Origin of the sequence: Mycobacterium rhizamassiliense (assembly GCF_900157375.1) — a bacterium.
Taxonomy (GTDB): Bacteria; Actinomycetota; Actinomycetes; order Mycobacteriales; family Mycobacteriaceae; genus Mycobacterium; species Mycobacterium rhizamassiliense.
In genome coordinates this window covers 1,669,278-1,725,652 of record NZ_LT721901.1, presented here as the reverse complement: position 1 = coordinate 1,725,652, position 56,375 = coordinate 1,669,278, and the positions used below count along the sequence as shown (strand labels likewise).

General features: G+C 67.5%; 53 protein-coding genes and 3 tRNA genes (1 of these 56 only partly in view). 30 read left to right on the top strand and 26 right to left on the bottom strand.

Going from position 1 to position 56,375, the window contains the following annotated elements:
* The 4 genes in view from yidC to rpmH are tightly spaced (at most 43 nt apart) and all read right to left on the bottom strand, a layout consistent with a single transcriptional unit that may run on beyond the window.
* A protein-coding gene (gene yidC, locus MRAB57_RS08360) for a membrane protein insertase YidC (protein WP_245836078.1) crosses the window boundary here: on the bottom strand, positions 1 to 906 show its 5' portion. The gene continues 135 nt to the left of window position 1, outside the view; the window shows 906 of its 1,041 coding nt (coding positions 1-906); its start codon is at positions 904 to 906; the stop codon falls past the left edge of the window.
* Between the two features lie 43 nt (positions 907 to 949).
* Entirely contained in the window at positions 950 to 1,285 is a 336-nt protein-coding gene (yidD, locus tag MRAB57_RS08355; RefSeq protein WP_077090474.1) for a membrane protein insertion efficiency factor YidD, read from the bottom strand.
* Between the two features lie 2 nt (positions 1,286 to 1,287).
* Positions 1,288 to 1,650 carry a ribonuclease P protein component gene (gene rnpA / locus MRAB57_RS08350; protein WP_077087147.1) on the bottom strand — a complete coding sequence of 121 codons (363 nt, stop codon included), beginning with the start codon at positions 1,648 to 1,650 and terminating at the stop codon, positions 1,288 to 1,290.
* 24 nt (positions 1,651 to 1,674) lie between these two features.
* Entirely contained in the window at positions 1,675 to 1,818 is a 144-nt protein-coding gene (rpmH, locus tag MRAB57_RS08345; protein ID WP_003874369.1) for a 50S ribosomal protein L34, read from the bottom strand.
* Positions 1,819 to 2,422: 604 nt separating this feature from the next.
* On the opposite strand from rpmH, the gene dnaA reads away from it, so the two are divergent.
* From dnaA to MRAB57_RS08295, 10 genes are all read left to right on the top strand, one after another.
* Positions 2,423 to 3,940, top strand: a complete 1,518-nt coding sequence (dnaA, locus tag MRAB57_RS08340) for a chromosomal replication initiator protein DnaA (RefSeq protein WP_077087146.1) — start codon at positions 2,423 to 2,425, stop codon at positions 3,938 to 3,940.
* Between the two features lie 488 nt (positions 3,941 to 4,428).
* Positions 4,429 to 5,628, top strand: a complete 1,200-nt coding sequence (gene dnaN / locus MRAB57_RS08335) for a DNA polymerase III subunit beta (RefSeq protein WP_077087145.1) — start codon at positions 4,429 to 4,431, stop codon at positions 5,626 to 5,628.
* Positions 5,629 to 6,783, top strand: a complete 1,155-nt coding sequence (recF, locus tag MRAB57_RS08330; RefSeq protein WP_077087144.1) for a DNA replication/repair protein RecF — start codon at positions 5,629 to 5,631, stop codon at positions 6,781 to 6,783.
* Entirely contained in the window at positions 6,780 to 7,343 is a 564-nt protein-coding gene (locus MRAB57_RS08325) for a DUF721 family protein (protein WP_077087143.1), read from the top strand. The genes recF and MRAB57_RS08325 overlap by 4 nt, the downstream gene beginning before the upstream one ends.
* Positions 7,344 to 7,609: 266 nt before the next feature.
* Positions 7,610 to 9,643, top strand: coding sequence for a DNA topoisomerase (ATP-hydrolyzing) subunit B (gene gyrB, locus MRAB57_RS08320; RefSeq protein WP_077087142.1), 2,034 nt, complete (start codon positions 7,610 to 7,612; stop codon positions 9,641 to 9,643).
* Positions 9,644 to 9,684: 41 nt separating this feature from the next.
* Positions 9,685 to 12,198 carry a DNA gyrase subunit A gene (gyrA, locus tag MRAB57_RS08315; protein ID WP_077087141.1) on the top strand — a complete coding sequence of 838 codons (2,514 nt, stop codon included), beginning with the start codon at positions 9,685 to 9,687 and terminating at the stop codon, positions 12,196 to 12,198.
* 124 nt (positions 12,199 to 12,322) lie between these two features.
* Positions 12,323 to 13,180: a DUF3566 domain-containing protein gene (locus MRAB57_RS08310; RefSeq protein ID WP_077087140.1), complete on the top strand. Its 858-nt coding sequence runs from the start codon at positions 12,323 to 12,325 to the stop codon at positions 13,178 to 13,180.
* Positions 13,181 to 13,243: 63 nt separating this feature from the next.
* Positions 13,244 to 13,317 (top strand) — tRNA-Ile (locus MRAB57_RS08305).
* A gap of 137 nt (positions 13,318 to 13,454) precedes the next feature.
* A tRNA-Ala gene (locus MRAB57_RS08300) sits at positions 13,455 to 13,527 on the top strand.
* Positions 13,528 to 13,584: 57 nt separating this feature from the next.
* The gene (locus MRAB57_RS08295) at positions 13,585 to 14,334 is read left to right on the top strand and encodes a thioesterase II family protein (protein ID WP_077087139.1); all 750 of its coding nucleotides are present in this window, start codon (positions 13,585 to 13,587) and stop codon (positions 14,332 to 14,334) included.
* Positions 14,335 to 14,352: 18 nt separating this feature from the next.
* Here MRAB57_RS08295 and MRAB57_RS08290 read toward each other — a convergent pair whose 3' ends face one another.
* Positions 14,353 to 14,898 (bottom strand): TetR/AcrR family transcriptional regulator, encoded by a 546-nt coding sequence (locus MRAB57_RS08290; protein WP_077087138.1) that lies wholly within the window; start codon positions 14,896 to 14,898, stop codon positions 14,353 to 14,355.
* A gap of 193 nt (positions 14,899 to 15,091) precedes the next feature.
* On the opposite strand from MRAB57_RS08290, the gene MRAB57_RS08285 reads away from it, so the two are divergent.
* A complete protein-coding gene (locus tag MRAB57_RS08285) occupies positions 15,092 to 16,306 on the top strand; it encodes a cytochrome P450 (RefSeq protein ID WP_077087137.1) in 1,215 nt (404 codons plus the stop codon).
* A gap of 19 nt (positions 16,307 to 16,325) precedes the next feature.
* On the opposite strand, the gene cwsA is transcribed toward MRAB57_RS08285, so the two are convergent.
* Complete coding sequence (gene cwsA, locus MRAB57_RS08280) at positions 16,326 to 16,751, bottom strand: cell wall synthesis protein CwsA (RefSeq protein ID WP_077087136.1); 426 nt, start codon at positions 16,749 to 16,751, stop codon at positions 16,326 to 16,328.
* 107 nt (positions 16,752 to 16,858) lie between these two features.
* Between cwsA and MRAB57_RS08275 the strand changes: the two genes are divergently transcribed.
* Entirely contained in the window at positions 16,859 to 17,407 is a 549-nt protein-coding gene (locus MRAB57_RS08275) for a peptidylprolyl isomerase (RefSeq protein ID WP_077087135.1), read from the top strand.
* A gap of 14 nt (positions 17,408 to 17,421) precedes the next feature.
* On the opposite strand, the gene MRAB57_RS08270 is transcribed toward MRAB57_RS08275, so the two are convergent.
* On the bottom strand, positions 17,422 to 17,865 hold the full coding sequence (locus MRAB57_RS08270) for a PH domain-containing protein (protein ID WP_077087134.1): 444 nt from the start codon (positions 17,863 to 17,865) through the stop codon (positions 17,422 to 17,424).
* A gap of 155 nt (positions 17,866 to 18,020) precedes the next feature.
* Positions 18,021 to 18,302, bottom strand: coding sequence for a cell division protein CrgA (gene crgA / locus MRAB57_RS08265; protein WP_077087133.1), 282 nt, complete (start codon positions 18,300 to 18,302; stop codon positions 18,021 to 18,023).
* Between the two features lie 128 nt (positions 18,303 to 18,430).
* Here crgA and MRAB57_RS08260 point away from each other — a divergent pair, with 128 nt between their 5' ends.
* Both MRAB57_RS08260 and MRAB57_RS08255 read left to right on the top strand, forming a co-directional pair.
* Entirely contained in the window at positions 18,431 to 19,174 is a 744-nt protein-coding gene (locus MRAB57_RS08260) for a DUF881 domain-containing protein (RefSeq protein WP_077087132.1), read from the top strand.
* Between the two features lie 38 nt (positions 19,175 to 19,212).
* Complete coding sequence (locus MRAB57_RS08255) at positions 19,213 to 19,911, top strand: aminodeoxychorismate/anthranilate synthase component II (RefSeq protein WP_077090472.1); 699 nt, start codon at positions 19,213 to 19,215, stop codon at positions 19,909 to 19,911.
* Here the strand turns inward: MRAB57_RS08255 and pknB are convergent.
* The 7 genes from pknB to MRAB57_RS08220 form a co-directional block, all read right to left on the bottom strand.
* Positions 19,889 to 21,769, bottom strand: coding sequence for a Stk1 family PASTA domain-containing Ser/Thr kinase (pknB, locus tag MRAB57_RS08250; RefSeq protein ID WP_077090473.1), 1,881 nt, complete (start codon positions 21,767 to 21,769; stop codon positions 19,889 to 19,891). The two genes, MRAB57_RS08255 and pknB, sit on opposite strands and share 23 nt — an antisense overlap.
* Positions 21,766 to 23,055 (bottom strand): serine/threonine-protein kinase, encoded by a 1,290-nt coding sequence (locus MRAB57_RS08245; RefSeq protein ID WP_108637903.1) that lies wholly within the window; start codon positions 23,053 to 23,055, stop codon positions 21,766 to 21,768. Before MRAB57_RS08245 ends, pknB begins: the two co-directional genes overlap by 4 nt.
* On the bottom strand, positions 23,052 to 24,530 hold the full coding sequence (gene pbpA, locus MRAB57_RS08240) for a D,D-transpeptidase PbpA (RefSeq protein ID WP_077087131.1): 1,479 nt from the start codon (positions 24,528 to 24,530) through the stop codon (positions 23,052 to 23,054). Before pbpA ends, MRAB57_RS08245 begins: the two co-directional genes overlap by 4 nt.
* On the bottom strand, positions 24,527 to 25,936 hold the full coding sequence (locus tag MRAB57_RS08235; protein ID WP_077087130.1) for an FtsW/RodA/SpoVE family cell cycle protein: 1,410 nt from the start codon (positions 25,934 to 25,936) through the stop codon (positions 24,527 to 24,529). The genes pbpA and MRAB57_RS08235 overlap by 4 nt, the downstream gene beginning before the upstream one ends.
* On the bottom strand, positions 25,933 to 27,447 hold the full coding sequence (locus tag MRAB57_RS08230) for a PP2C family protein-serine/threonine phosphatase (protein ID WP_077087129.1): 1,515 nt from the start codon (positions 27,445 to 27,447) through the stop codon (positions 25,933 to 25,935). Before MRAB57_RS08230 ends, MRAB57_RS08235 begins: the two co-directional genes overlap by 4 nt.
* Positions 27,444 to 27,911 carry an FHA domain-containing protein FhaB/FipA gene (locus MRAB57_RS08225; RefSeq protein ID WP_077087128.1) on the bottom strand — a complete coding sequence of 156 codons (468 nt, stop codon included), beginning with the start codon at positions 27,909 to 27,911 and terminating at the stop codon, positions 27,444 to 27,446. Before MRAB57_RS08225 ends, MRAB57_RS08230 begins: the two co-directional genes overlap by 4 nt.
* Positions 27,912 to 28,036: 125 nt before the next feature.
* On the bottom strand, positions 28,037 to 29,812 hold the full coding sequence (locus MRAB57_RS08220; protein ID WP_077087127.1) for an FHA domain-containing protein: 1,776 nt from the start codon (positions 29,810 to 29,812) through the stop codon (positions 28,037 to 28,039).
* Positions 29,813 to 30,066: 254 nt separating this feature from the next.
* On the opposite strand from MRAB57_RS08220, the gene MRAB57_RS08215 reads away from it, so the two are divergent.
* Positions 30,067 to 30,152: transfer RNA gene (locus MRAB57_RS08215), tRNA-Leu, on the top strand.
* A gap of 295 nt (positions 30,153 to 30,447) precedes the next feature.
* Here MRAB57_RS08215 and MRAB57_RS08210 read toward each other — a convergent pair.
* Positions 30,448 to 30,918, bottom strand: coding sequence for a DIP1984 family protein (locus MRAB57_RS08210; RefSeq protein ID WP_077087126.1), 471 nt, complete (start codon positions 30,916 to 30,918; stop codon positions 30,448 to 30,450).
* A 141-nt stretch (positions 30,919 to 31,059) separates the two neighbouring features.
* On the opposite strand from MRAB57_RS08210, the gene MRAB57_RS08205 reads away from it, so the two are divergent.
* Both MRAB57_RS08205 and MRAB57_RS08200 read left to right on the top strand, forming a co-directional pair.
* The gene (locus tag MRAB57_RS08205) at positions 31,060 to 32,127 is read left to right on the top strand and encodes a hypothetical protein (protein ID WP_077087125.1); all 1,068 of its coding nucleotides are present in this window, start codon (positions 31,060 to 31,062) and stop codon (positions 32,125 to 32,127) included.
* Positions 32,128 to 32,161: 34 nt separating this feature from the next.
* The gene (locus MRAB57_RS08200) at positions 32,162 to 33,049 is read left to right on the top strand and encodes an SCO6745 family protein (RefSeq protein ID WP_077087124.1); all 888 of its coding nucleotides are present in this window, start codon (positions 32,162 to 32,164) and stop codon (positions 33,047 to 33,049) included.
* A gap of 4 nt (positions 33,050 to 33,053) precedes the next feature.
* Here MRAB57_RS08200 and MRAB57_RS08195 read toward each other — a convergent pair whose 3' ends face one another.
* From MRAB57_RS08195 to MRAB57_RS08180, 4 genes are all read right to left on the bottom strand, one after another.
* Positions 33,054 to 34,352, bottom strand: a complete 1,299-nt coding sequence (locus MRAB57_RS08195; protein ID WP_077087123.1) for a PPE family protein, SVP subgroup — start codon at positions 34,350 to 34,352, stop codon at positions 33,054 to 33,056.
* A 375-nt stretch (positions 34,353 to 34,727) separates the two neighbouring features.
* Entirely contained in the window at positions 34,728 to 35,060 is a 333-nt protein-coding gene (locus MRAB57_RS08190; protein WP_077087122.1) for a GNAT family N-acetyltransferase, read from the bottom strand.
* 60 nt (positions 35,061 to 35,120) lie between these two features.
* Complete coding sequence (locus MRAB57_RS08185; RefSeq protein ID WP_077087121.1) at positions 35,121 to 36,503, bottom strand: acyl-CoA dehydrogenase family protein; 1,383 nt, start codon at positions 36,501 to 36,503, stop codon at positions 35,121 to 35,123.
* Positions 36,504 to 36,594: 91 nt separating this feature from the next.
* Positions 36,595 to 37,011, bottom strand: a complete 417-nt coding sequence (locus MRAB57_RS08180; RefSeq protein WP_077087120.1) for a WhiB family transcriptional regulator — start codon at positions 37,009 to 37,011, stop codon at positions 36,595 to 36,597.
* Positions 37,012 to 37,154: 143 nt separating this feature from the next.
* On the opposite strand from MRAB57_RS08180, the gene MRAB57_RS08175 reads away from it, so the two are divergent.
* The 6 genes from MRAB57_RS08175 to MRAB57_RS08150 all read left to right on the top strand — a co-directional run bounded on the left by MRAB57_RS08175 (position 37,155) and on the right by MRAB57_RS08150 (position 41,373).
* A complete protein-coding gene (locus MRAB57_RS08175) occupies positions 37,155 to 37,943 on the top strand; it encodes a helix-turn-helix domain-containing protein (RefSeq protein WP_077087119.1) in 789 nt (262 codons plus the stop codon).
* Positions 37,940 to 38,761 carry a C40 family peptidase gene (locus tag MRAB57_RS08170; RefSeq protein ID WP_077087118.1) on the top strand — a complete coding sequence of 274 codons (822 nt, stop codon included), beginning with the start codon at positions 37,940 to 37,942 and terminating at the stop codon, positions 38,759 to 38,761. Before MRAB57_RS08175 ends, MRAB57_RS08170 begins: the two co-directional genes overlap by 4 nt.
* Positions 38,762 to 38,809: 48 nt before the next feature.
* Positions 38,810 to 39,172, top strand: coding sequence for a DUF4226 domain-containing protein (locus MRAB57_RS08165; protein ID WP_077087117.1), 363 nt, complete (start codon positions 38,810 to 38,812; stop codon positions 39,170 to 39,172).
* 135 nt (positions 39,173 to 39,307) lie between these two features.
* Positions 39,308 to 40,711, top strand: a complete 1,404-nt coding sequence (locus MRAB57_RS08160; RefSeq protein ID WP_077087116.1) for a DUF4226 domain-containing protein — start codon at positions 39,308 to 39,310, stop codon at positions 40,709 to 40,711.
* A gap of 45 nt (positions 40,712 to 40,756) precedes the next feature.
* Positions 40,757 to 41,074 (top strand): ESX-1 secretion-associated protein, encoded by a 318-nt coding sequence (locus tag MRAB57_RS08155; RefSeq protein ID WP_077087115.1) that lies wholly within the window; start codon positions 40,757 to 40,759, stop codon positions 41,072 to 41,074.
* Entirely contained in the window at positions 41,071 to 41,373 is a 303-nt protein-coding gene (locus MRAB57_RS08150) for a DUF2694 family protein (RefSeq protein WP_077087114.1), read from the top strand. Before MRAB57_RS08155 ends, MRAB57_RS08150 begins: the two co-directional genes overlap by 4 nt.
* A gap of 10 nt (positions 41,374 to 41,383) precedes the next feature.
* Here MRAB57_RS08150 and MRAB57_RS28765 read toward each other — a convergent pair whose 3' ends face one another.
* The gene (locus tag MRAB57_RS28765; protein WP_173813919.1) at positions 41,384 to 41,527 is read right to left on the bottom strand and encodes a hypothetical protein; all 144 of its coding nucleotides are present in this window, start codon (positions 41,525 to 41,527) and stop codon (positions 41,384 to 41,386) included.
* A 187-nt stretch (positions 41,528 to 41,714) separates the two neighbouring features.
* On the opposite strand from MRAB57_RS28765, the gene MRAB57_RS08145 reads away from it, so the two are divergent.
* The 6 genes from MRAB57_RS08145 to MRAB57_RS08120 all read left to right on the top strand — a co-directional run bounded on the left by MRAB57_RS08145 (position 41,715) and on the right by MRAB57_RS08120 (position 51,298).
* On the top strand, positions 41,715 to 43,523 hold the full coding sequence (locus MRAB57_RS08145; protein WP_245835875.1) for a DUF5631 domain-containing protein: 1,809 nt from the start codon (positions 41,715 to 41,717) through the stop codon (positions 43,521 to 43,523).
* 65 nt (positions 43,524 to 43,588) lie between these two features.
* Positions 43,589 to 43,909 (top strand): DUF2710 family protein, encoded by a 321-nt coding sequence (locus MRAB57_RS08140; protein WP_108638067.1) that lies wholly within the window; start codon positions 43,589 to 43,591, stop codon positions 43,907 to 43,909.
* 51 nt (positions 43,910 to 43,960) lie between these two features.
* The gene (gene eccB / locus MRAB57_RS08135; RefSeq protein WP_077090471.1) at positions 43,961 to 45,451 is read left to right on the top strand and encodes a type VII secretion protein EccB; all 1,491 of its coding nucleotides are present in this window, start codon (positions 43,961 to 43,963) and stop codon (positions 45,449 to 45,451) included.
* 2 nt (positions 45,452 to 45,453) lie between these two features.
* Positions 45,454 to 49,542, top strand: coding sequence for a type VII secretion protein EccCa (eccCa, locus tag MRAB57_RS08130; RefSeq protein WP_077087111.1), 4,089 nt, complete (start codon positions 45,454 to 45,456; stop codon positions 49,540 to 49,542).
* 184 nt (positions 49,543 to 49,726) lie between these two features.
* Entirely contained in the window at positions 49,727 to 50,014 is a 288-nt protein-coding gene (locus tag MRAB57_RS08125) for a PE domain-containing protein (RefSeq protein ID WP_077090470.1), read from the top strand.
* Between the two features lie 9 nt (positions 50,015 to 50,023).
* On the top strand, positions 50,024 to 51,298 hold the full coding sequence (locus MRAB57_RS08120; RefSeq protein WP_077087110.1) for a PPE domain-containing protein: 1,275 nt from the start codon (positions 50,024 to 50,026) through the stop codon (positions 51,296 to 51,298).
* Here MRAB57_RS08120 and MRAB57_RS08115 read toward each other — a convergent pair.
* Together MRAB57_RS08115 and MRAB57_RS08110 are read right to left on the bottom strand one after the other, a co-directional pair.
* The gene (locus MRAB57_RS08115) at positions 51,219 to 51,992 is read right to left on the bottom strand and encodes a TIGR03084 family metal-binding protein (RefSeq protein ID WP_077087109.1); all 774 of its coding nucleotides are present in this window, start codon (positions 51,990 to 51,992) and stop codon (positions 51,219 to 51,221) included. The genes MRAB57_RS08120 and MRAB57_RS08115 overlap by 80 nt on opposite strands.
* Positions 51,993 to 52,001: 9 nt before the next feature.
* Positions 52,002 to 53,288, bottom strand: coding sequence for an MFS transporter (locus tag MRAB57_RS08110; protein ID WP_077087108.1), 1,287 nt, complete (start codon positions 53,286 to 53,288; stop codon positions 52,002 to 52,004).
* Between the two features lie 146 nt (positions 53,289 to 53,434).
* Between MRAB57_RS08110 and MRAB57_RS08105 the strand changes: the two genes are divergently transcribed.
* On the top strand, positions 53,435 to 54,040 hold the full coding sequence (locus MRAB57_RS08105; RefSeq protein WP_077090468.1) for a YqgE/AlgH family protein: 606 nt from the start codon (positions 53,435 to 53,437) through the stop codon (positions 54,038 to 54,040).
* On the opposite strand, the gene MRAB57_RS08100 is transcribed toward MRAB57_RS08105, so the two are convergent.
* The 3 genes from MRAB57_RS08100 to MRAB57_RS08090 all read right to left on the bottom strand — a co-directional run.
* Entirely contained in the window at positions 54,027 to 55,028 is a 1,002-nt protein-coding gene (locus tag MRAB57_RS08100) for a bile acid:sodium symporter family protein (protein WP_425436730.1), read from the bottom strand. The genes MRAB57_RS08105 and MRAB57_RS08100 overlap by 14 nt on opposite strands.
* A 28-nt stretch (positions 55,029 to 55,056) precedes the next feature.
* The gene (locus MRAB57_RS08095; protein ID WP_077087107.1) at positions 55,057 to 55,404 is read right to left on the bottom strand and encodes a hypothetical protein; all 348 of its coding nucleotides are present in this window, start codon (positions 55,402 to 55,404) and stop codon (positions 55,057 to 55,059) included.
* 67 nt (positions 55,405 to 55,471) lie between these two features.
* Positions 55,472 to 56,375, bottom strand: a 904-nt coding sequence (locus tag MRAB57_RS08090; RefSeq protein WP_077087106.1) for an LpqN/LpqT family lipoprotein, incomplete at its 5' end; no start/stop codon positions are given.

Genomic DNA, 56,375 nt, shown 5'->3' with positions numbered 1-56,375 from the left:
GTCGGCACCGGCCGCCGCCCCGTCGCCGTTCGTCGGCGTTTCCTTGGCGGCCCGCTTCGGCTTGGCCCCGGGAGCCGGCGCGTTGGCCGCGCGGCGCTCGAGGGCTTCCTGCTTTTTGGCCTCGTCCTCTTTCTCGATCATCCCGAAGACGTAGTGCTGCTGACCGAAGGTCCAGATGTTGTTCGAGACCCAGTACATGATGATCGCCAGCGGCAGGAACGGCCCACTGACGATCACCCCCAGCGGGAAGACGTAGAGCGCGAGCTTGTTCATCATCGCGGTCTGCGGGTTGGCCGCCGCCTCGGGACTCTGCCGGGCGACCGACGCGCGGCTGTTGAAGTAGGTCGCGATGCCGGCCAGGATCATCACCGGCGCGCCGACCGCCATCACGGCCGGTCGATGGAAAAGCTCGAAGGCGTCGAGTCCGGACTTCTGCGTCATGGACGCACCGATCGGTGCGCCAAACAGGTTGGCCTTCAAGAAGTTCTGGACGTCGGCGGGCGTGAAGACGTAGTTGCCGATCAGCTTGTTCTGGGCCACCGACAGCTGCTGCAACCCAATGCCGCCGGTCGTCCGGTTGAACGAGCGCAGCACGTGGTAGAGCCCGAGGAAGACCGGGATCTGGGCCAGCATCGGCAGGCAGCCCAGAATCGGATTGAAGCCGTGCTCGCGCTGCAGCTTCTGCATCTCGAGCGCCATGCGCTGGCGGTCCTTGCTGTACTTCTTCTGCAGCGCCTTGATCTGTGGCTGCAGTTCCTGCATCTGCCGCGTGGTGCGGATCTGCCGCACGAACGGCTTGTAGAGCAGCGCGCGGAGGGTGAACACGAGGAACATCACCGCCAGCGCCCAGGCAAAGAAGTTCGCCGGGCCCAGCATGGCGGCGAACAGCTTGTACCAGACCCACATGATCCACGACACCGGGTAGTAGACGAAGTCCAGGCTCAACACATCAAACGACAAAAGACACACTCTTCCCTTGGTTCGCGGGGAGCTCCCCGTCGGTACCCGCTGCGGTGAAATCGGATCGGCATTCGCGTTCCGGTATTGGGTCCCATCCTCCCCGATGCCACGGCCCACACTTCGCGAGCCGGGCGGCGGCCAACCAGCTGCCCCGAATCAGGCCGTACTCGGTGAGGGCGTCGACGGCGTACTGGCTACAGGTCGGAATGAATCGGCACGTTGCCGGGCGCAGCGGCGAGACCATGTGGCGGTACAGCTGAATCAAAAACACCGCCCCGCGCACGGCGGTCTTGCCCACGCCGTCGATCGCCGATCGCACCGACATCTTCACCGGTCCGTTCTCGTCTTGCCGACGGCCCGCCGCAGACCGTTTCGCACCTGCTGCTCCAGCCGGGCCGACGACACGTTGCGGCTCCCCGGCAGCGCGCGCAGCACCACCTGGTCGCCGTGCCGAAGGTCGGGCAGCATGGTCCGGACGACGTGACGCAGCCGGCGCGAGACGCGATGGCGCTCGACCGCCGAGCCGACGGCTTTCCCGACGATCAGTCCCACTCGCGGACCGTCGCCCTCGTCGCAGTCGTCGCTTCGGCGGACGTGCACGATGACATCGGGTTGTGCCGCGCGCACGCCACACTTGACGGTCGCGTCAAACTCCGATGACCGTCTCATACGGTTGCGTGCCGAAAGCACCGCCCACGAACCTGTCGGCGCGGATCAGGCAGAAAGCGCGCGGCGACCCTTGCGACGCCGACCCGACACAATGGCACGCCCGGCGCGGGTACGCATGCGCAGACGGAAGCCGTGCACACGGGCTCGGCGCCGGTTATTCGGCTGAAAGGTCCGCTTGCCCTTGGCCACGGCATTCTCCTCGGTGTGTCTCGCATTGCCATCCGGCCGCTCGCGTTTCGCAACCCGCGGGTCAGTCGGAAAGTGGTCTAACTGCTGCTGGCCGGCGCGGTCCCCGCACAGATGGCTCGGGTCGCAGCCGTATCGCCGACTTTCGGGCGACTGTATGAGGGTACTGATGACACTTCGCCTGGTCAAACTTGTCCTGGCGCAACGCCGCGACTACCACTCGTCACCGAAAATACCCGTGCTCAGGCAGGCCGCTCGGCCTCCCGTCCGGCGGCCGAGAGAAAGACGCGCCCAAGGAGGCTAGAGAAGCCGATTGGAATGCAGCCGAACTGTTGGCAGCCGGTCGGAAAACTGTTAGCTTCGGGCAATGCCGTTTCAGACTGCAACGGCGCATGACAACGAAGCGAGGATGGCGGATCGACTAGCTGTCTAGGCGACCTCCACGGGGTTGCCTCCAGCGCGGAGATCGCGAGCCGTCGCCGGTAGGTTGCGGCCCGTATACGATCATCCTGTCCACACCTGTGTATAACTATGTGGACAGTTGCTTTGTCGTCACAGCGAGGTTGTAGCTCAGCCCAGAGTTTGCGAGAACCAGGGAGATGCGTCGTTGACCGATGACCCCGGTTCCGGCTTTACGACGGTGTGGAATGCGGTCGTTTCCGAGCTCAACGGAGACCCAACCCCAGACGGCGTGGCCGCCGGCCGGACCGCCCTGGAAAATCCGCTAACCCCGCAGCAGCGAGCGTGGCTGAACCTCGTGCAGCCGCTCACCATCGTCGAAGGATTTGCTCTGCTGTCGGTGCCGAGCAGCTTCGTGCAAAACGAGATCGAACGTCACCTGCGCGCCCCGATCACCGACGCGCTCAGCCGCCGGCTCGGCCAGCAGATCCAACTCGGGGTTCGGATCGCTCCGCCGCCCGAAGACGCCGACGACACCTACTTCCCGATCCCCGACACGTTCAACGACGAAGTCCTAGAAACGTCAAGTGACGATGACGAAACGGACGAGAACGGCGAGGTGATCGGCGCCGAACAGAGCTGGCCCAATTACTTCACCGAGCGTCCGCACACCATCGACCCGGCGGTGGCCGGCGGGACCAGTCTCAATCGCCGCTACACCTTCGACACTTTCGTCATCGGCGCCTCCAACCGGTTCGCGCATGCCGCGGCGCTGGCGATCGCCGAGGCCCCCGCCCGCGCATACAACCCGCTTTTCATCTGGGGTGAATCCGGACTGGGCAAGACCCACCTGTTGCATGCGGCGGGCAACTACGCGCAGCGGCTGTTCCCCGGCATGCGCGTCAAGTACGTCTCCACCGAGGAATTCACCAACGACTTCATCAACTCGTTGCGCGACGACCGCAAGGTCGCGTTCAAGCGCAGCTACCGCGACGTCGACGTGCTGCTGGTCGATGACATTCAGTTCATCGAGGGCAAGGAAGGTATCCAGGAAGAGTTCTTCCATACCTTCAACACCCTGCACAACGCCAACAAGCAGATCGTCATCTCGTCGGATCGACCGCCGAAACAGCTTGCCACCCTGGAAGATCGGCTTCGGACACGGTTCGAGTGGGGCCTGATCACCGACGTCCAGCCCCCGGAGCTGGAAACCCGCATCGCCATTCTGCGTAAGAAAGCACAGATGGAGCGGCTCAACGTTCCCGACGATGTGCTCGAGCTGATCGCCAGCAGCATCGAACGCAACATCCGCGAACTCGAGGGCGCCCTCATCCGGGTCACGGCCTTCGCCTCGCTGAACAAGACCCCGATCGACAAGGCGCTCGCCGACATCGTGTTGCGCGACCTGATCGCCGACGCGAGCACCATGCAGATCAGTGCGGCCACCATCATGGCTGCCACCGCCGAGTACTTCGACACCACCGTCGAGGAGTTACGCGGCCCCGGTAAGACCCGGGCCCTGGCTCAGTCGCGCCAGATCGCGATGTATCTGTGCCGGGAGCTGACCGATCTGTCGCTACCAAAGATCGGCCAGGCGTTCGCCCGTGACCACACCACGGTCATGTACGCGCAGCGAAAGATCTTGTCGGAGATGGCCGAGCGCCGCGAGGTGTTCGATCACGTCAAAGAGCTCACGACTCGCATCCGCCAGCGCTCCAAGCGCTGATTTGCACCCCACGAGTCAAACTTTTTCAAAAAACTTCCCACACGTCTGTCACACCAGCCACACGCTGGCTATGTGCGCAGGCTTGTGCAAAAACCACGCAAACCCCCGTGCAGTAATCGGCCATCGGTGTACATCTGTAATTCATCCCCAGTCGACCCACACGGGACACACAGTTGCGCACCGCGTCATCCACACCCCCGCCGCTCCCCTAGCTGCACAGGAGTGCACTTCTCCCCAACTTGCACAGCCCTTAATACTGGTACTGAGATCTCTTCGTCGTTTCTTCTTTGAAGAACAGGTTTGGGGACGCCTCGTCCCCAGGGGCTTACAAGCGTCTCGATCACTGCGGTTGTCGGCCTTCGCGATTAGCTTTCAAGATGGCCCCGGACGATCTACGGTTGTTCTTCGACTCCCCGTTTCGGGGGCCCCACGCTAGCGGGGGACGCGGCTAGCCACTGGACTGAAATTTTTGTAGGTGAAGGGACGCTATGGACGCCGCCACGACGAAAGCTGGCCTCACCGATCTGAAATTTCGTCTGGTACGCGAGTCTTTCGCCGACGCGGTGTCGTGGGTTGCAAAGAACCTCCCGACCAGGCCCGCTGTGCCGGTGTTGTCCGGCGTGTTGTTGACCGGCTCCGATGAAGGCCTGACGATCTCGGGATTCGACTACGAGGTCTCCGCCGAAGCACAGGTCGCGGCCGAAATCGCTTCTCCGGGAAGCGTTTTGGTATCCGGAAGGCTGTTGTCCGACATCACCAGGGCGCTGCCCGACAAGCCGGTCGACTTCTACGTCGACGGCAACCGGGTGGCGCTGACCTGTGGAAGCGCGAAATTCTCGTTGCCGACGATGGCGGTCGAGGACTACCCGACCTTGCCGGCGCTGCCCGACGAGACGGGGTCGCTGCCGTCGGATTTGTTCGCCGAGGCGATCGGTCAGGTCGCCATCGCCGCCGGCCGGGACGACACCTTGCCCATGTTGACCGGAATTCGCGTGGAGATTTCGGGTGACACCGTCGTCTTGGCCGCCACCGACCGGTTTCGGCTGGCGGTTCGTGAGCTGACCTGGTCGGCGCTGGCTCCCGATGTCGAGGCGTCTGTCTTGGTGCCGGCCAAGACATTGTCGGAGGCGGCCAAGGGTGGCATCGATGGATCTGAAGTTCGGCTGGCGCTCGGCGCCGGTAGCGGCGTCGGGAAAGACGGCCTGCTTGGCATCAGCGGCAACGGCAAGCGCAGCACCACACGACTTCTCGATGCCGAGTTCCCGAAGTTTCGTCAGTTGCTGCCGGCCGAGCACACCTCGGTGGCGACGATCAATGTCGCGCAATTGACCGAGGCCATCAAGCTGGTTGCCCTGGTCGCCGACCGGGGCGCGCAGGTGCGGATGGAATTCGCCGACGGTGCGCTGCGCCTTTCCGCGGGCGCCGACGACGTCGGTCGCGCCGAGGAGGAGTTGGCGGTCGACTTCGCCGGAGAACCGTTGACGATCGCGTTCAACCCGACCTATCTGACCGACGGGCTCGCCTCGGTGCATTCGGAGCGGGTGTCGTTCGGCTTCACGACGCCGGGCAAGCCGGCCTTGCTGCGTCCGGCCTTCGACGATGCCAGCCATCCGACGGGCAACGGCCCGTTCTCGGCGCTGCCGACGGACTACGTCTACTTGTTGATGCCAGTTCGGTTGCCCGGCTAGGTGTACGTTCGGCAGTTGGCGCTACGGGACTTCCGGTCCTGGGAATCCGTTGACCTCGAGCTGGGGCCTGGCCGCACGGTCTTTGTCGGATCGAACGGCTTCGGGAAGACGAATCTCATTGAGGCGCTGTGGTATTCGACGACATTGGGCTCTCACCGGGTGGGTTCTGATGCGCCGCTGATCCGGGAGGGTGCGGCCCGCGCGGTCGTTTCGACCATTGTCGTCAATGAGGGCCGCGAATGCGCCGTCGATCTGGAGATTGTCGCGGGCCGGGCCAATAAGGCCCGGCTCAACCGCTCGCCGGTGCGCAGTACGCGCGAGGTGGTCGGGGTGTTGCGCTGCGTGCTGTTCGCTCCCGAGGACCTGGCATTGGTCCGCGGCGACCCGGCCGAGCGGCGCCGTTACCTCGATGATCTGGCAACGGTGCGCCGCCCGCGGATCGCCGGGGTGCGTGCCGACTACGAAAAGGTGCTGCGCCAGCGCACGGCGCTGTTGAAGTCGCTGGCGGGAGCGCGTTACCGCAGGGGCCAGGAGGCATTGGACACGCTGGACGTGTGGGACAGCCGGCTGGCCGAGCACGGCGCCGAATTGATGGCCGCCCGAATCGATTTGGTGAACGAGCTGGCGCCGGAGGTGGAGAAGGCCTACCAATTGTTGGCGCCTGCCTCCCGCCCGGCGTCGATCAACTACCGCGCGAGTATGGACGGCCTCGGTGGCGCGGACGAGGGCACCGATCCGGAATTTCTCGAGGCCGCGCTGCTTGCCGCGCTGGCCGCGCGCCGCGACGCCGAGCTGGACCGCGGCATGTGCCTCGTCGGCCCGCACCGCGATGACCTGGAGTTGCGCCTGGGTGATCAGCCCGCCAAAGGCTTTGCGAGCCACGGAGAATCGTGGTCGTTCGCCGTGGCGCTGCGCCTGGGGGCCTACGAATTACTGCGGGCCGATGGCGGCGAGCCGGTGCTGCTGCTCGACGACGTGTTCGCCGAACTCGACACCGCCCGCCGCCGCGCGCTGGCGGCCGTGGCCGAATCCGCAGAACAGGTCCTGGTAACCGCGGCGGTACTGGAAGACATCCCCGACGGCTGGGATGCTAAGCGGGTGCACATCGATCTGCGCGACGGCGAGGCCGGACGAGTGTCGGTGGTGCAGGCATGACGGACTCCCACGACGAGCCGGCCGCCGACAAGGTCGCACGCGTCGGCGACGTCTCCGGCATCGATCTGGTGCGGCGCACCCTGGAGGAAGCGCGGGCCGCGGCCCGCGCGAAGGGCAAGGACGCCGGCCGCGGGCGCAGCTCCGCCCCCGTCATCCGCGGCGCCGGCGGCCGGCGCCGACGCTGGTCGGGGCCCGGTCCGGACGCCCGCGATCCGCAGCCGCTGGGCAGGCTGACCCGCGACCTCGCGAAAAAACGCGGCTGGTCCACTCACGTCGCCGAGGGCACGGTGCTGGCTCATTGGCCGTCGGTGGTTGGACACGAGATCGCCGACCACGCGACGCCGACCGGGCTGAACGAGGGTGTGCTCAGCGTGGCCGCCGAATCGACGGCCTGGGCCACGCAGTTGCGGATGATCCAGGCCCAGCTGCTGGCGAAGATCGCCGCGGCGGTCGGCAACGGCGTCGTCACCTCCGTGAAAATCACCGGGCCGGCGGCGCCGTCGTGGCGCAAGGGGCCGCGGCACATCTCCGGCAGGGGTCCCCGCGACACCTACGGCTAAGGTATTTCAGGCCCATATCGACACCGGCGCAACGCCGCCAGCGCCAGGTTAACGGCGGCGCTCTCAGATCCGCGAGAACGAAACGGACCCCCGTCGCGCACGTCCGGAGGCGCCGTCAATAAAGAAATTGAGCACACGGCGCGTCCAGATAGGTAGAAACGCGCCCAGAAAATCGGTCCCGGCCCCCGATCACGGTAGAGTGGCAGCATGCGACTGCTGCGGTGACCGGACCGCCCGCATGAAACCCCAAGGAGAGCATTCCGACCGTGGCTGCCCAGAAGAAGAAGGCGCAAGACGAATACGGCGCTTCAGCGATCACCGTGCTCGAAGGCTTGGAAGCCGTCCGTAAACGCCCAGGCATGTACATCGGGTCCACCGGTGAGCGGGGCCTACACCACCTTGTCTGGGAGGTGGTCGACAACTCCGTCGACGAGGCGATGGCCGGCTACGCCACCCAGGTGGACGTGAAGCTGCTCGATGACGGCAGCGTCGAGGTCGCCGACAACGGGCGCGGTATCCCCGTCGCCATGCACTCCACTGGCTCTCCCACCGTCGACGTGGTGATGACCCAACTGCACGCCGGCGGCAAGTTCGGTGGCGAGAACAGCGGCTACAACGTCAGCGGCGGGTTGCACGGTGTTGGTGTGTCGGTGGTCAACGCGCTGTCGCGCCGCCTCGAGGTGGACATCGCCCGCGACGGCCACGAGTGGACGCAGTATTACGAACGAGCGGTACCGGGCACGCTCAAACAAGGCGAGGCCACCAAGAAGACCGGAACCACCATCAGGTTCTGGGCCGATAGTGAAATCTTCGAAACCACCGAGTACGACTTCGAGACGGTGGCGCGGCGCTTGCAGGAAATGGCTTTCCTCAACAAGGGTTTGACGATCAACCTGACCGATGAGCGGGTGACCCAGGAAGAGGTCGTCGACGAAATCGTCAGCGACACCGCCGAGGCACCGAAGTCCGCCGAAGAAAAGGCGGCCGAGTCGTCCAAGCCGCATAAGGTCAAGCACCGCACCTTCCACTACCCGGGTGGTTTGGTGGACTTCGTCAAGCACATCAACCGGACCAAGAGCCCGATTCAGCAGAGCATCATCGACTTCGACGGCAAGGGCACGGGCCACGAGGTCGAAATCGCGATGCAATGGAACGGCGGATATTCCGAGTCCGTGCACACCTTCGCCAACACGATCAACACTCACGAGGGCGGCACTCACGAGGAGGGTTTCCGCAGTGCGCTGACGTCGGTGGTGAACAAGTACGCCAAAGACAAGAAGCTGCTGAAAGAGAAGGACGCCAACCTCACCGGTGACGACATCCGCGAGGGCCTTGCCGCGGTGATCTCGGTCAAGGTCAGCGAACCGCAGTTCGAGGGCCAGACCAAGACCAAACTGGGCAACACCGAAGTGAAGTCGTTCGTGCAGAAGGTCTGCAACGAGCAACTCACGCACTGGTTCGAGGCCAACCCCTCGGAAGCGAAAACCGTTGTGAATAAGGCGGTATCCTCGGCGCAGGCACGTATGGCTGCGCGCAAGGCGCGAGAGTTGGTGCGCCGCAAAAGCGCTACCGATATCGGCGGGCTGCCCGGCAAGCTGGCCGACTGCCGCTCTACCGATCCGCGTAAGTCGGAACTGTATGTGGTGGAGGGTGATTCGGCCGGCGGCTCGGCCAAGAGTGGTCGGGACTCGATGTTCCAGGCCATCCTTCCGCTGCGCGGCAAGATCATCAACGTCGAAAAGGCGCGTATCGACCGGGTGCTGAAGAACACCGAAGTCCAGGCGATCATCACCGCGCTGGGCACCGGCATTCATGACGAGTTCGATCTCACTAAGCTGCGCTACCACAAGATCGTGCTGATGGCCGACGCGGACGTTGACGGCCAACACATTTCGACGCTGCTGTTAACCCTGCTGTTCCGGTTCATGCGGCCGCTGATCGAAAATGGCCACGTGTTCTTGGCGCAGCCGCCGCTGTACAAGCTGAAGTGGCAACGCAGCGAACCGGAATTTGCCTACTCCGACCGCGAGCGCGACGGCCTGCTCGAGGCCGGCCGGGCGGCGGGCCGAAAGATCAACTCCGAGGATGGCATCCAGCGCTACAAAGGTCTGGGTGAGATGGACGCCAAGGAGTTGTGGGAGACCACAATGGATCCGTCGGTGCGGGTGCTGCGCCAAATCACTCTCGATGACGCTGCCGCCGCCGACGAGCTGTTCTCCATCTTGATGGGCGAGGACGTCGAGGCACGCCGAAGCTTTATTACCCGCAACGCCAAGGATGTTCGCTTCCTAGATGTCTGAGCGATCAGACCGGCCACCGTTGACCGACCAACGAGGACTACATGACTGACACCACGCTGCCCCCGGGTGACGACTCCGTCGACCGGATCGAACCGGTTGACATTCAGCAGGAGATGCAGCGCAGCTACATCGATTACGCGATGAGCGTGATCGTTGGACGCGCGCTGCCGGAGGTGCGCGACGGTCTCAAGCCGGTGCACCGCCGCGTGCTCTATGCGATGTACGACTCCGGGTTCCGCCCGGACCGCGGCCACGCGAAATCGGCGCGGTCGGTCGCCGAAACGATGGGTAACTACCACCCGCACGGCGACTCGTCGATCTACGACACCCTGGTCCGGATGGCCCAGCCGTGGTCGCTGCGCTACCCGCTGGTCGACGGCCAGGGTAACTTCGGCTCGCCGGGCAACGACCCGCCAGCGGCGATGCGGTACACCGAGGCGCGCCTGACTCCCCTGGCGATGGAGATGCTGCGCGAAATCGACGAGGAGACAGTCGATTTCATACCGAACTACGACGGCCGGGTGCAAGAGCCGACCGTCCTGCCCAGCCGGTTCCCCAACCTGCTGGCCAACGGCTCCGGCGGCATCGCGGTCGGGATGGCCACCAATATGCCGCCGCACAACCTGCGTGAGCTGGCCGAGGCGGTGTTCTGGTGCCTGGACAATCACGAGGCGGACGAAGAGGCCACCCTGGCCGCGGTCTGCGAGCGGGTCAAGGGCCCGGACTTCCCCACCCACGGCCTGATCGTTGGATCGCAGGGCATCCACGACGCCTACACCACCGGCCGCGGTTCGATCCGGATGCGCGGTGTCGTTGAGATCGAAGAGGACTCGCGGGGGCGCACCCTGCTGGTCATCACCGAGCTGCCCTATCAGGTCAACCACGACAACTTCATCACCTCGATCGCCGAGCAGGTCCGCGACGGACGGCTGGCAGGTATCTCGAACATCGAAGATCAGAGCAGCGACCGGGTAGGCCTGCGCATCGTCGTCGAGATCAAACGCGACGCGGTCGCGAAGGTAGTGCTGAACAACCTCTACAAGCACACCCAGCTGCAGGCCAGCTTCGGCGCCAACATGCTGTCGATCGTCGATGGTGTCCCCCGCACGCTGCGTCTTGACCAACTGATCCGCCACTACGTGGTGCATCAGTTGGACGTCGTCGTGCGGCGCACCACCTACCGGCTGCGAAAAGCCAACGAGCGGGCCCACATTCTGCGCGGCCTGGTCAAAGCGCTCGACGCGCTGGACGAAGTGATCGCCTTGATCCGGGCGTCGGAAACCGTCGACATCGCCCGAAGCGGATTGATCGAGTTACTGGACATCGACGAAATCCAGTCGCAGGCGATCCTGGACATGCAGCTGCGCCGGCTGGCCGCCCTGGAACGTCAACGCATCGTCGACGACCTGGCCAAGATCGAGGCCGAGATCGCCGACCTCGAGGACATCCTGGCCAAGCCCGAGCGGCAGCGCGCCATCGTGCACGACGAACTGGCCGAACTTGTCGAGAAATACGGCGACGACCGGCGTACGCGCATCATCCCCGCCGACGGCGATGTCGCCGACGAGGATCTGATTGCCCGCGAAGAGGTTGTTGTCACCATCACCGAGACCGGCTACGCCAAGCGCACCAAGTCAGACCTCTACCGCAGCCAGAAGCGCGGCGGTAAGGGCGTGCAAGGGGCCGGCCTGAAACAGGACGACATCGTCGCGCACTTCTTCGTGTGCTCGACGCACGACTGGATCCTGTTCTTCACCACCCAGGGCCGGGTGTACCGCGCCAAGGCCTACGACCTGCCCGAGGCGTCGCGCACCGCGCGCGGTCAGCACGTCGCCAACCTCCTGGCCTTCCAGCCCGAGGAGCGCATCGCGCAGGTCATCCAGATCAAGGGCTACGAGGATGCGCCGTATCTGGTACTGGCCACCAAGAACGGGCTGGTCAAGAAGTCCAAGCTGACCGATTTCGATTCCAACCGCTCGGGCGGGATCGTGGCGGTCAACCTGCGCGACGCCGACGAGCTGGTCGGTGCGGTGCTGTGCTCGTCGGAGGAGGACCTGCTGCTGGTCTCGGCGCTGGGTCAGTCCATCCGGTTCTCGGCGACCGACGAGGCGCTGCGGCCGATGGGCCGCGCCACCTCCGGCGTCCAGGGCATGCGGTTCAACGCCGACGATTATCTGTTGTCGCTCAACGTAATCCAAGAAGGCACCTATCTGTTGGTGGCGACCTCCGGGGGCTACGCCAAGCGTACCGCGATCGAGGAGTATCCCGTGCAGGGCCGCGGCGGCAAGGGAGTCCTGACGGTCCAGTACGACGTCCGGCGTGGCAGGCTGGTGGGGGCGTTGATCGTCGACGATGACAGCGAGCTGTATGCGATCACCTCGGTCGGTGGTGTCATCCGCACTAGGGCGCGCCAGGTCCGCAAGGCCGGACGGCAGACGAAGGGCGTTCGGTTGATGAACCTGGGTGAGGACAACACGCTGTTGGCCATCGCGCGCAACGCCGAGGAAAGTGACGACGACGAGGAAACCGGCGACGCCGAGGGGTCGGACGGCTAGCCCGTACCGGCCGGGGTCGAGCGGAGGCTCGGCCCAGGACCCGGGCCATTAGACTCAGCCCGACCACAGATGATGCGAGTGCCACCGCCTGGGCGGCCAGGGCAGGACAGGTAAGGAGTCGCGGGTGACTTCACCGAACGAGCCGGGCGCCCCCAAGAAGGGCGACGGGCCCAGCGGGGACGGTGCCACCGAGCGTGCCGCCGCACACCAAGGCCAGGCCGGCCGGGCCCACGACGGGCCCGACTCGCCGCCATGGCAGCGGGGCGGCGGCCGCCCCGGCCAGCAGGGCAACCGCCCGCCGGACTCCCAGGGCGAACGCGAACGCCCGTCGGGTCCGCCTGCGGGCATGGACGCGCGGCTGAATCGCTTCATCTCCGGGAGCGCCACTCCCGGCGGCGGATCGGGGCATCCGAAGAACCCACCGCACGAGGCCGCCCGCGGTGAGGGCGACGCGTATGCCAGCGAGCTGCCGGATCTGTCGGGGCCCCTGCCGCGCACGCCGCAGCGCAAGACCACGCCCGATCGACCGACGGAGACGTCGACGTCGACGGGCCGCTCGACGAGCACCGAGACCCGCGAGAGCTCCGACAAACTCGTGCAGGTGTCGCGGCGTACCCGCGGCCCAGTCCGGGCCAGCATGCAGATCCGTCGGATCGATCCGTGGAGCACGCTGAAGGTGTCGCTGATGCTCTCGGTGGCGCTGTTCTTCGTCTGGATGATCGCGGTGGCGTTCCTCTACCTGGTGCTCGGCGGCATGGGGGTGTGGGCCAAGCTGAACAGCAACGTCGGTGACCTGCTGAACAACACCAGCGGCAGCGGCGGGGAACTGGTCTCCAGCGGCACCATCTTCGGCGGCGCCGTGCTGATCGGTTTGGTCAACATCGTCCTGCTGACCGCAATGTCCACCATCGGCGCATTCATCTACAACTTGGCGACCGACCTGATCGGCGGCATCGAGGTGACGTTGGCAGACCGGGATTAGCCCGAGGTTTTGGGGGTGGGGCGGCCGTTGCGGTAATCTCGTCGCTCGGTCGTACGCGCGTACGGGCCTATAGCTCAGGTGGTTAGAGCGCTTCGCTGATAACGAAGAGGTCGGAGGTTCGAGTCCTCCTAGGCCCACAACCATGTGCCCGTCAGGACGTTACGTGAGAGTTGCATTGCCGTTGGCGTTGATCGCTGTAGCGTCGGCGGTGCTGTGGTCACGGCGTGGAGTCGAGGTCTGGCACGTGGCGGAGGGTGATCCACCCCCCCGATGAGGGGCCTTAGCTCAGTTGGTAGAGCACCGCCTTTGCAAGGCGGGTGTCAGGGGTTCGATTCCCCTAGGCTCCACAATTCCTAGCGCTGAGCCTGCGACGCCCGTTCCGGCGATCGACTGACGGGAGCCACATGCCGATCGAAGCGACGACCTGGTTGAGGGCATTGCGGCCGGTGCCGAACGCGCGCTCGGTCGTGCTGGGCTTCCCGCCCGGCGGCGGATCGGCAGGCGCGTATCGGGCGCTGGCACAAAAGCTCGCGCCGGGGATCGCGATGTACGCCGTGCAGTACCCAGGGCGGCAGGACCGGCTGAGCGATCCGCTCGTCACGGACATGGCCGAGCTGGCCGATCTCATCAACGCCGACCTGTCGCGCTGGGGTGCGGTACCGAATCTCGCGCTGTTCGGGCACAGCATGGGTGCGACGGTCGCGTTCGAAGTCGCGCGCCGGCTGCAGGCGAAGAATCGCGGTCCGGTCCGGCTGTTCGTATCCGGGCGCATCGCGCCCGACGCGCCCTACGACGGTCGCCTGCACACGGGGCCGGACGCCGACCTCATCGACGACCTGGAGCGCCTGGCCAACGACCCGGCCTCGGTGGCGCTGGTGCGCGCCGACCCCGACCTCGCAAGCCTGGTGCTGCCGCCGCTGCGCGCGGACTACCGCGCGGTGGAGACCTATGTTTTCGAGGCGGGTCCGCGACTGCGGTGCCCGGTGTCGGCGCTGCTCGGCGACGCCGATCCCACCGTCACGCCCGAACAGGCCGAGGGCTGGCGCGCGCACACCGACTCCGAGTTCGAGCTGACCATGTTCGGCGGCCGACACTTCTACCTGGACGAGCACGTCTCGGAGGTCGCGGACCATCTGTCCTCACGCCTGGGCTGAAGCCGAAAGCGCTGAGCTTCAGGCGGTTTGGAAGGACGCTCCGAGGAATCGTTCCACCAACTCGCGCTCGGCCGCCCGGTCCTTCAGGGGCCAGCACCACAGCGACAGGAACACCCGGATCAGCCATTGCGCGGCCAGTGGGTCGTCGTAACCCAGCATCTGCGCGGCGAAACCCAGCACCGCGGGCGACGTGGTCAGCCATTCGCTGTCCGGTCCCAGGTGCATCGACCGCATGAGGTGGACCAGCGGATCCGAATGCATGCGGTCCAGGGCGGCGAGCGTCGCGGCCACCACTCGCTCCCGGCCGCGCAGACCCTTGATGGCGTCGCGCACGGTGTCGACAATGCGATTGGCGTGGATCATCACGACCGCGTCGCGGATGGCCGCCTTGCCGCCGGCGTGCCGGTAGATCGTCGCCGGCGAGCAATGGACATCGGCGGCCAGGGCCTCGATCGTGAAGCCGTCGTACCCGGTGCGGGAGATGATGTCGGCGGCCGCGGCATGGATCCGTTCGGCGGCCGCGCCGTGGCGATCGCGTCCCACCAACCAATCGTCTTGGGCCATGCGACCACCTCCTCGACGCTGCGGTTCAGAAAAGAATATTTCTCAGATTGAGAATTGCTGATCACTTTTCATCAGCCTAATCGCAGCCAGCGCAGCTCCGGTGAGAACGGCCCGCGGTCGCAGGGCGGTCGGCCGCTCATCAACTTCGCCGCCCCGTATTGACCCTGCGTGTGACCCGATTCAGCCTGGGCCTATGACGGTTCTGGACGATCCGATCGACTTCTTCGGTACCGAGGCGCTGCAGGACCCCTATCCGCTCTATGACCGGATGCGCGCCCAGGCACCCGTGCATCGCATCGGCGAGTCGGAGTTCTATGCCGTCTGCGGCTGGGACGCGGTGATCGAGGCCGTGAGCCGCGTCGAGGATTTCTCCTCCATTCTCACGGCGACCATCGTCTACCAGGAGGACGGCACGGTGGCGCCCTTCGACATGGGCGGGGCGGGCAGCGCCGCTCACGTGTTGGCCACCGCCGACGACCCCGTGCACGCGCTGCACCGCAAGCTGCTGCTGCCACACCTGTCGGCCAAGCGGGTGCGCAACATCGAGGAGTTCGCCACCGAGACCGCCGACTGGCTGTGGGACGAGAATCTGCGCGACGGGCGCATCGAGTGGATGAGCGCGGTCGCCAACCGGCTGCCCATGATGGTGGTCGCCCGGCTGCTGGGCCTGCCGGACGACGACGTCGCCGACCTCATTCGGCTCGGCTTCGCCACCACCACCCTGCTCGACGGTGTGGTCACCAAGGCGCAGCTGGAGGCTGCCGGGGCGGCGGCCTGGGAGCTGACCACCTATATTATGGGGCACTTCGAAAAGTCCTCCGGTACAAGCGAATCCGGCCTCATCGCCGACCTGGCGGCGCGTTGTTCCTCCGGGGAGTTAGACCAGACGGCCGCACTCGGGATCATGATGACGCTGTTCAGCGCCGCCGGCGAATCGACCGCCTCGCTGCTGGGCAGCGCGGCGTGGGTCCTGGTCACCCGTCCCGACATTCAGCGGCAGGTGCGCGAGAACCCAGAGTTGTTGGGCGCCTTCATCGAGGAGGCGCTGCGATTCGAACCGCCGTTTCGCGGACACTATCGGCACGTGTGGCGGGACACGACGCTGGACGGAGTGCCGGTGCCCGCCGATTCGCACCTGCTGCTGATGTGGGGCGCGGCCAATCGCGATCCGGGACACTTCCCGGTGCCCAACGAATTCCGCCTCGACCGCAGCGGCGGCAAGGGCCATGTGACATTCGGCAAGGGCGTGCACTTCTGCGTCGGGGCCGCGCTGGCGCGGCTGGAGGCCCAGATCGTGCTACGGATGTTGTTGGACCGGACGAGCTGGATCGAGGCAGGCGATATCGGGCAATGGCTGCCCAGCATCCTGGTCCGGCGGCTGGACCGCCTGGAGCTGGCCGCCCGATAAACCGTTGCGGGGCAGCGCCTTACGGGCGGTGTTGCACGTCGACGCTGGGCGGCAGCTGCGACGGCTCCGGGCGCATGGAGCGCCGGACGATGCTGAACGTCACCGCGCCGACTGCCAGCGCCGCCACGGCGGCGCCTGCCAGCACCCACGGGCGCGGTCCGCGCCGGCGGAACCGGCGCGCATCCTGGAAGGCCTGCGGCAGGCTCGCCACGACTTCCTGGGCGGCGGCCAATTCCTGGCCGATCGTCTCCTGTGCTGCGGCGACCTCGCGGGCCAGTTGCCCGCGCTCGTAGCGGTCGCGGAGCTGCGCCGCGGTCGACCGCGCGGAGTTGACCCCCAACCCGACGACCCCGCGTGTCACGTCCACCGGGCCCACCGCCGAGTAGGTCAGCCCTCGGGATAGCCGCTCCCGGGGCGTCAGCCGGGACTCCGCCTTAGCTCTCATCTGCCGCCATCCTTCGCTGGAGTGTGGAACTACAGACTGCCATCGAAACGGCGTTTTCGGCAGCGGGCGCCGGTCGGTGAGACCCGGTGCGGGAACGCCCGCGGCTAATGGCAGACTGTGATTCCGTGACTAACAGCCCCTTTCAGACCGCCACTGCCACGCTGCACACCAACCGCGGCGACATCAAGGTCGCTCTGTTCGGAAACCACGCGCCCAAGACTGTCGCCAACTTCGTTGGCCTGGCGCAGGGCACCAAGGAGTACTCGACGCAGAACGCCTCGGGCGGACCCTCGGGCCCGTTCTACGACGGCGCTGTCTTTCACCGGGTGATCCAGGGCTTCATGATCCAGGGCGGCGACCCGACCGGCACCGGTCGCGGCGGCCCGGGCTACAAGTTCGCCGACGAGTTTCACCCCGAGCTGCAATTCGACAAGCCCTACCTGCTGGCGATGGCGAACGCGGGACCCGGCACCAACGGTTCGCAGTTCTTCATCACGGTCGGCGAGACGCCGCACCTGAACCGGCGCCACACGATCTTCGGTGAGGTCACCGAGCCGGAGTCGCAGAAGGTTGTCGACGCGATCGCGACCACGGCCACCGACGGCAATGACCGCCCGAACGACGCCGTCGTCATCGAGTCGATCACGATCTCCTAAGCAAGCCGCAGCGCCTAGTCGGGCCCCTCGCCGGGGCCCCCTTGCCTGCCTGCGTACCCGGCGTCGGTGAGCGCGTCGAGCACGTCCAGTGGGTTGGTGCCGAGGTCCCAGCGCGAGAACAGAACCAGCCCTCCGTCGGTCGAATCGACCTCGAGAAACCGCACCGTGCGCCCATAGCGGCGAAACTCGGTGATCCGAATGATCTTGATATCGGTGGGCCGTAATACCTGCGTCCGGAACCACCCGCGAATCGCCAGGCCGGCGGGGGTAATAGCCAGCTTCGGGCGCGCGCGCCACGTCCCGCCCGCAAACAACAGCAGACCCGCCGCGGCAATCATGGTCAGAATGCGGCCCGGCACATCTGTGACGACAGTCACACTGACGATAGCCATCAGAATGCCCGCGGCCCCACAACCAGCGATTCCGCCCGCGGGGGGCTCCCACTGTGTTTGCTGCATCGGTTGCCTAGGCCCTCCCACCACCGGGTATGCGGTTATCCACAAGCGCTATGCACAGTGGGGATAAATCACACGCGTGTGATTGGGTGCATACATGGTTGCTGGCGTAGCGACGAATCAACCCCAAGATGAATTCATTTTGCCGATGAGTGCGCTCAGTGCCAGCGCATCGTGAGCAACAAACCGGTGATCATGAAGGCGAACGCGATCGCGTAGTTCCACGGACCGAGTTGCGCCATCCAGTTCAGGGCCGTCGGCGCCTGGCTGCCGACCGCGGCCAACTGGAAGACCATCAGCCACACCAGGCCGATCAGCATGAGGCCGACGAACAAGCAAACGAACCACACGCTGGATGGTCCGACCTTCACCTTCACCGGGGTGCGGCTGACCGCGCTGACGGTGAAGTCGTTCTTCTTACGGACCTTGGACTTGGGCATGATTACCTCGGGCTTACCTCGACAACGCAGTGAGCAGGGCGGGGTGCAACGATAGCGGTCAGTGCTGCACGCAGAGCTTGGCTACGAGACTAACCCACCTGGCAGCCTCCCCTGGAAACGGAGAGTCGATGAGTGACACGCGCCGCTCGCCATGGCGCTTCGGTGTCCCGCTGGTGTGTCTGATGGCGGGGTTGCTGCTGGCCACCACGCACGGGGTGTCCGGCGGCGCCGAGATCCGCCGCAGCGACGCTCCCCGCCTGGTCGACCTGGTTCGGGAGACGCAGTCGTCGGTGGACCGCCTCAAGGCACAGCGCGACCAGCTGGCCGCCAAGATCGATTCGACGCACCTGCGCTCGTCCGACGCGGCGCTGAAGGCGATGCTGCGACGGTCCGCGGAGCTGGCCGGCGAGGCTGACATGGAACCGGTGCACGGGCCCGGCTTGGTGGTGACCCTCGACGACGCCAAGCGCGACGCCAACGGCCGCTTCCCCCGCGATGCCTCCCCCGACGACCTGGTGGTGCACCAGCAGGACATCGAGGCCGTCCTGAACGCGTTGTGGAGCGCCGGCACCGAGGGAATCCAGATGCAGGACCAGCGGATCATCGCGACCTCGGTGCCACGCTGCGTCGGCAACACCCTGCTACTCAACGGGCGCACCTACAGTCCGCCGTACACGATCACCGCGATCGGCAACGCGGCGGCGATGCAGGCCGCCCTGTCCGCCGCTCCCCTGGTGGTGCTCTACAAGCAGTACGAGGTCCGGTTCGGGCTCGGCTACAGCGAAGAGGTCAAGACCGACGTGCGCATCGTCGGACACAGCGAGCCCGTCCGGATGCACTTCGCCCAGCCGATCGGGCCGGTCAGCTACTGAGCGGCGGTGCGACCTGGGCCGGGCGGTAACCTGTGACGATGCGGATCCTGGTTGTCGACAACTACGACAGCTTCGTGTTCAACCTGGTGCAGTACCTGGGACAGCTCGGTGTTGAGGCCGAGGTGTGGCGCAACGACGACGCCCGGCTGACCGACCCCGCAGACGAACACGCCGCCGTCGCCGCGCAGTTCGACGGCGTGCTGCTCAGCCCCGGCCCCGGCACCCCGGAGCGCGCGGGCGCGTCGATTCCGTTGGTGCACGCGTGTGCCGCCGCGCGCACGCCGCTGCTGGGGGTCTGCCTGGGCCACCAGGCCATCGGCGTGGCATTCGGGGCATCCGTCGACCGCGCGCCCGAGTTGCTGCACGGCAAGACCAGCAGCGTATTGCACACCAATGTCGGTGTGCTACAAGGACTTCCGGACCCATTTACGGCGACCCGGTACCACTCGCTGACCATCCTGCCCGAGTCGCTGCCCGCGAGCCTGGAGGTCACCGCCCACACCCGCAGCGGGGTGATCATGGGCGTGCGCCACACCGAGCTGCCGATCCACGGCGTGCAGTTCCACCCGGAGTCGATCCTGACCGAGGGCGGGCACCGGATGCTGGCCAACTGGCTGGCCTACTGCGGATGGTCGCGCGACGACACCCTGGTGCGCCGACTGGAGAACGAGGTCCGCGCCGCGGTGCGGCCGCACTTCCCGCCGGATCCCGGAGCTACTGACCGAACCTCAGCGTGATGACGCCGTCCCGGTTGACCCCGGCGCCGGCCGGCGGGTTCTGATACACCACCCGGTGGGCCTGGGATCCGCCCGCGTCGACGTCGGCGCCCTTGTCCAGCACCCCCGTCCAGCCCAGCGCGCGTAGCCGCGGCTCGGCGTCGGTCCAGAACTGTCCGCTCAGGTCGGGCATCACGAACTGATTGCCCTTGGACACCTGCAATTCGACGATCGAGTCGACCGGAACCGTCTGGCCCTTAGGGGGATTGGTCGCGATCACCTCGCCTGCCGGCCGCGGGCTGTCCACCTGCGTCTGGGTCAGCTTGGTGAAACCGTAGACAGTCAGGTTCTTTTGGGCGAGGTCGACGGTCTGGCCCGCGACGTCCGGGATCTGCTTGGTCTCCGGCCCGGACCCGACGATCACGGTGACGACGTTGGTGATCGCCGACGTCTGGTTCGCCGGCGGGTTGGTCCCGATCACCTTGCCCAGCAGCTCCGGCGTCGACGGTGAGTTCGTCTGCTTGAACTTCGTGAACCCGGCGGCCTTCAGTTTGCTCACCGCGTCGGAGTAGCTCAGCGACGAGACATCGGGAACCTCACGCTGTTCCGGGCCGGTGGAGACGTTGATGGTGATCTCGTCGCCGGCGCCCACCGAGGCGTTGGCGCCGGGGTCGGTGCCGATGACGTGGTCGGGCGGAATCGACGAGTCGGGCTTTTGCAGCGTGCGCGTCTTGAAGCCGCGGTTTTGCAGCGCGGCGATGGCGTCGGCGGACACCTGCCCCCGCATATCCGGCACCTGGACGTCGCGGGAGCTGCCGCCGAAGGTGTTGAACGCGATGACGACGACGATGGTCAGGACCGCCAGCACCGCGACCGCGACCACCCAGCGACCGACCGAACCGCCCGCGTCGTCGCGGTCGACGGCGTCGTAGTTCTGGCGAGGCAGTGGGTCGCTGCGCGAGCCGCCAAGGTTGGGGCCCGTCGCGGTCAGCAGCGAGGAGCGCTCGGCGTCGGTGAACACCTTGGGCGCCTCGGGCGCCTCGCCGTTGTGCACCCGAACCAGGTCGGTGCGCATCTCGGCGGCGGTCTGATAGCGGTTGTCCGGATTCTTGGCCAGCGCCTTCAGGACGACGGCGTCGAGGTCCGGGGAGATGCCCGCGTGCCGCTTCGACGGCGGCACCGGATCTTCCCGCACATGTTGGTAGGCGACCGCGACGGGCGAGTCGCCGGTGAAAGGTGGCTCCCCCGTGAGGATTTCGTACAGCACGCAACCCAGCGAATAGACGTCCGAGCGGGCGTCGACGGTTTCGCCGCGAGCCTGCTCGGGCGACAGATACTGGGCGGTCCCGATCACGGCCGCGGTCTGGGTGACGCTGTTGCCGCTGTCGGCGATCGCGCGCGCGATGCCGAAGTCCATCACCTTGACCGCATTCGTCGTGCTGATCATGATGTTCGCCGGCTTGACGTCGCGGTGGATGATGCCGTTGCGGTGGCTGAAGTTCAGCGCCTGGCAGGCGTCGGCGATGATCTCGATCGCCCGCCGCGGCGGCAGCGGTCCGTCGTTGTGCACGATGTCGCGCAGGGTGACGCCGTCGACGTATTCCATGACGATGTAGGGCAGCGGACCGCTGGGGGTCTCGGCCTCCCCGGTGTCGTACACCGCGACGATGGACGGGTGGTTCAGCGCGGCGGCATTCTGCGCCTCACGGCGGAAACGCAGATAGAAGCTGGGATCGCGGGCCAGATCGGCGCGCAGCACCTTAACCGCCACGTCGCGATGCAGGCGGACGTCGCGGGCCAGGTGAACTTCGGACATGCCCCCGAAACCGAGGATGTCGCCGAGTTCGTACCGGTCGGAAAGGTGCTGCGGGGTGGTCATTGCCGTATCTCGGGTCCGGCCGCCGACCGGGTGGGCGTCACGGGTTCGACCCGGCCCAGTTCTGGCGGCCTGCTGTGCAAACCAGAATTGCGCATCGCCGCGCCATCCGTCCAATCCAGGCGCAGACCGGGTGCCGAACCGCTGGGCGTCTTGGACGCCGGCGGCGTGCCGGTATCGGTCACGGTCGGCTGTTGCTGCTGTTGCTGGGTGTCCGCCTTGGAGTTGATGACGATCAGCACCGCGATGATGATGGCGAGCGCGCCGAGCACCCCGGCGGCCCACAACAGCGCGCGCTGGCCCGACGAGAACGTGCGACGGCGAGCCCTTGCCCGCGGCGGCTCCGGCCGCCGCCGCCGGCGGACGATTCGGGGCGGCGATCCCTGCTGGGTCGACGGGATGGACGCCGGCGAGGCGCGGCCCGGCGGCGGCGACTGGCTGGGCCTGGGCGGCCGGCGGCCGGCGCGAACCGCGGCCACCGCATCGGCGAACGGTCCGCCGCTGCGATAGCGCATGCCGGGGTTCTTCACCAGGGTGATCTCGATGAGCTCGCGCACGTTGGGCGGCAGCTCTGGCGGCAGCGGCGGCGGCGGCTCCTTGATGTGCTTCATCGCCACCGTCAGGGCGCCGTCGCCGGTGAACGGCCGCTTGCCCGAAACCACCTCGTAGCCAACGACACCCAGCGAATAGACATCGCTGGACGGGGTCGCGTCGTGGCCCAGCGCCTGTTCGGGCGCGATGTACTGGGCGGTGCCCATCACCATGCCGGTCTGGGTCACCGGCGCGGCGTCGACGGCCTTGGCGATACCGAAGTCGGTGATCTTCACCTGTCCGGTCGGGGTGATCAGGATGTTTCCCGGCTTGACGTCGCGGTGCACCAGCCCGGCGGCGTGCGCGATCTGCAGCGCGCGGCCGGTCTGCTCGAGCATGTCCAGCGCGTGCCGCAGCGACAGCCGGCCGGTGCGTTTGAGCACCGAGTTCAGCGGCTCGCCGTTGACGAGCTCCATCACCAGGTAGGCGGTGCGGCCCTCCCCGTCCATCTGGCTCTCGCCGTAGTCGTGCACGGCGGCGATGCCGGGGTGGTTGAGCATCGCGGTGGTGCGCGCCTCGGCGCGGAACCGCTCGATGAACTCGGGGTCCTGGGAGAACTCCCCCTTGAGCACCTTGACCGCGACGCGGCGGCCCAGCCGGCTGTCCACCGCCTCCCAGACCTGGCCCATGCCGCCGGTGGCGATCAAGCGCTGCAGGCGATACCGCCCGGACAGCGTCACCCCCACGCGCGGACTCATGGCCCCCCCTGCAGTGCGGCTTGGATGACGGCCCGGCCGATCGGCGCGGCGAGCGCGCCACCCGTCGCCGACAGCCGGTCGGCGCCGTTCTCGACGAGCACGGCCACGGCCACCTTCGGGCTCTGCGCGGGCGCGAACGCGATGTACCACGCGTGCGGCGGAGTGTTGCGCGGGTCGGTGCCATGCTCCGCGGTACCGGTCTTGGATGCGATCTGCACGCCGGGAATGGCCCCTTTCTGCTGCGCGTCCTTCTCGGCGCCGATCATCAGCTCTGTTAGCTTAGCGGCGACCTGCGGTGAGACGGCGCGGCGCTGCTGGTACGGCGCGGTGGTGCTGATGACGGCAAGGTCTGGTCCGCGCAGGCTGTCGATCAGGTACGGCTGCATCGCTACGCCGCCGTTCGCGATGGTAGCCGCGATCTCGGCGTTCTCCAGTGGCGTCACGGCAACGTCCTTCTGACCGATGCTCGACATGCCCAGGGCGGCGGCGTCCGGGATGATCCCGATCGTCGACTCGGCGACCTGCAATGGGATCACGCTCGGCGTGCTGTCCAGGCCGAACGCGCGGGCCATGCTGCGCAGCGCGTCGGCCCCGGTGAGCATGCCCAGCTGGACGAACGCGGTGTTACACGACAGGGCGAACGCCTTGCGCAGCGTCACGGTCGGGTCGCTGCCGCAGGGCGTGCCGCCGTAGTTCTCCAGGGTGGCCGTGCTGTTCGGCAGCGGAATGGTAGGTGCCGCCGTCAACTGCTGGGTGTCGGACGCACCGGACTGCAGCGCCGCCGCGGTGGTGATCACCTTGAACGTCGAGCCGGGCGGATAGGTCTCCGAGATAGCCCGGTTGAGCAGCGGGTTGTTGGGGTCGTCGCGCAGCCGCTGCCACGCCTGCGCCTGCACCTCGGGGTCGTGCGACGCCAGCAGGTTGGGGTCATACGACGGCGAGGACACCATGGCCAGAATTTTGCCGGTGGAGGGCTCCAGCGCGACGACGGCGCCCTTGCACGCGGGGCCGCCGCAGCCCTGCTGCATCGCGTCCCAGGCCGCCTGCTGGACCCGCGGGTTGATTGTGGTGTCGACGTTGCCGCCGCGCGGGTCGCGGCCGGTGAAGAAGTCGGCCAGCCTGCGCCCGAACAGCCGCTCGTCGGAGCCGTTCAGCAGTGGGTCCTCGGCGCGCTCCAGGCCCGAGCTGGAATAGCGCAGTGAATAGAAGCCGGTGAGCGGCGCGTACACCGCGGGGTTGGGGTACACCCGCAGGAACCGGTAGCGGCTGTCGGTGGCCACCGAATAGGCCAGCAGCTGCCCGCCGGCGATGATCTGTCCGCGCTGGCGGGAGTACTCGTCGAGCAGCACCCGCTGGTTGCGCGGATCCGAGCGCAGGCTGTCGGCGGCGAAGACCTGCGTCATGGTCGCGTTGAGCAACAGCAGCACGATCAACGCCATCACGGTCACCGAGATCCGGCGTAGAGACGTGTTCATACCCGCTCGATCACCTCGGTGCCGGCCGCCGCGATCGGCGACGTGTCGCGGACACGGTTCCGCGACGGGTGGCGGGCGCTGTGCGAGACCCGGGCCAGGATGGCCAGCAGCACGTAGTTCGCCAGCAGCGACGATCCGCCGTAGGACATCCACGGCGTGGTCAGTCCGGTCAGCGGGATGAGCTGGGTTACCCCGCCGACGACGATGAACAGCTGGATCGCCAGCGTCGAGGCCAGACCCGCGGCCAGCAGCTTGCCGAAGCTGTCGCGCGACGCGATCGCGGTGCGCAGGCCGCGCACGATGACGATGGTGTAGAGCATCAAAATGCTGGACAGCCCCACCAATCCGAGCTCTTCGCCGAACGCGGCGGTGATGAAGTCGGTCGAGGCGGCGGGCACGGTGTCGGGCTGACCGTTGCCCAGGCCGGTGCCGAAGATGCCGCCGGTGGCAAAGCTGAACAGCGACTGCACGATCTGATAGCCGTGGCCGTCGGGGTCGGAGAACGGGTCCCACCACATCTGCACCCGAATGCGGACGTGCTCGAAGATGAAATACGCGACGGCGCTGCCGGCGGTGAACAACACCAGCCCGATGACGACCCAGCTAAACCGTTGGGTGGCAAGGTAAACCACCACCAGGAACGAGGCGTAGAGCAACAGCGACGTGCCGAGGTCCTTCTCGAAGACCATCACGCCCACCGAGATCACCCAGGCCGCCAGCAGCGGGGCGAGGTCGCGCGGGCGGGGCAGGGTCATGCCCATTAGGTGCTTGCCGACGCTGGTGAACAGACCGCGCTTGGCGACCAGCACCGCGGAGAAAAAGATCAGCAGCAAGATCTTGGAGAACTCCGCGGGCTGAATTGAGAAGCCCGGGAAGCGAATCCAGATCTTGGCGCCGTTCTGCTCGGACAACGACGCCGGCAGCAGCGCGGGGATCGCCAAGAAGATCAGACCCGCGAGGCCGTAGATGTAGCTGTAGCGTCCGAGCTGCCGATGATCCTTCAGGAAGGTGATCACGAGCGCGAACGCGGCGACACCGACCAGGGTCCACAACATCTGCTGGCTGGCGCTGGCGTGATGGTGGCCGCTGAGTTCATTGGTGACGAGATCGAGGCGGTGGATCATTACCAAGCCAAGTCCGTTGAGCAGCGCGACAATTGGCAGCAGCAACGGGTCGGCATACGGGGCGAAGCGCCTAAGGGTCAGGTGCGCGCCGCCGAACACGAGCAGGAAGACCAGCCCGTACGCGGTCAGGTCCCAGCGCAGGCCGCGCTGCTGGTTCGCCTCGACGATCAGCAGGGCGGCGACGGTGATCACCGCCGCGAAGCACAGCAACGCCACCTCGGCGTTGCGCCTGGTGGGCAGCGGCGGGGTGACCGCGACCGGTGGTTGGATCTGCGTGGTCATGCCACCGCCCGGCAGTCGATGCCCGGCTGAGGTGGGGGTGGTGGAAGCGCAGTCACCGTCTGGGAAGTGGCGGTGGGCGACGTGGTCGCGGGCGCTGCTGGGGGGGTGCCGGCGGGAGGGCCAGCTGGAATCGAGCTGCTCGTGGGGCCGCTGGGCGAAGTCGTCGTAGGTGCGGTGACGCTCGGCTGCGGTGTCGCGCCGGTCATCGGGGCGGGAGTGCCGGGCGGTGAGGTGGCGCGCGGCGGCGGACACGGCGGCAGCAGGGAGTTGGCGGAGAGTTCGCGCAACTGCGCCTCGGCGTCGTCCAGGGTTCCGGCGGGAAGGCCGGCTTGAACCTGCGCGCGTTCGGCGGGGCGCAGATCCTGCAACTGCAAGACGTGGCAGTCGTGTTGGTTGCCGGATTGGCTGTAGCTGATGACGGATAACTCGTTGTGCGCGTTGAGACATCCCACGAGATACGGCTCGTGCAACGACATGCCGAGCAGCGAACCCTGGATGCCCCGCACGATCGACACCATGCCGTTGTAGTCGGCGACGTAGTAGTTGCTGCGGATGATGGCCCGCCCGATGGCCACGCCCGCGAGTATCAGCAGGACGGCCAGCGTGCCGAGGATGAACATCCGGCGCCGGGGCCACCGCGGCCGTGTCGCCGTCTCCTCTTGCGGCACAACGGGTTTGGCCGCCTCCTTGCGGGCGCCGATGGCCGAGGCCCGGCCAGCCGAGGTGTTGGGCAGCGTCAGTTGGTCTTCTTCGCCCGATACCGCGCCCGCCAGAATCGGCTGGGTCTGGCCGTAGTCGTAGTCCACGACGTCGGCGACCACCACCGTGACGTTGTCGGGGCCGCCGCCGCGCAGCGCCAATTCGATAAGGCGGTAAGCACTCTCGGCCACGTCGGGGATCTGCAACGCCTCGAGGATCGTCTCGTCGCTCACCGGGTCGGACAACCCGTCCGAGCAGAGCAGGTAGCGATCGCCGGCGCGCGCTTCACGCATCGTCAGCGTGGGCTCGACCTCGTGGCCCGTCAGCGCCCGCATGATCAACGAGCGCTGCGGGTGGCTGTGCGCCTCTTCCCGGGTGATGCGGCCCTCGTCTACCAGGGTCTGGACGAACGTGTCGTCCTTGGTGATCTGGGTGAGTTCGCCGTCGCGCATCATGTAGCCACGCGAGTCGCCGATGTGCACGAGCCCAAGACGGTTGCCCGCGAACAGGATTGCGGTGAGGGTGGTGCCCATCCCTTCGAGGTCGGGCTCCATCTCGACCTGCGCGGCAATGGCCGCGTTGCCGGAGCGCACCGCCGTGTCGAGCTTGGCCAGCAGGTCGCCGCCCGGCTCGTCGTCGTCGAGGTGCGCCAGCGCGGCGATCACCAACTGGGAGGCCACCTCGCCGGCGGCGTGGCCGCCCATGCCGTCGGCCAAAGCCAGCAGTCGCGCGCCGGCGTAAACCGAGTCTTCGTTATTGGTGCGGACCAGGCCCCTGTCGCTGCGGGCGGCGTATCGCAGGACCAGGCTCACGGGCGCAACTCGATTGCCGTTTTGCCGATCCGAACCGGCGTCCCGATTGGAACTCGTACCGCAGTCGTCACTTTCGCCCTGTCAAGGTATGTGCCGTTGGTCGATCCTAGATCCTCGACGTACCATTCCGAGCCGCGCTGCGATAGCCGGGCGTGCCGCGTCGAGGCGTAGTCGTCGGTGAGCACCAGCGTCGAATCGTCGGCGCGGCCGATCAGCACCGGCTGTCCGCTGAGCGTGATGCGCGCACCCGCCAAGGCCCCCTCGGTGACCACCAGGTAGCGCGCCGCGTGACCGCGCTGACGCGAGGGCAGCAGCGTCCCGCGCAGCGCCAGGCCACGGCGCACCATGACGGCCCCGGTAGGTGCGTAGATGTCGGTCTTCAGGATCCGCAAGACCGACCAGATGAATACCCATAACAGCATGAGAAATCCGGCACGCGTCAGCTGCAGCACTAGTCCCTGCATCTGGCGTCGTCCTTTCCGTCCTGGCGTCGCAACCCGAACCCGTGACACCGAGCACATCAGCAACGTCACGATACTTGGGAGGTGGTCGACGCGGGGCGAAGCACGGCAGCTCAAGCCCGGTGCGATCAGTGAATCCGAACGATGATCTCTGAGTGGCCCAACCGGATCACGTCGCCATCGGCCAACTGCCACTCCTGTACTGGTGCGTTGTTGACGGTGGTGCCGTTAGTGGAGTTGAGGTCGGACAGCAGCGCGACCTGCCCGTCCCAGCGGATCTCCAGGTGACGGCGCGAGACGCCGGTGTCCGGCAGCCGGAACTGGGCGTCCTGCCCGCGACCGACGATGTTGGAGCCTTCGCGCAATTGGTAGGTGCGGCCGCTGCCGTCGTCGAGCTGCAGCGTCACCGTGGTGCCGGCGGAACCGTAGCCGCCGCCATACCCGCCGCCGTATCCGCCGCCCGCCTGCTGGCCATAGTCACCGGATTGGCCGTAGTCACCGGACTGGCCGTAGTCGTACTCGCGGTGCTGGGTCTCGGCGTATCCGCCGCCGCCCTGCTGGTAGCCCTGGTCCTGTTGGTAGCCCTGGTCGTAACCGGCGCCGGGGACGCTTTCGGCGTACTGCGTGTAGTCGCCGCCCGACTGGCCGTACTCCTGTTGGCCGTACCCCTGGCCGCCTTGCTGGTAGCCCTGGTCGTAGCCGCCGGCCGGTTGCTCGTAGCCGCCTTGCTCGTAGCCGCCACTCTGCTGCTCGTAGCCGCCCTGCTCGGGGTAGCCCGGTCGACCCTGCTCAGTCGCACCTTGGCCGCCATAGCCGCCATAGCCCTGCTGCCCGCCGCCCTGCTGGCCGGCCTCGTAGCCCTGCGGGCCCGCGCCCTGCTGACCGCCGCCGTAGCCCTGCGGGCCGCCGCCCTGGGGTGGGTAGCCGCCGCCCTGTTGCTGGTCGGGGTAGCCGCCGCCGTAGCCCGGTTGGGCGCCCTGCGGTTGCTCGTAGCCCTGGCCGCTGTAGCCGGCGGGGGGTTGGTATCCGCCTGGGGGTGGGTAGCCGCCGCCCTGTTGCTGGTCGGGGTAGCCGCCGCGCTGGTCGTAGCCCTGGCCGCTGTAGCCGGCGGGGGGTTGGTATCCGCCTGGGGGTGGGTAGCCGCCGCCCTGCTGTTGGTCGGGGTAGCCGCCGCCGTAACCCTGCTGCCCGCCCTGCTGCTGGTCGGGGTAACCGCCGCCGTAGCCCTGTTGGCCACCCTGATCGGGGCGAGGCGCGTATCCGCCCTGCGGTGGGTAGCCACCCTGCTCTTGCGGGTATCCGCCGCGGGCGTCCTGGCCGCCCGGCGGCTCTTGGCCGCCGCGCGGATCCTCCGGCGGACGACCGTGGCGGTCGTCGGGATACTCATCGCCGGGCCGACCCTGCCCCTGACCGCCGCGGTAACTCGAATTGTCAGTCATCGGTGGTACTCCTGGTTCTGCGGTGAACGCCTGATTTGATTGTGGCCGGGCGGAATCGCTGAGGGTCGGGCGGGGCTCGACATCGGGGTTGACAGCACCGCGGGCGCGGAACTGGCCGGTATGCAGGTTCGGCAATTGCTCGAACCTGACGACCACATCACCATACGTTTGCCACCCCTGTTCATCGATATAGTCGGCCAAGTACCTCGCGAAGGCGCTCGACGTGAGACCTCGATCGGCCCGCACGTTCTCAAAGTCGTGCACACCGAGGGTAATGATGTACTCATTGGGCGCCAAAAGGCGATTGCCCTGCAGCGGACGCACACCTTCTTCGGCTTCCCGACGCAATAGGGCTTCAACCTCTTGCGGGACAATCGATCCCCCGAACAAACGGGCAAACGCATCGCCGACGGTCGATTCGAGCCTGCGCTCGATCCTCGCGGCGAGCCCTTTTTGGCTACCCATCCCCTAGCGTTCCCCCGCACTTACCGCGGTATATCGCCGGCGCAAGGCAAACGGCTCCACCCGCGTGTCGCATCACCCCAGCATGTTATCGGGATACCGCCGCGCGGCGTCACCGGGAAAATCCTGAGAATTGGATCGCCGCAGCTCAAAACAACGCGCGATGAGGTGGCCGTGCGCCCGGGGGCCGAACGGGCCGCCGCAGCGGTTGGGGCGAGCGCCCACTACAGTGATATGGTCCATCGGTTGTTTTCCCCGGGCGAGTGGCGGAATGGCAGACGCGCTGGCTTCAGGTGCCAGTGTCCTTCGGGACGTGGGGGTTCAAGTCCCCCTTCGCCCACCACAAGCAGTTCGATGAACTGCACACGCGACCAAAGGTCCCGCTCTCGAAAGGGAACGGGACTTTTTCGTCCCACCGCGAGGTGTATGCCCCTTGCCCACCCTCGTCGTCACGGATCTGCACGCGGTGATGTGCCGTGAACCGTGCCCCGTCACCTGTGCGCAATGCTGGGCTGCGGTGTTAGGAGGGAGTTGAACCCATTGCGCTGCCCTTCGCGCGCCAGTAGAGACCGGACTTCGCCCGCCGGTCGGGGCTTGTGCACGCCCCCGCGACGACTACCTGCTGCACCTCGGGTCGGTTAATCCAGCAGATCCACCTCCCAGTTCGAGCGCTGGATGCGCACATCGAGCTCGCGAAGTTCGCGCGCCGCCTGGTCGGCCTGGGCGCGTAGCTCGGCAACGGGCAAGGCGGACAACATCTTTAGCTCCGACCGCAGTTGCCGCGAGTAGCTCTGCTGATTGGTGCCCGCTGCCGCGTCGGCAGCGGTGGTCAGGACGTGGTGACGCCACCGCAGTGCGTCCCGCCGGGCCAGCGCATCGGTCAGCGTGCCGCCGGCGTCGATCGCCGTGGCCGCGTTGGTGCGATTGATGCGCCGGATGAGGGTTTCGTAGTCACCCAGCACGCCCTCGACATCGGCCAGCAAGGCCGCGGCATCCTCTGCCGGTTCCTCGCCCTCCTGATAGCGGGCATTGCTCACGATGCGCGTGCGCAACTGCTCGATACGGCGCACCGCGGTCGCCCGCATCGACAACGCCTCCGCCAACTTCACAACGCCAACCCCCTCGAATGCCGGCCGTCCTGGTGCGGCCAGAACAATGGTCAACCAGTATCGGCGAGCGGGCAATTCACCTTCGGGGTTCCGTCACCACGGTGACTACCGGTCTTCCGGGACGGCCGGTAGAACTTGAGCATGACCGACACCGTGAAGGTCACCATTGACCGCAGTTCGGTGGCGATGGGCGACGACGTCGAGTCACATCGGGAGTTTTGGGTCTTCCCCGCCGAGGCCACGGTCGACGATCTGCTTGTCGCCATTTCAGCCGGTTTCCTCCCGGGCGTCGCGGGCCCGGCCGGGTGGTCTGTCGACGTCAACACGAAGGATCAGGATCGCCGCTGGGATCTCGGCTTGATCTATACGCGAGATGACCTCAGGCAGGAAGACCAGATCTGCCGATTGCATCCAGGCACAAGAACATTGGGCGATTTGGCCAGGTGGGCCGAATCGCCGGAGGAGCTCGACGTCCGCGCCAGCTATCTGAGCGGGGACATGGGACGGCGACTCTCGCTCGGCGAGGTGAAGGGTGGCAGCGGTTACACCGGGAGTCAGCCGGTGAAGCTGGAATCCGAAGCGGCCACCGACGCCAAGGTCGACTGGGTATTAACGCGCGAGCTGGACCGCCGCGCTGCTGATGTCACCACCGCTCGGCGCGACTGGATTCGGCACCACATCGTCTGGGCGGCACCGCCACCCTCGGGCTCCGAAGTCTTCATTGCCCGCAACTTCCATTTCCTCGCCCAACTGCACTGCCCCGCCAGCATGAACGTCGCCGCACAATTGCTGGGAACGGACGGCGCTAGATACAAAGACGTTGAAGCGCTGGTCGACGCTGACGCTCGGCCCGCCGCGGTGATCATGGCCATGGTGGTGGCCGCGTTCGAATGGAATATCGCCAACCGCAGTTGGCGAGGCGGCGAACGCGACTACTGCAAGCCGTATTTCGAATTCCTTTCCAGCTGTGGCTATCGGCTTTCGCCGATCGAAGAGGTGCTCGCGGGCCACATCAGCGTGCAGGAGTTCAAGTTCTCGGCTGCCGATGCTGCCCGGCTGGAGCGCATCAGGGAATTGCGCCACCAGCAATACCAGCTACGCATGGATCGCTACTACGCGAAGACGCTCGCCGAGGAAGAGTACCGATCCGCAGTCACCCGATTACACGCCGAACTATCGGACCTGGGCGAGCTTCCCGGACCCATGTAACAAAGGGCCTGGCGTCGAGTGCTTAACTGCAATCGTGCGCAGGGACCCCCGGCTGGCGCGCCGCTTCTTCGATCGGTACGAGCCGATCCACGCCGTGACGTACTTCGCCCCCGAGGCGCGGGCGGCGCTGGACGAGCTGGGCTACCGGGGCTTCTGGATGGGCTACTTCGCCGCCCGCTCGGCGCCGCTCGGCGTGGCGCCGCCGGAGGTGGTCACCGCGGTCTTCTACAACTTCACGCCCGAGCGCGTCGCCAAGGCGCTGCCGGCCGCCTGGCAGTTCGCCGGACCCGACGCCGCTTTGCGGGCCCGGCAGGACTCGGCCGTCGCCGCGCTCCGCCGCTACGGCTTGGAATCAGATGAAAACGTCAGTGCCGCAGCGGAATTGGCGAAGAAGGCCGCCTGCCACGCCCCGCTCGACGGGCGACCGTTGTTCGCGGCGAACCGGGCACTGCCGTGGCCGGACGACCCGCTGGCGGCGCTGTGGCACGCCGCCACCCTGCTGCGCGAGCAGCGCGGCGATGCGCATGTCGCGGCGTTGACCGCCGCGGGTGTCTCGGGCCGCGAATCCAATGTGCTGCATGCCAGGGCGGGCCGGGTGCCGCCCGAGTACCTCGCCCGCGCCCGCGATTACGACGACGCGGAATGGAGCCTGCAGGAGAAACGGCTGGCCGAGCGCGGGCTGCTGAACGCCGATGGCTCGCTGACACCGGACGGGCAGGCGTTGAAGGACCACCTCGAATCGACCACCGACGCGCTCGCGCTCTCGGCGCTCGATGCGCTCACCGACGACGAGGTGGAGACGCTGTTCCAGGCGCTCACCCCGATCACCCGGACGGTGATCGCCGGCGGCGATCTGCTGTCGGTCACCCCGATGGGCCTACGCCGCGACGAATTACAGGACGGCAGCGCGAATTTGGCGTAACGCGTCAGTGCGGCAGCAGGCGCTGCTTCTGCTCGGCGAACTCTTCTGCTGTCAGGATGCCCGCGTCGCGCAGCGCGAACAGTTCACGCAGCTCCGCGGAGATGCCGGTGATCGGGCCGCCGGGCAAAGCCTCCGCGTCTTCGTCCTTGTCGCCGGGCTTGGCCGACTTGCCCGTCGCCATCCCCATCCGCTCGCGCATGCCCGGCCCGCCGGCACCGGTGGTGCCCGCCATGGCGCGCCCGGCCATGCTGGCCAAGGCCATCTGACTGAACAGGCTTCCGGCGCCGCCCGCCGAGGCCTCCGCGGCGACCCCGACGGTGGTGGCCGGTAGCGCCATCGCGCTGAGGCGAAATTCCGGGGCCGCGGCGGCCCACGTCGCCGGCACCGACAGCCGGCCGACCGACGTCGCATCGGCGAGGTTCGCCGACACCGCCGACGTGTTGGTAATCACCGGGAAACTCGTCGGGGGCGCCGGCGCGAATCCCGGCCAGGACTGGATGCCCGCCCAGCCACTGACGATGTCGTCCGTGTGGAAACCGGTCAGCGCACCCGCAACGTCGTACGGCAGGGCCGTCGAGTCGACGGCAAGGCCCGCGATGCTGGCTGGGGGGTCGACGAAAATGCCAAGGACATCGGCCGTGGCGTCCAGCTCGTCCAGCGGCGAGAGGGGGTCGGCGGCGGCTGCCGGCGCGAACGACGCGAGGGAGTTCTGCACGTTGCCGGCGGGGGTGGCGCTCGCGCGCGAGACGGCAGCGGACTGCTCGGTTCCCCCGCCGCTGTCGGTGCTCGACTCGGGAGAGTTGAAGCGCTGCAACCTCGTGGCCGACGCCGAGGCACCCGAATAGGTCTGCATCGCGCCGGTGTCCTGGGCCCACATCTCGGAGTACTGCGTTTCGGTCGCCGCGATGGCGGAAGTGTTCTGCCCGAAGAAGTTCGAGGCGACCAGCGCCGCCAGCAGGCTCCGGTTGGCCGCGACCACCGGCGGCGGCACCGTCGCCGCGAATGCGGCCTCGTACGCCGCGGCCGCCGCAACCGCCTGCCGCGCAGTCTGATCGGCCTGCGCCGCGGTCGTCTGCATCCATGTCACATAGGGGGCCGCGGCGGCGGCCATCATCATCGACGCCGGGCCAAGCCACGGCCCGGCCGTCAGGCCGCTGATCGCCGACTGGTACGCGCTCGCCGTGGAATGCAGCTCGGCGGCCAGGGCTTCCCAGGCCGACGCGGCGGCCAGCAGGGGCCCTGAACCGGCGCCCGCATACATCCGCGCGGAGTTGATCTCCGGCGGCAGTATCGCGAAGTCCATGGCATCCCTTCAATCGAGCAGCCCGGCACGAGGGTCTCAACGGTAAACGGCAAACAAACGCAGGATTACCTTAAACGGCGGCGCTCATTGTCAATCATTTTGCTCACGAAGACTGTCAGTTAGCTGGGAGGCCTAGTTATACCCCGCGAACGGGCTCCCAAATCCTCGGTTTGAAGCGGTCTGCGCCGCCACAAAAGCGCGCAGTCAGCTGCTGATTTGCCCCACCGGCGCGAGCGACGGCCGCGCGCACCGGGTTCGACACGCCAGGCGGGCCGGCTCGGGGGCGGCGGCGGCGCGCCGAGCAGCGGGTTATTGCCCTACTGCCGCAGTCGTCGGCCGATGCCGCCAGCGGCAAAAGGTGGAAACCCGCCGGCGCTACAGCGTTTGCGACCACGCGACGATCTCGGGCGTCACGGGGTCGGTGATGTCCTTGAATTCGGGGTGCTTCGTGAGGACGGTCTCGACCATGGAGCACACGGGCACGATCCGTTTGCCGGCATCGCGGGCGTTATCCAGCGCCTCCTTCAGCAGGATGGACGCCAGGCCTCGTCCGCCGAATGCCGGGTCGACGACGGTGTGGTAGAAAACCCGCTGGTCGCCGCGGTCCGCGAAGTCGGCGTGGCCGACCTTTTGACCGTCGACGGCGATGGTGTACGTCCGGTCCTCCGCCGTGACGGTGGTTTCGGCGCCGGTTTTATCGGTCGTCATGTGGATTCCTTTCCTGGTTGGTGCGTGGCCCCGATAACCCGCGACGGTACCGCGCGCGGTTTACCTGCCGGGAGGCCGCAACACCTTCATGGCCAGCCGCATGACGGGTTCGGGCACCCGGTCCTGCATGGACAGCGCGGTGTCGGCGGCGCGAGATCGCAATGGGGCGCCCCGACCGAAAATCCGGTTCAGCGGTCCACCCGACGGCTCGAGGACGACATGCAGTGGCGGGGTGCCGACCGACGCCCCGAGCGCGTTGGCGATGACCATCCGCTGGATCTCGCTGGTGCCCTCGAAGATGGTGTACAGCTTGGCATCTCGATACCACTTCTCGACCGGGTGGTCGGTGATGTAGCCCCAGCCGCCCAGGGTCTGTATGGCGCGCTCGGTGGCCTTTACCGCCACCTCACTGGCGGCCATCTTCGACATCGACCCCTCGCCCCGCTCGAAGGGGACGTTGTTGGCGGCCATCCACGACGCGCGCCAGGTCAGCAGCCGGGCGGCGTCGATCTGCGTGGCCAGCTCCGCCAACGGAAACGCGATGCCTTGGTTGTCGATGATGGGTGCGCCGAACGCCTCGCGCTCGGTGGCATACGCCGTCGCGTATTCCAGAGCCGCGCGGGCGATCCCGATCGCCTGGGCCGCGACCATCGGGCGGGTCTGCTCGAAGGTGCCCAGGGTCGCCGAGCCCGAACGTTGTCCGCCGGCCACCAGCTCGCGAGCCTTGGCGAGCTTGTGCTCGAGTTTGTCTTGTCCGCCAAGCAGATTCGCGCCCGGGACCCGGACGTCGTTGAACAGCAACTCGGCGGTGTGAGACGCCCGGCAGCCCAGCTTGTCGAGCTTGCGCACCAGTTCCAGGCCGGGGGTGCCGCCAGGGACCACGAACAGGGCCTGGCCGCGATGACCCAACTCCTCGTCGACCACCGCATTGACCACATGCACGTTGGCGATGCCGCCATTGCCGATCCACATCTTGTGGCCGTTGATGATCCAGTCGTCGCCGTCACGGCGGGCGTAGGTGCGCAGATTGCGCACGTCGCTGCCGCCTTCCGGCTCGGAGATCGCGAGCGCCGCGAGCTTCAGATCGCCCGGGGTTCCGAAACATTCGGGCGCCCACTGCAGCATCTGCTCCGGCGATGCGGCCTGGCCGATAGCCGACAGCGCCAGCGCCGGCATGACGATCGCCAGGCCTATTCCGGCGCAGCCCCAGAAGAGTTCTTCCATGAACATCGGCAGCGACATACCTGTCGGGTCGCCGATCAAGTCGCGGTAGAACAACGGGCTGTAGAACCCGCATTCGGCGGCCTCCTCTAGGACCGGCCACGGAAATTCCTGCCGCTGGTCGTATTCGAGAGCCACCGGACGAATCACGGATTCGGAGAACTCGTGCGTGCGTCGGGCGAGGTCGTGTTGTGCTGCCGTTGGTGTCAGGTCGAACGTCATGGATGCGCCTTCGAGTCGACGGTCAGATGTCCCGTCGCGATCGACTACCCGGCCAACTGGGTGAACAAACGTTCACGCCCCCGGCGCGCCGTCAGGCGGCAGTGCGCGGGCCCACCTGCGCCATCGGCAGGTGCAGCACGACGGCGGGCGCCGGGATGACGTCGTGCTCGCGGCGCGTCAGCAGGTTTGCGTTCTCCGGCAGCTGCCGGGAGTTGATCTCGCCGTCTGCGATGCGGCGCAATATGTCGTGGGCGTGCGCGAGTTGATCGCGCTTGCGGTACTGGCCGCCGGGAAGCTTTACGCCGGCCCACACGCCGTATTCCTCGCGATGCTGGATCGCGTATTGGGCGCACCGGCGCTGCTGGGCCAGCGGGCAGCGGCGCAGGCACTGAATCCGGGCCTCGGTGGCGGACCGCTCGTAGGCACGCGCCTTAGCTGCGCCGTCGCCTTCGTCGTCGTCTGGGTAGCCGAACCACAGTTCCGGGTTGGCTGCACACGGGTTGCCCATCTCGGTCTCCTTGCTCCTTCAAAACGTATACAGAAGCGTATACACAACTAGGCCGCCAGCGCAAGAGAAACGTGATGGAAACGCATATCCGTTAAGCCTGGATCCTGGCTGTGTAATATCCGGCCTATGGCCGGAGCCTGTTGGTGAGCCGTGAATCGGCTGGTGCGGCCATTCGCGCGTTGCGCGAGTCGCATGACTGGTCATTAGCGGAGCTCGCCGCGGCGACGGGCGTCAGCATCATGGGGCTCAGCTACCTGGAACGCGGCGCCCGCAAGCCGCACAAAAGCACAGTTCAGAAGGTTGAGAACGGCCTGGGTCTGCCCCCCGGAACGTATTCTCGGTTGCTGGTGGCCGCCGATCCCGACGCCGAACTGGCCCGTTTGATCGCCGCGCAGCCGGCGGTGACCACGCCTGCGCGGCCCGCCGGGGCGGTGGTCGTCGACCGTCACAGCGACACAGAAGTGCTGGAAGGCTACGCCGAAGCACAGCTCGATGCCCTCAAATCAGTCATCGATAGATTGCCGGCGACGACATCAAACGAATATGAGACGTATATTCTCTCTGTGATCGCGCAGTGCGTGAAGGCGGAGATGCTCGCGGCCAGCTCGTGGCGGGTGGCGGTGAACGCGGGCGCGGATTCGACGGGCCGGCTGATGCAGCATTTAGAAGCACTCGAGGCGACGCGCACGGCGTTGCTCGAGCGGATGCCCGCCAGCTTGAGTGCCAAGTTCGACCGGGCGTGCGGGCAGTCGTCGTTACCTGACACGATCATCGCCGCATTGCTGGGTGTGAGCAGCGACGAGATGTGGGACATGCGCAACCGCGGGGTGATCCCCGCCGGTGCGCTCCCCCGCGTCCGGGCGTTCGCCGATGCGGTTGAGTCGACGACCGGCGACGAGGCGGAGGAGACCAGCGGCGGGGGGGACGAATGACCGAAAGCGACGTCGAGGCGTTGCGACGCGCTCACGAGTTGTTCGCCGGGGTGGGCCAGCCGCCGACGTTCGCGTCTGCGGACCGCGGCTGGCCGTCACGGCGCGCTGGTGACGTCAATAGCTTTGTGGGACAAGGTGATTACCAACGACGGGTGCAGCACAGCCGGGAAGCCCTGCTGTCGGCGGCACGTACGGACAACGCTGCCGCGCGCGTCATCGCCGGCGCGCACCAGGACCGGGCGCAGGCCCAGGCCCTGACCAAGGGCGTCCTCGACGAGGCCCGCGCCGACGCCGCCGCCCCCACCACGCCGATGGCCCAGCGGGAGGCGATGCGCCGTCGTGCCGCGCGGCTGCGCGCACAGCGCACCCACGTCTTAATCGCCAGGCTGCACGCCCGGCGCCGGTCGGCGGCGCTGCGGGCGCTGCGTTATCGGATGCTGCACCACCGCGGTCCGGGATTGACCGGCCTGGCCGTGCCGAACGGGCGCGCCGGGCTCGCGGTGCGCGCGGCGCTATCGAGGCTGGGCCGGCCGTATGTCTGGGGCGCGACCGGGCCCGACCAGTTCGACTGCTCCGGCCTGGTCCAATGGGCCTACGCGCAGGCCGGCATTCACCTGGACCGGACGACGTATCAGCAGATCAACGACGGGATCCCGGTGGCGCCCGCCCAGGTCCGGCCGGGTGACCTGGTCTTCCCGCACGCTGGCCACGTGCAGATGGCCATCGGCAACGGCCTCGTCGTCGAAGCGCCCTACTCGGGTGCCTCGGTGCGGATCAGTCACCTGGGCAGCAACATTGCGATTCGACGGCCGATATGAGTGGCAAAAAGACCGCCCGCCGCGTCGGCACGATGATTAGGTGAACGGATGTCGGAACAAGCTGGACCCTCGCTAGAGGCCATTCAGGCGCGACAGTCGGCGCTGGCGAGCCAACACGGCTCGGTCGCCGACGCCGATCGCGTGCTGGCCGAAGTGGTTGCCAGCGCTCACGCAGCGATCCGCGACAGCATCCGGCGCCTGGACGCGATCGCCGACGAGATCGACCGCGCCGCTCCGGGTCAGGCCCACCTCGCGGTGGATACGCCCTTGGGGGCGCGGGAGTTTCAGAAATTCCTGCTTGCCAAACAGCGCGAGATCGCCGCCGTCGTGGCGGATGCCCACGAGCTGGACGGCGCGAAAGCGGCTGTGCTGGAAAGCCTCCGGGAGCAGTACGCCGCCCCGGGCGGTTAACCGGACGGCGGGCGGGCGGTTACCCACACCCCCACCGACGTGAATTGTCGGCAGGCATCGACGGCACTACTGTCGGCCGGCATGGAGGGGTTGCGACACCGCCCGTACGGGGGCGGCGGGGTGTTCGTCTAGCTGATGTCGACGTATGACGAGTTGCTCGGCACGGTCAAAGTGGTGCGGGACCGCACCGGTGATCCGAACGCGTGGCAAGCCGGACTGACCCCGACTGAGCTGACGGCCGTGGTCACCCCGACCACCCGTTCCGAAGACCTCGCCGCGATCTTGGCCAAGATCCGCCGCCAACATCCCGACCTCTTCGACGCCCGGGCCATGCCGGCCGGGCCCGGCCCGTCGAACCGTTCCGAGGGTGCAGCCGCCGAAGCCATAGCGGGCGCCGAAGCGGCTCTATCGCAACAGAATTCGGCGAGCTCGCAGCTCGACCTCCAGGTGGTCTCTGCGATCATGAATGCCCACCTGAAGACCGTCGAGGGCGCCGACGCGCTGACCGAGTTGCAGCGCGAAACCGAGGCGGCGGTCCAGGCGCGATCGGATCTGGACACCCCGGTGGGCGCGCGGGATTTTCAGCGGTTCCTCATCGGCAAGCTTCGAGACATCCGCGCCGTGGTGATTAATGCGAGCCTGGACGACACGTCGAAGTCGGCACTGATGGCCGCGTGGACGTCGCTGTACGACGCCTCGAAGGGCATGCCCGGCGAGACCCGGCCCGCAGCGGCGACTGCGAATGCCGAACCGGCGGGCGCCGCCGCGGTGCCGGCTGCCGACGCCGGAGCCGACCCCCTGCTGGATTCGCTGCTGGCGGACGACCCGGGGCTGCTCGGCGGGGATCCGGGGCCGGACCCGGTTATGTCCTCCCCCGCGCCGCCCGGCCTGCCCAATTCGGGGGCGGCGCCGCTGCCCGGGGGGAGCGCGTTGCCGGGTTCGTTGGCCGGCTGGGGCCCGCCGGGCGGCCTGCCGCTGCCGGCACTGCAGCAGGGCGGCGATCCGGCCCTGACGGGTCTGGACGATGGGCTGTCCGATGCCGAAAATCCGGGCGCAGACGACGAAGCCGCCGCGGACGAACTCGACCACGACAAGGAACGCGACGAGGACGCGTCGGCCGACAGCGGCCCACCGCCGTCGGGTCCGACGACGGTGACCCTGCCCAACGGCGAGACGGTGACCGCCGCCAGCCCGCAGTTAGCCGCGGCCATCAAGGCCGCCGCCGGCGGTACGCCGATCGCGGATGCCTTCGGCCAGCAGGGAATCACCATTCCGGCGCCGGGAACCGCGGTCAGCAATCCGGTCGACGCGGTGCAGGTCATACCCGGAGACATCGGCATCTTCACCGATCGGCATGCGCTTGCTCTCGGCCACGACAAGGCTCTGCTCGATGGGCAGATTCAGCACATCGCCACCGTAAGCGGCCCGAGCTTTCTAGGCTGGGAGCATCCGCCGTCGGGGCAGACAGCGACCGAGCCGGCCCGGACCGGCACACCGACACCGACCCGGCCGGCGAGCACGCCGACCACCGAACAATAGTGATCTCGCCGGCCCGTCCGGCGTCGCACGAAGAGGAGACAGCGGATGGCTGACCGAATCCACGTGGTGCCCGCGCACTTACGTAATGCCGCTGCGCACCATCAGGAGACCTCCGACTACCTGCGCACCATCCCGTCGTCGCACGGGGCCATCCAGGAGAGCCTGGACTCACTGGGTCCGATCTTCGGCGAGCTTCGCGACGCGGGGCGGGATTTGCTCGAGCTGAGACGGCAGTGCTACCAGCAACAAGCCGAGGACCACGCCGACATGGCGCACAAGCTGCACGTGTCGGCGGCGGTATGGGACCAGCACGAGGAAGATGCCACGGGCCAGTTCGGCGGCATCGTCGACGGCGGTCGATGACCGAAGCCAATCCCGCCTTCGACACCGTTCACCCAAGTGGACACATCCTGGTCCGCTCGTGCCGCGGCGGGTACATGCACAGCGTTGCGCTCAGTGAAGAGGCGTTGGACACCGACGCCGTGACCCTGGCCCAGGGCATTTTGTTGACCGCCGACGTGTCGTGGCTCAAAGCGCTGCTGGAGATTCGGGACGAAATCGTGTCCGCCGGGCATACCCCGTCCGCCGAGGTACCGACCTCACGCGACCTGGATGCCGCCATCGAGAAGCTGCTGGCGCATAAATTACGCCGACGGGATTGAACCGACGGGACTAGAGCAGCCACCTCTTAGCGGCGTCGGGATCGGGCGCGATGTCCGTCGGCGGCTCGATCGGGTTGGCGCCGAACAACTCTCGCGCGCGGCCGAGCAGAGCGCGGACCTCGTCCAGTTGCTGCTGCAGCGCCGAATCTGCCATGACCCCACGCTACCCAGGCCGTCGAGGCCGCACAATTCACTCTCGGGAGATAACTCGTCGCCGATGTCGGTACGCTGAACCGGTGGCGATCTTCGGTCGGAATGCGGCGCGCCGGCGCCTCCGGAGAGCTACCCGGGAATCATTGGCGGCGCCGGCCTTCACCTCTCCCATCGATTGCACCCCGTGGGTGATCGGTGGGCTTTGGCCTGCCGAGCTGTCGACGATCACCGACGAAAACGCCGCCGACGCACAGCATCTCAGGGATGACCTGCACCGGATTGCCGGCAGGACCAACGACGAGCTGAAGATCATCAAGCGCGCCGGATTGGATGATGCGGCCCGGCATGCCGCGGAGGTTCGAGCCATCGACGAGGCCCGATCCCACGCGGCGCGGCGAATCGAATCGGCGCTGCGTCATCTGCACGCGGTGAAGGCTTCGGCCCGCCCCGAACAGCCGCAATACCCGCACACGCAGCCGCCGGGGCGCTTCACCGCCAGCGGCGAAAAGACGCGGGTCATGCCCGGCGGTCGCCCGCAGACGCCGGGGCCTTTCACCGCCAGCGGCGAAAAGACGCGAGTCATGCCGGGCCCTCGCGTGCAGCGGCCGCCCTTCGCTCGTCCGGAGCCGCCACCACCGGTCCGTTGGGACCCGCCACCACCTGTTCGTTCGGAGCGGCCTCCCGCGGTCGGGGCACGATCGGAGGACAAGACGGAGATCATCCCGGTTGTCCCCGCGGTCGAGCCCGCTGCCGAGGAGTTCGCCGCCGCCGAGTTGGAGCCGGTGATCGATGTTCCGGTCGAGGCCTACGTGGATGAAGACGAGGACGCCTCGAGCGGCCGGCATCGGGTTGACGGTGACGAGGTCGACGCCGCCGAGGAGACCGCGGTCATGCCGGCACTTTCGGCCGAGGTGGTTGACGTCGAGCCCGAGACCACGCAGTTTTTCGTCTCGGTCGACGAGGCCGACGACGAGGCCGATCAAGAGGAGGACGCGGGCGGCCGGCATCGGGTTGACGGTGACGAGGACGCCGCCGTTGAACCCGCCGACGCGCCGGAATTTTCGGCCGAGGTGGTTGACGTCGAGCCCGAGACCACGCAGTTCTTCGTCGGGCCCGATGAGGCCGCCGAACCCGCGGTCGTCCCCGAAGCCGAGCCGGCCGCCGCAGAACCAGACGTCGCCTTGGCGCCAGAGCCAGAGCCAGAGCCAGAGCCGGAACCAGTGGACCTGGAGCCGGAACCCGAGCCGGAGCCGGAACCAGTGGACCTGGAGCCGGAACCCGAGCCGGAGCCAGAGCCAGAACCCGAGCCGGAGCCGGAACCAGAGCCGGAGGCCCCCGTTGCCCCGGCCAACGCCGAATCCGACAGCGAACGGCTGCAGCGGCTGCTTGCCTTCGTGGTCCGGCAAGAACCGCAGCTGAACTGGGCGGTCGGCGATCGCCCGGACGGCACCACCATCCTGGTCACCGACCTCGCCCACGGCTGGGTGCCCTCGGGCATCGCGGTTCCGGCGGGCGTGCGGCTGCTGGAACCGGGGCGGCGCGGCCGCAGGCTGTCAGCGCTCCTCGGCGAGACGACGCGCGCGGTGACCTATACGCCGGGCGATCCGGTGGGACGGGCGATCGACTTCGCGCCGACCGAGGCTTCGGTGCAGGGCCGCGAACTGCCCGCGGTGGACGATCTGGGTTGGGAGCTCGGTCGCCTCACCCACTGGCGCGACGGGCTGCCGCGACTCGTCCACACGTTGGCCAAGGCCGCCGCGGCTGGCACCGGCGTCGTCGAGGAAGAAGCCGACCTGCTGCGCGTGCACCTCGATACCGCGCGGTATCAGGTGCTGACGCAATATCCGGACGTGGACCCCGCACTCTTGCTCAACTGCCTGCTGCTGGCCGCCACCGAGAGCAGCGTCGCCGGCGACCAGGTGTCGGCGAACTACCACTTCGCCTGGTTCCAAAAGCTCGACGAACCGCCGGCCAGCCAGTGGACCGCGGAATCATGACGCGGGTTCAAAAATAACTGTCAATCCATGAATTGACGCTGGTTGGAGCGCTCGATGATACTGACATCGTGTCGGGATCGGGCGGTCGCGCGAATCTGAGCGACAAGGATCTCGTCGAAGCTGTGTTACGTGAGCTGAGCGAGGCAGCCGACAAGTGGGAAGCCCTTGTCGCGCAGGCCGAGACGATCACCTACAGCGTGGACATGGGGGATATACGGGCGGTGGCGAATTCGGACGGCAAGTTGGTCGAGTTGGCGTTGCATCCAAGTGTGATGACCGGCTACGCCCACGCAGAGTTGGCTGACAGATTGAACGTCGCGATCGCGGCGCTCCGCGAAGAGGCAGAAGCCGAGAACCAGGCAAGGTACGGCGGCGATCTGCATTGACATCGGAGTCGGTGCCACACACCCGCATCGACCGCCGAAAGGAGAATGACTGTGCCACTCAATCTGTCCAACCGGGATCAGAACTCGGGGCACCTGTTTTACAACCGGCGGTTGCGGGCCGCGATCACCCGGTTTTCGGTCCGGATGAAGCACGACGACCGCAAGCAGCAGGCGGCGGTGGCGCTGTCGATCGTGCTCGTCGTCATCGGCATCGGCTGGATGGCGCTGTTGCACTTCATGAAGCCCGCGGGCCTGGTCGGTGGGTCGTCGATCATCGGCGACCGTGACACGGGTGCGATCTACGCGAAGATCAACGGGCGCCTCTACCCCGCGCTCAACCTGACGTCGGCGCGCCTGGTCGTCGGCACCGCCTCCGCCCCGGCCTGGGTCAAGGCGAGCGAGATCGCGAAGTACCCGACCGGACCGATGATCGGAATCCCGGGTGCGCCCGATAGCCTGCCGATCACGCAGAGCTCGGTATCGTCCTGGGCGGTCTGCGACACCGCGGCCACCCGCGGCAGCGGAACCGCTCCCCTGGTGACCTCGATCGCCGGTCAGCTTTCGCCGGAGGGTAGATCGGCGCCGATGGGGCCGGCGCAAGCCATCCTCGCCACCCACAAGGGCGCGACCTACGTGATCTGGCACGGGCAGCGGTCCCGCATCGACCCGACCGACCGATCGGTCACCTTCAACCTCGGGCTCGACCCCGGTGTCACCTACCCGATCGCAATCTCCAACGCCCTGTTCGACGCGATGCCGTCGACGGAACCCATTGTGCTGCCCGTGATTCCGGCACGCGGGACGCCGTCTCGCCTGATACCGGGCGCGATGGTCGGCAGCGTGCTGGAAACGCGCAACGCCAGCGGAGCCGTCAACGGGTTCTACGTGCTGCTGCCCGACGGCGTGCAGAAGATCACCAGCTTCGTCGCCGACCTGCTGCGTACCGCGAATTCGGAGGGTACGACCACACCGGCGCTGATCGCCCCGGACAAGCTGATTCAGATCCCGGTGATCGACGTGCTCGACGTGGACTATTACCCGTCCGGGAAGATGGAATTCGTCGACACGTCGGCGAATCCGACCACCTGCGTGGGATGGGACAAGCAATCCGGTGACCCGCAGGCCCGGATCACCGTGTTCACCGGCCACGGGCTGCCCGTCTCGATCGGCATGGAATCGCACCTCGTGCGCCTGGTCCGCGACGACCGTGATGTCAATTCGGCTGAGGCACAACAGACTTTGATGCTTCCGGGCGCCGCGAATTTCGTGACGACGACCAGCGGCGTGGCTACCGCGGACAGTCGAGAGAGCCTGTATTGGCTTTCGCCGCAAGGGGTTCGGTTCGGAATCCAGTCGGATCATTCCACCCTGAAGGCGCTGGGGTTGGACCCGCGGCAGGCCGTGCAGGCACCCTGGCCGATCGTGCGCACCTTTGCACCCGGCCCGGCGATAGGCCGCGACGCCGCCCTAGTGGCGCGTGACGCGGTCACCGGAGGCGGTGCGGTGGCGCCCGTTCCCGACAACACCGAAATCGGGGGGTAGAGATGTCCAAGCGAGGTTTCGTTCGCGGCATGCGCAAGCCGCCGCCGAGCGTTCCGCCGGTGCGTATCGCGGTGGCCGCGCCGCTGGCCCTGCCCGAACGCGAGCCCCGCAACATCCTGGTGATGATCGCGCTTCCGGCGCTGCTGGTCGGAATCATCGGCACCCTCGTGGTGATGTATGCGTCGGGCATCCGATCGCTGCAGTCCGGGTTTTTCCCGATGATCGGCCTGGTCGGGTTCGGCACGCTGATGTTCAGCGGGCGCTTCGGGCGGGGCCGCCGGATCAGCTGGGGCGAACAGGAAAAGCAGCGCCGCACCTACCTCCGCCAACTCGACGACGACCGTGACGAGGTGCAGCACGCCGCCCAACAGCAGCGCCGAAGCCAGCTTTTCCTGCACGGCGATCCGCAGAAGCTGGACACCGTCATCGGCGGCCCGCGGATGTGGGAGCGACGCGGCGCCGACCCGGACTTCCTGGACGTCCGCTTGGGCATCGGCATTCAGCAGGCCAGCGAGTCGGCGGTGTCGCTGCAGTGGCCCGACGTCCCGATCGGCGAAGAGCTCGAGCCCGTAACCGGCGGTGCGCTAAGGGATTTCATCCTCGAACAGAGCAAGATCCGCGGCATCGGCAAGGTGCTGAGCCTGCGGTCGAAGCCCGGCTTCAGCTTCATCGGCGACGATCCCGGCGAACTGCACAGCTTCGCGCGCTCGGTGCTGTGCTCCCTCGCGGTTTACCACAGCCCCGGGGATCTCAAGCTGATGGTGGTTACCCGGCATCCCGAGCTGTGGTCGTGGCTGGTGTGGCTGCCGCACAACCAGCACGACGAGATGTTCGACGCGTGCGGGCTGCGCCGCCTGGTGTTCACGTCGCCGACCGAACTCGAGGAGGCGCTGGACTCCGAGCTGCACCGCAAGGGCCGGGGACCGTGGACGCCCCCGGTGGGTACGAGTCCCACCTCTATGCCGTCGCCGATGGAATCGCCGGCCGGGCTGGCGCTCGGCCCGCACTGGGTGATCGTCGACGACAACGTCGGCACGCCCGAGCAGTGGGAGGGCGTGACCGGACAGAAGGGTATGGCCGGCATCACCGTGCTGCGGCTGGCGACCCGGGCCGGGGTGGGCGTCGGATTCGCCGACGAGGGTGAACGTTTCGCGCTGCGTGAAGGCCGGCTCACCCATCGCGGCACGTTCTACGCCGTGGCCGACATGCTCGCCGAGAGCACCGCCAGCCGCTATGCGCGGGCGATCGCCCGCTGGTCTCCGATGAGCGCCGGGGAGCTGTCGGAGACCGACAGTCAGGGCGGGGAACTGCTGCGGGCGCTGGGAATCAACGACCCGCGGGAACTCGACGTCGACAGGCTCTGGGGCGAAAGCCGCGGGCGCGGCGACTCGAAGTGGGCGATGGTCCCCGTCGGCGTCAGGCAAGGCGGGGAGCTGCAATACGTCATCTTGCGCGCCAAGGACTTTGGTGGTTTCGGATTCCACTCGGTGGTGATCGGTACGTCCGGTTCGGGAAAGTCCGAATACTTCTTGTCGTTGTGCAGCGGGATCGCGCTGACCCACTCCCCCGAGACGTTCATCGTGATCTTCGTCGACATGAAGTTCGAATCGGCGGCCCAGGACTTGCAGGGCTTCCCGCACGTCGCGGGCTCGCTGTCCAACCTCGGTAAGGACGACAGGCACCTGGCCGAACGGATGCGCAAGGCCGTCAACGGTGAGATCGCCCGCCGCTACCGGCTTTTCAACAAGGCCGGCGCGCGCGATGCCAACGAGTATGAGGAAATGCGGCTCGCCGGACGGGATCTGGAGCCGGTGCCGATCCTGCTGGTGATCATCGACGAGTACCTCGAGCTGTTCATCCACCACCCCGAGTGGATCGACCTGGTGATCCACATCGGGCAGGAGGGCCGCGGCTGTAACGTCTTCTTCACCCTGGGCGGTCAGCGGCTGGATCTGTCGTCGCTCAGTAAAGCCAAGAGCAACATCGCCTTTCGCGTCGCGCTGCGGGCCGAGACGGCGGAGGACTCCCGCGACGTGATCGGCAGCGACGCCGCCCTGCACCTCCCCTCCAAGGAAAACGGCTACGCGCTGCTCAAGGTCGGCCCGCGCGACATCGAACAGTTCCGGTGCTTCTACGTGTCGGCTCCCTTCGTGGTGCCCAAGCGGGTGGTCAACGTCGACAAGACGGTGGACGTGAGCTTTTCGCAGCCGCGGGCGTTCACCTGGGCGTACCAGCCACTCAGCGAGGCCGACAGCGACGCCCTGGCCGTCGCCGACGAGCCCGACGAGCCCGACGAGTTCCTCTTCCACCCCGACGGCTTCCGTAAGAAGAAACTCGTCGACGTCATCCGCGAATCGCTGCTGGCACACCCGGCACGCCCGCCGCACCAAATCTGGCTTCCACCACTGGAAGTCAGCCAGACGATGGACGCATTGGTGGGCGCCTGGCGGGGCAAGCCGTGGTACGAGGACTACGGCCAGAATCCCGGGCTGATATTCCCGGTCGCCGTGGTCGACATCCCCGAAGAGCACGCCCAACGCGTGCATTTCATGGACGTCGAGATGGACAACATCATGGTGGTTGCGACCGCCCAGCGCGGTAAGTCCACCACCCTGATGTCGCTGATGGTCTCGGCGGCGCTGATGTACCGGCCCGAGCGGGTCACGTTTTTCTGTATCGGGGCGTCGCTGTACCCGGTCGAAGAGCTGCCACACGTCGCGTCGGTGGTCAGCCAGACCGACGCCGAGGGAGTCTCGCGCACCGTCGCGGCGATCGAGGCGCTGATCCTCGCTCGCGAGGCGGCGTTCAAGCAGTACCAAATCGACGTCTCCGAATTCCGGGAGCGGCGGTTCGGCACCGAGCGCGAGGGCGGCACCGATCCCAACGACAAGTTCGGCGACGTCTTCCTCGTCGTCGACAACTTCAGTGACCTCTACGACAAGGACCCGCCGACGGGCGACCGACTGGTGTCGATCGCGCGCCAGGGCCTGTCCTACGGCGTGCACATCATGACCACCGCCACGGCGTGGCTGGTCGGTCAAAAACAGCAGCTGGTCAACGTGTCGAACGCCCGCATCCAGCTGCGGCTGAGCAATCCGGACGAAACCCAGATGGGTGAGGGCTTCGAGCGGCGCAAAGCCGCCCGCAACACCCTGGACCGGCCCGGGTTCGGGGTCACCCGGGAGGGCCACGAGTTGCTGATCGGGGTTCCGGAGATCACCGCCGCCAACGGGGACCGTGTTGCGACCCGCGGGATCGGTGCGGTCATCGCCGAGGTGACCGGTGCCGGGCGGCTGGAGCGGCTGGCGCGACTGCCCGAACGTGTCGCCCTCGCCCAGGTCTTCGCCGCCTTCGCCGCGAGCGAGCCGGCGTCCGACCCCCTCAACATCCCGTTTGCGATCGGCGAAAGCGCTTTGCAGCCAACCTATTTGCCGACTCGAGCGGTGCCCAACATGTTGGTGCTGGGCCGGCAGGCGTGCGGCAAGACCACGACCTTGGCGGCGTTCGGGCAGTCGATCATGAGGCATCTGACTCCCGAGCAGGCGCAGATCACGATCATCGACCCGAAGACGTCGTTGATCGGCAAGATGCAGGGGCCGCACGTGCGTGCCTACGCCTACACGGCCGACGACATCGACGCGGTGGTCGAGAGCCTGGCCGAGGTCCTGCGCGATCGGCTGCCACCGTCGGGTCTGAGCCAGGAGGAGCTGATGCAGCGCAGCACGTGGGAGGGTCCGCATCATTTCGTACTGATCGACGACGAGCAGGAGCTCCGCCCGCACGGGGTCATCGGCAAGGTCGCGGCGACCGCGCCGTTATGGGGATTGATGGAACGCAGCCGCGAGATCGGGCTGCACGTGATTGCGTCCCGCCTTCCCGGAAACTGGGCCGGCGTCTCGGTGACCAATCCATTCCTGCAGAAGATGACCAGTTCGAGGGCGCCGACGTTATTCATGGACAACGACCCGGCCGCGGTGAAGGTGTTCGGCCGGGTGAGTTCGCAGCAACTTCCGCCGGGCCGTGGCCTGCTGGTCACCACCGACGGCGCGATGGAAGGTGTGCTGGTCGGAGACACCAAAGAGGCCGAGTAGCCCACTCCGGCCGGGACCGGATAAAGGTGATTCGACACCTTTCCGTGACCGCCTTAGAATCGAGAAATTCCGCGGATTCTCTTGCGGAAAACAACTGGGGTGGGAAGTTCGGCAAACGGGTATTCCCCTGTAGCTGTGACTGGCAATGTGAATCACGGAGGGCAAAATGGGCGGGCTGTATCAAATGGGTTCAGAGGCGGTCGACCTGTCGTCGACTGCCGAAACGGGCATCAGCGAGGAGATGGCGGCCACCACGGCGGCCGGCAGCGCGGCGCTCACCGGCGTGCTGCCGATGGCACCCGACGCCGACTCGGTGGAGTTCGCGGTCGCGCTGAACGCCGCGGGGGCGGCCTACCTGGCCACCGCGACCGAGCACGCCGGGCAGCGCGCCGGGTTCGCCGGCGCACAGGGCCTGGCGTCCGTCTCGAATGTCGCGTCCGACGCGGCGGGCTCTATCGCTTCAGCCCTATAACCGGCCACCATGGCTGATCCGAGGTTCAACGGTCCACCCGAGATCGTCGCTTCGATCTTCGAGGCGGGAAACCCCGCATCCGTGCTGGCCAACAACGCCGTGTGGGTGACGGAGACCGCGAACAAGGAAATCGCCGCAGGCCTTTCCACGGTCAATGCCTTCGCCACTGCCGCGCAGTGGCAGGGCATGGGCGGGGTTGCGTCGATGGCCACCAGCACCGGCCTCAACGTGGGACTGCACACGCTGGTGGGCTGGACGGCCCACAAGATCGGCGTCACGACGGCAGCCGTCGAAGCCTTCACGCTCGCGCGGTCGTCGGTCATCCCGTCGGTAGTGTCCGTCACCAACCGGATGGAGACGGTGGTGCTGTACAACACCAACTTCATCGGGCAGAACACGCCCGCGATCGCCGAGCGGGAACACGAGTATTACCTCGAGCACTGGCCGCAGAACTCGACCGTCGGCTGGGCTTACGCCAGCGCGTTGGCCGCGCTCGTCGCGGCGCTGGCGGTTCCGCCGCCCCTCGCTCCGATGGGTGCCTCCCCCGCCGCCCCGGCGAGCGCGGCCGCGGCGGTGGGCCAGGCGGCGGCGCAGGGCGGCATGAACGGCGCGATGCAGGCCGGCAGCCAGGCGACGCAGGGCGCCGGGCAGGCGGCCGCGGCTCCCGCCGAGGGCGGCAGCCAGATGAGCTCGATGATGCAGATGCCCATGCAGATGATGCAGAGCGTGATGGAGCCCATGCAGTCGGTGCTCAAGGCGCCGATGGAGGCGTTCCAGGGTCTCGGCCAGATGCCGATGCAGATGATGCAGTCGATGGGCGGGCTGTTCTCCGGTGCGGGCGGCGGCAATGCCGGCGCGGCCGGTGCCGCCGCCGAGCCGCTGCTGGCCGGGGCCGGTGGTGCGGGGTGTTGGCGGGGTCGGGAACATCGCCAGCAGCGGGGTCGGCCTCACCAGCTACACGCGCCCCACCAGCAGCTTCGAGCCGGAGATGGCGGGCAGGCCAACCGGGCTGCGCGCAGGCGTGCTCAACGCCGCCGAAGTACGCGGACCGACGGCCACAACCGGCACGGGCGGATCGCCGATGCCGATGTCGCCGGCCGGCATGCTGGGGCACGGCAAGGAGGGCGCCGCCGACAAGGACGTCGCCCGCGCCCGCGTGGTCGTGGGAGCCGACCGGGGCGACGAGGCGTAGCGCCCTCAGCGGTCAGCGGCCCGGACCGGGTGGACCGGCGAAGGCCTGCGCGATGTGCAACCAGCGCTGCGCGTCGGCGCCCGACGCGGTGATGTCGACCGCGTCCAGCGGCCGCCGCTGGGTTACCAGGAAGCAGAAGTCCTCGGCGCTGCCGCTGATTCGCTGGGCGGCGTCGGGTGGACCCCACGTCCAGGTGTCGCCGCCGGGTCCCCGCAGCTCGACCAGAAACGGCTCGGCCGGCGGCGTCAACTTGTTGATGGTGAACGCGAAATCGCGAGTGCGCACGCCGATGTGGGCGATCGAGCGCAGCCGCTCGGTGGCCGGACGCCTGACTCCGAGCGCATCGGCAACGTCGAGTCCGTGCGCCCATGTCTCCATCAACCGCGCGGTCGCCATCGACGTCGCGCTCATCGGCGGCCCGAACCACGGCAGCTTCCGGCCGTCGTCGACCGCGAGGAGCTCGTCGTGCAGCCGCCCTCGGGTGACCCGCCATTCGTTCAGCACCTCGGGCGCGGGTTTGGCGGCCAACTCCGCGGCCCCGGCGTCGACGAAGCCGTCGGTGTCCTGCAGCGCGGCGGCCAACATCTCGTTGAACGCCGGCTCGTCGGTGACCGCCGCGAGCGCGGCCCGGTCGGTCCACAACAGATGCCCGATCTGGTGGGCGATCGTCCAGCCCGGGGCCGGCGTCGGATCAGCCCAACGGTCGGCATCCAGCGGCGCCACCAACGCGTCGAGGTCATCGCTTTCGGCCCGCAGCTCCGCTACGAAAGGACCGGGATTCGCCATCTTTGCCTCCTAGCGCACCGTGACGGGTTGGCCGCGACGGCCGAGGACGCTGTGCACGACCAGCCCGACGAGATACAGCGCCGAAGCGAACACGACGAACGCGGGCGCATAGCCGTCGGCCGGAATCAGCGCCGCGGCAACGGAATTGGCGACGATGAACGAGACCCAGAACAGCGCGTCCTGGACCGCGAACACGTGCCCGCGCAGCGCGTCGTCGACATCCATCTGCATCGCCGAGTCGGCGCACAGTTTGATCATCTGGCCCGTGACGCCGAGGAAGAAGCTGCACCCCACCATGACGGGGACCATCAGCCCGGCCCCGGCCAGCTCGATCACCGCCGCCCCCATCAGCGCGCCGTTCGCCGCCGCGTAGCGGCCCCAGCGCCGCACGGTAGGCGGGGTCAGCAGGTTGGACAGGAAGGAACCCAGCCCGGACGCGGCGAAGAACAGCAGGGCGATCCCCAGGCCGCCCGCCGCAGGATCCTTGACGCGGTGCGCGAGTAGCAACAGCAACAGCGAGTTGATTCCGACGACCATGCGGTGGGCGGCCAATGCGGACAGGGCGGCGGCGACGGTCGGCGTGCGCACGATGGTGCGGGCCCCGTGCATCCACCCGGTGATCACCGCGTACATCGCCGAACCGTGGATCGCGCGGCGGCTGTCGTCGGGGCCGAGCACCCGCGGGCCGAACCGCAGCGACAGCAGCAAGGCGATCGTTATCGGGACCACCGTCAGGAAGATGATGACCGCGGCGCCCTTGTCTCCCCCGCCGACGAAGAAGCGCGGCAGCAGCATGAAGTTGGCGCCGATAAACGCGGCGATCGCGCCGGACGCGGTGGCCACCGAGTTCATCGTGACGACCTGTTCGCGCGGCACCACGTGGGGCAGTGACGCCGACAGGCCGGAGGCCACGAAGCGGGCCAGGCCGTTGGCGAGCAGCGCCCCCAGCAGCAGCGGGATTTCGCCGGCGCGGATCGCCAAAATCGTTCCGATCACGGCGATCAGGGCCAGCCGGCTCAGATTCGCGCCGACCAGCACCCAGCGTCGGTCCCAGCGGTCCATCATCGCCCCGGCGAACGGGCCCAGCAGCGAGTAGGGCAAGAACAACACCGCGAAGGCGCGCGCGATCGACGCGGGGTCGGCCGCCCGGTCGGGGTTGAACAGCAGCGCCCCGGCCACCGTCGCCTGGAACATGCCGTCGCCGAACTGACTCGCCATGCGCAGCTGCATCAGCCGCCAGAAATCGGGCATGCTGCGCACCGACCGCCACAGCTCGACGGGTGCACGCATTTGCATCCGGGCTTGAAACAAAAGGACCGACTTCCAACGATTGGGCTGGGGCGCGGGCCGTCTCCCTCGACGCCGCTGTACCAACAGTACAAATGTTGCTACGGCGGACCTATTTTCCCCGGGTCATGCAGCGGGAGTGCGATGATGGTCGGATGCCGCCGTCCGAAGATCCCGAGGACTCTGTCGCACCCGCCGCGCAGCGGGTGCGCGCGGGCACCTTGCTGCTGGCCAACACCGATCTTCTCGAACCGACGTTCCGGCGCAGCGTCATCTACATCGTCGAGCACAACGACGGCGGCACGCTCGGCGTGGTGCTCAACCGGTCCAGCGAGACCGCGGTCTACAACGTGCTGCCGCAGTGGGCGCAGCTGACGGCCAAGCCGAAGACCATGTTCATCGGCGGGCCGGTGAAGCGCGATGCGGCCCTGTGCTTGGCGACCTTGCGCGTCGGCTCCGACCCGCAGGGCGTACCGGGTCTGCGGCATGTCGCCGGACGGATCGTGATGGTCGACCTGGATGCCGAGCCCGACCTGATCTCCCCACTGGTCGAGGGCGTGCGGATCTTCGCGGGATATTCGGGCTGGACCATCGGTCAGCTCGAGGGCGAGATCGAGCGCGACGACTGGATTGTCTTGTCGGCGTTGCCTTCTGATGTCCTGGTTGGCCCGAAGTCCGACCTGTGGGGGCAGGTGCTGCGCCGTCAGCCGCTGCCGTTGTCGTTGCTTGCCACCCACCCGATCGACGTCAGCCGGAACTAGCGTTCCTCCCCCACCCCGCCGCGTCGGCCCGCCGCCCGAGCCTGCTGGCGATCGTCGCGCAGACGACGAGCTGGATCTGGTGGAAGATCATCAGCGGCAACATGGTCAGCCCCACCGTGGCGGCGGGGAAGAACACCAACGCCATCGGCAGGCCGGACGCCAGGCTCTTCTTCGAGCCGCAGAACAGCAACACGATCGCGTCGCCCCGCTCCAGCCGGCCCACCCGGCCGGTGAAGGTGGTGGCGGCCAGCACCACCGCCAGCAATGCCGTGGCGACGATCGACACCCGGATCAACTGCCGCACATCGACACTGCCCCAAATGCCCTCCACCACGCCCATCGAGAACGCCGTGTACACCACCAACAGGATGGAGCCGCGGTCGACGATTTTGAGCAGCGCCGCGTGCCGGGTGATCAGCCCGCCGATCGCCGGCCGCAGCAGCTGACCGACCCCGAACGGCAGCACCAGCTGCAGCATGATGTCGCGGATGGCGGTGCCGTCAACGTGGACCGCGCCGCTGGTGTTCATCAGCAGCACCACCAGCAGCGGCGTCAGCACCACCCCGAGGATGTTGGACAGCGACGCGCTGACGATCGCGGCCGAGACATGGCCCCGCGCAATCGACGTGAACGCGATGGACGACTGCACGGTCGAGGGCACCAGGCACAAGAACAGCACGCCGTTGTACAGGTCTGGGGTCAGGACCGACGGCACCAACACCCGAGCGGCCAAGCCCAGCACCGGAAAGACCGCGAACGTCGTGGCCAACACCAGCAGGTGTAAGCGCCACTGCCGCACGCCCTGCCATGCCTGCTGCGGCGAGAGCCGGGCGCCGTACAGGAAGAACAGCAGCGCGATGGCGGACTTGGCGGCGAGTGACACGATCTCCGCGGCGTGGCCGTGGGCGGGGAGTAGGGCGGCAATGGCCACCGTCGCAGCCAGGGCCAGCAGAAATGCGTCGAAAATTGCCGCGAACCGCCGCATCATGACGGGCCGGCCACGTCCTTGCGCGGGCTCAGTGGCAAGTCTGTGTGCAGCCGGCGCAGGCAACCGCGCACCCGGCCGTCGCGCCTGCTGCTTCGCGGCGCAGCGCAAAGCGCGCGCTCTGCCACGAGCCGGCGGCCAGGGTGCCCAGCGCGCCGGCGACGCAGACGATAACCACCACCAGCGCGGTATGCGGGGACGCGGCGAGGGCCACCACACCGCCGGCCGCCAGCATGATCGCCGCGGCCAGCTGCGTCGGGGCCAGGGCGCGCAGCGCCAGCGCCGAGGTGTCGGCGACCTGGCTGCGGGAAAGCGACCAGGTTCCGAATCCGGCGGAAGCCACCGCCGTACACATGCACAGCACGCCCGCGATCACCATGGGCTCACAATACGAGGCGTGCCTGCGGTGTGCGCGCCGGGCCGATGCGGCCTGGGGACGGCGAGAGTCAGCGCCCGGTGATGCTGGTGAAGTTCGGCAGCGGGGGCAGGCCGGGTACCAGCGCCAACAGGTTCGGCGCGGGCTGGGCCTGCATCTGGTTAGGAACCGCGGCCGGCGCGGGAACGGCGGCCTGGGCAGGAACGGCAGCCTGCGCGGGCAGGGCGGCCGCTGCGGCGGGCGGCTGTGCCGGGACCGCGGCCGGCGCGCGAACAACCGGGGCCGGTGCGGGGGCCGCGGCCTGCGCGGGAGCAGCGGGTGCGGGAAGCGCGACCGGCGCGGTGGTAGGCGCTGCCGCTTTCGCCGGAGCCGGCGCGCCGGGAACCGTGACCTTGAAGCCGTTGATGATGCCGTCGGTGGCGGGCGCGTCTGAGATCGCGACGGCGCGGTCGGTGGTCACCGACAGCGACACCAGATAGTTGTCGTGCCCGGAGGTGGCGATGACGTGACGCCGCGAGGTGTTGAGGGTCATGTCGCCCTCGCGGTACGTGCCTTCGACGACGGAGGAGGGGAACCCCGCGAAGTCGGCCATCGACGCGTTGGTGGCCTGCCACGCGAGCAGTTTCTGGCTGTCGACGTAGCCATGCGTGATGGCTTCCCTGGGATCAAAGTTGCCGACCAGTTTGTACACCACTACCTGCGCGTTTGAGTTGTACACGCTGGCGCCCTGGCGGTCGGCGATCACCGCGAACGCATCCGGCACGTTGGGATCGGGGACCTGCGTCCAGCGCGCGGGCACCGGCAGCGTGATGTCGAGCGCCTTGAACCCCTGCGGCTTCTGCGCCTCCAGCTTGACGCCCTTGGACTGGAAGTAGTCGCGCAGCGTCCCGGAGGCCGCGGGGGTCGGTGCCGGGGGAGCGGGCACGACGGCCGGGGCTGCGGCCGCGGCGGGGGCCGCGGCCGCAGCCCCGGCC

Bases quoted from the DNA above. Each gene is read 5' to 3' on its own strand.
- yidD (WP_077090474.1), bottom strand. From the start codon at position 1,285: ATGTCGGTGCGATCGGCGATCGACGGCGTGGGCAAGACCGCCGTGCGC.
- dnaN (WP_077087145.1), top strand. From the start codon at position 4,429: ATGGACGCCGCCACGACGAAAGCTGGCCTCACCGATCTGAAATTTCGT.
- MRAB57_RS08325 (WP_077087143.1), top strand. From the start codon at position 6,780: ATGACGGACTCCCACGACGAGCCGGCCGCCGACAAGGTCGCACGCGTC.
- gyrA (WP_077087141.1), top strand. From the start codon at position 9,685: ATGACTGACACCACGCTGCCCCCGGGTGACGACTCCGTCGACCGGATC.
- MRAB57_RS08295 (WP_077087139.1), top strand. From the start codon at position 13,585: ATGCCGATCGAAGCGACGACCTGGTTGAGGGCATTGCGGCCGGTGCCG.
- MRAB57_RS08290 (WP_077087138.1), bottom strand. From the start codon at position 14,898: ATGGCCCAAGACGATTGGTTGGTGGGACGCGATCGCCACGGCGCGGCC.
- MRAB57_RS08285 (WP_077087137.1), top strand. From the start codon at position 15,092: ATGACGGTTCTGGACGATCCGATCGACTTCTTCGGTACCGAGGCGCTG.
- cwsA (WP_077087136.1), bottom strand. From the start codon at position 16,751: ATGAGAGCTAAGGCGGAGTCCCGGCTGACGCCCCGGGAGCGGCTATCC.
- MRAB57_RS08275 (WP_077087135.1), top strand. From the start codon at position 16,859: ATGGCAGACTGTGATTCCGTGACTAACAGCCCCTTTCAGACCGCCACT.
- MRAB57_RS08270 (WP_077087134.1), bottom strand. From the start codon at position 17,865: ATGCAGCAAACACAGTGGGAGCCCCCCGCGGGCGGAATCGCTGGTTGT.
- crgA (WP_077087133.1), bottom strand. From the start codon at position 18,302: ATGCCCAAGTCCAAGGTCCGTAAGAAGAACGACTTCACCGTCAGCGCG.
- MRAB57_RS08260 (WP_077087132.1), top strand. From the start codon at position 18,431: ATGAGTGACACGCGCCGCTCGCCATGGCGCTTCGGTGTCCCGCTGGTG.
- MRAB57_RS08255 (WP_077090472.1), top strand. From the start codon at position 19,213: ATGCGGATCCTGGTTGTCGACAACTACGACAGCTTCGTGTTCAACCTG.
- pknB (WP_077090473.1), bottom strand. From the start codon at position 21,769: ATGACCACCCCGCAGCACCTTTCCGACCGGTACGAACTCGGCGACATC.
- MRAB57_RS08245 (WP_108637903.1), bottom strand. From the start codon at position 23,055: ATGAGTCCGCGCGTGGGGGTGACGCTGTCCGGGCGGTATCGCCTGCAG.
- pbpA (WP_077087131.1), bottom strand. From the start codon at position 24,530: ATGAACACGTCTCTACGCCGGATCTCGGTGACCGTGATGGCGTTGATC.
- MRAB57_RS08235 (WP_077087130.1), bottom strand. From the start codon at position 25,936: ATGACCACGCAGATCCAACCACCGGTCGCGGTCACCCCGCCGCTGCCC.
- MRAB57_RS08225 (WP_077087128.1), bottom strand. From the start codon at position 27,911: ATGCAGGGACTAGTGCTGCAGCTGACGCGTGCCGGATTTCTCATGCTG.
- MRAB57_RS08220 (WP_077087127.1), bottom strand. From the start codon at position 29,812: ATGGGTAGCCAAAAAGGGCTCGCCGCGAGGATCGAGCGCAGGCTCGAA.
- MRAB57_RS08205 (WP_077087125.1), top strand. From the start codon at position 31,060: ATGACCGACACCGTGAAGGTCACCATTGACCGCAGTTCGGTGGCGATG.
- MRAB57_RS08195 (WP_077087123.1), bottom strand. From the start codon at position 34,352: ATGGACTTCGCGATACTGCCGCCGGAGATCAACTCCGCGCGGATGTAT.
- MRAB57_RS08190 (WP_077087122.1), bottom strand. From the start codon at position 35,060: ATGACGACCGATAAAACCGGCGCCGAAACCACCGTCACGGCGGAGGAC.
- MRAB57_RS08185 (WP_077087121.1), bottom strand. From the start codon at position 36,503: ATGACGTTCGACCTGACACCAACGGCAGCACAACACGACCTCGCCCGA.
- MRAB57_RS08180 (WP_077087120.1), bottom strand. From the start codon at position 37,011: ATGGGCAACCCGTGTGCAGCCAACCCGGAACTGTGGTTCGGCTACCCA.
- MRAB57_RS08170 (WP_077087118.1), top strand. From the start codon at position 37,940: ATGACCGAAAGCGACGTCGAGGCGTTGCGACGCGCTCACGAGTTGTTC.
- MRAB57_RS08165 (WP_077087117.1), top strand. From the start codon at position 38,810: ATGTCGGAACAAGCTGGACCCTCGCTAGAGGCCATTCAGGCGCGACAG.
- MRAB57_RS08160 (WP_077087116.1), top strand. From the start codon at position 39,308: ATGTCGACGTATGACGAGTTGCTCGGCACGGTCAAAGTGGTGCGGGAC.
- MRAB57_RS08155 (WP_077087115.1), top strand. From the start codon at position 40,757: ATGGCTGACCGAATCCACGTGGTGCCCGCGCACTTACGTAATGCCGCT.
- MRAB57_RS08150 (WP_077087114.1), top strand. From the start codon at position 41,071: ATGACCGAAGCCAATCCCGCCTTCGACACCGTTCACCCAAGTGGACAC.
- MRAB57_RS28765 (WP_173813919.1), bottom strand. From the start codon at position 41,527: ATGGCAGATTCGGCGCTGCAGCAGCAACTGGACGAGGTCCGCGCTCTG.
- eccCa (WP_077087111.1), top strand. From the start codon at position 45,454: ATGTCCAAGCGAGGTTTCGTTCGCGGCATGCGCAAGCCGCCGCCGAGC.
- MRAB57_RS08125 (WP_077090470.1), top strand. From the start codon at position 49,727: ATGGGTTCAGAGGCGGTCGACCTGTCGTCGACTGCCGAAACGGGCATC.
- MRAB57_RS08120 (WP_077087110.1), top strand. From the start codon at position 50,024: ATGGCTGATCCGAGGTTCAACGGTCCACCCGAGATCGTCGCTTCGATC.
- MRAB57_RS08115 (WP_077087109.1), bottom strand. From the start codon at position 51,992: ATGGCGAATCCCGGTCCTTTCGTAGCGGAGCTGCGGGCCGAAAGCGAT.
- MRAB57_RS08110 (WP_077087108.1), bottom strand. From the start codon at position 53,288: ATGCAAATGCGTGCACCCGTCGAGCTGTGGCGGTCGGTGCGCAGCATG.
- MRAB57_RS08105 (WP_077090468.1), top strand. From the start codon at position 53,435: ATGCCGCCGTCCGAAGATCCCGAGGACTCTGTCGCACCCGCCGCGCAG.
- MRAB57_RS08100 (WP_425436730.1), bottom strand. From the start codon at position 55,028: ATGATGCGGCGGTTCGCGGCAATTTTCGACGCATTTCTGCTGGCCCTG.
- MRAB57_RS08095 (WP_077087107.1), bottom strand. From the start codon at position 55,404: ATGGTGATCGCGGGCGTGCTGTGCATGTGTACGGCGGTGGCTTCCGCC.